Below are 57671 nucleotides of genomic sequence, written 5' to 3'. Positions count from 1 at the left end.
ATCTGGATGATCCGAAATGTGCGCAAGCCAAGTCCACAGGGATTTACGAAGCTGGTGTTAAATACACAATGAATAAGCTGAACGAGATTCCTAACGTGTACAAATACGTAGATATCGGTCACTCTGGTTGGTTAGGCTGGGATAACAACCGTTCAGCAACGGTATCCCTGTTTACAACTATTTTCAAAGACACGAGCAAAGGTCTGTCCAGTGTAGATGGCTTTATCACGAATACAGCCAATACTTCACCGCTGACAGAACCTAATTTGCCTGATCCAAACCTGAATATCGGTGGGCAGCCTATCAAATCGTCCAAGTACTACGAATGGAATCCTAATTTCGATGAATCGGATTTTGCAGAGTCCTTGCATAGAGATTTTGTCAGCGCAGGCTGGCCGAGCTCACTCGGTATGTTAATTGATACAGGCCGTAATGGATGGGGAGGACCTAACCGTCCGACTTCCGCAGTCGGCAATGATATTAACTCCTATGTAAACTCCGGTCGTGTAGACAAACGCTCACACCGTGGTAACTGGTGTAATAACAGCGGAGCAGGTATGGGAACGCCGCCACAAACGGCTCCAGCTGGTCATATCGATGCCTATGTCTGGGCGAAACCTCCAGGGGATTCCGATGGTTCCAGCTCACTCATCCCGAACGATGAGGGTAAAGGCTTTGACCGTATGTGTGATCCTACCTATACAACCAAGGATGGCACATTAACAGATGCTTTGCCGAATGCACCTATTTCAGGAGCATGGTTCCATGATCAGTTTGTAATGCTGGTACAAAATGCGTACCCTGCAATCGTGCCTTCCACTGGTGGTGTAGACCCAGCGCCTACTGCTCCAGCTGTACCGTCAGGCTTAAAGGCTGTTGTGGGCAATGCTCAAGTAACGCTGACTTGGAATGCGTCTACTGGTGCCGAGAGTTACACGGTAAAACGCGCGACTAGCGAAGCAGGTCCTTTTACAACCGTTGCGCCTCTTGTAACGGAAAGAGAGTACACGGATAAGGGGCTGACGAACGGAACAACTTACTTCTATGTTGTAAGTGCTACGAATGCGAAAGGAACAAGTAAGGATTCCGCAACGGTAAGCGCTGAGCCAAAAGGTACACCGACAGATCCAACGAATCCTACAGATCCAACAGGTGATCTGGTTGTAATGTATCGTGCTGGGGACACGGATCCAGCGAATAACGCTGCCAAGCCTTTCTTTAACCTCAAAAATAAAGGGACAACACCAGTGAAGTTGAGCGAGCTTAAAATCCGCTATTACTTCACGAAAGATGGCAGCCAAGAGCTGCAATCTGCGGTAGACTGGGCGCAAGTAGGTAATGATAACGTGCTGCGTACCATTAAAGACAACTATATTGAAATTGGATTCAGTGCTGCTGCCGGCACGCTTGCTGCTGGAGCGCAAACAGGTGATATTCAGATCCGCATGAACAATAGCGACTGGTCTAATCTGAACGAATCCAATGACTATTCCTTCGATCCAACCAAAACCTCTTATGCTGAATGGAACAAAGTAACATTGTTCCACAACGATAAGCTGGTATGGGGAATCGAGCCTTAGGAATAGGTGAATATATACACTTGAATAACTGATAATTGTTTGAAAAAGGGCTGCGGCACAACTGCTGTAGCCTTTTTTTAACGTCTTCAAATAAAGAATTCGATGACCAAGGGAATAAGCATTCAAATTGTGTATAATGAAGAAAGAATACTAATCTACTGTGGGGGTCAACAACCACTTTTAGCAACATCTCGGTAGAGAAGGCAATTGCAACTCACTGCTGAGCGATTTTTGCGTCATTTTCTTAGCCGGGTGGTATAAAAAAATAATCTAGAGATTGCCGATGAACCTGCATCGGCAATCTTTTGTGCATACATGTTTTAATGTCTTTCATATAGAGGAGGAGATTCATTTGTTTTCTGCTGCTCAACGACTGCCTTTGCTGGAACATATGTATAATCATGCCCCGACAGGAATCGTGATTTTGTCGAGGGAGGGGAAGTGTCTTTATGTCAATCCCGCCTTTTGCAAAATGGTCGGATATGAGCAGGAGGAATTACTGGATATCCGATATTACCATCTCTTGTATAATGAGGCTCAGGATCAGCAAGGGCTGAGGGAGGCCTATGCAGGTTGGCTAAAGGCTACGGATCAAGTCTACAAGACAGAGCTGCGTTTGAAGCATAAACGGGGAACAACTGTCTGGCTATCGCTGGAATTAACCATATTTGATGATGAGGCTACCGAACAATCTTATTTGATTGCGTATGCAATGGATGTCACGGAGAAAAAGGACATGGAGCAGGTGCTTTCGGACAATGAGGATTTGTACATGTTGATTACCGAAAATACGCCGGATGTCATCTCTTACAGCACGGCAGACGGCATACTTCAATATATTTCTCCTTCGGTGGAAAAACTCCTTGGCTATACGAAGCAGGAAATGCTCGGCAAAAAACGGCTTCAATTTTACCATATCGAAGATGCCGATTACATGCGTGTACATGGAATGTTCAAGGAAACAGGCATCATGAAGCGGCGTGTACGTCATAAGGACGGGCATTATTTGTGGCTGGAAGTATCGTACCGTATTATTCGGGATGAACAGGGCAAGATCAAGCGAGTTCTATCCATCGGACGAAATATCACAGAGCGCCAGAAGAGCGAGGAGAACCTGGCAAAAGCTCAACAGTTGGCGATGTTCGGCTCATGGGACTGGGATCTGGTCAACAATGTTATGCATTTTTCCAAGGAATTTCGCAGCATATTTGGCTATCGTGTCAAGCCGGTTGAAACAAGTATTGACGCTTTCATGAAGGCAGTTCATCCCGAAGATACTGAACGGATGAAGCAAATTATCAACAACGTGATCTTAAAGGGAATTCACGAAGAAACCTTTTACCGGATTGTATTGCCCAATGGGGAACAGAAGGTACTGCGCTCGATCTGGGAAGCTGAGATGGACGAGCATGCAGGCAAGCCTGTTCAAGTAGTCGGGATGATACAGGATGTTACAGAGCACCGGGAAATCGAGCAACGTCTTCGTGAAAGTGAAAACCGTTATAAGTCACTATTTCAGCATAATCCACTCGGGATATGCGCCATGAATATGGAAGGTCATATTTTGAGCGTGAATCCGAGTTTGGAGAAGCTTACGGGTTATACGAGGGATGAGCTTCTTGGAGCTGAAATACTTGTCATGGCTTCCTCTGAGGAACAGGACAAAATCAAACGACATATCGAAATGGCCAAACAGGGGGAGACACAAACCTATGAATCGGAATTCATACATAAGGAGGGGGAGCGTCTATTCATCAAGATGACGAATATCCCGATTTTCGTGCAAGAAGAAATTGTAGGCTGTTACGGGATTATAGAGAATGTTACCCCTCTTAAAAACTACATTGCTCAGATTGAAAAGCTCAGTAACGAACATTCGCTTATTTTGAATGCAGTATCCGAAGGAATTGTGGGTTTGAATACCGAAGGACATGTCCGCTTTATGAACCCGGCAGCTGTTGAGATGTTCGGCATAGGATCAGCCAACCCGCTGAACGGTTCATGTATAGACGTCATTCGCCATGCTGACGAAATAGGCAGCCATTTTCCGGACGAGCAGGCTTCTATTCTCCAAGCGATTCGCAGCGGCGCTTCTTATCAGGCAGAGGAAGCTGTATTTTGGAAAAAAGACGGGTCCAGTTTTCTGGCCTCCTATCGAATCAGCCCTTTGATGGATAACGGCGAACGAAAAGGAGCGGTGATGGTTTTTGTAGACAGGACGAATGAAAAGGAGATTATTCGGGCCAAGGAGTCTGCCGAACGCGCCGATCGAGCCAAGTCAGAATTCCTGTCTGTGATGAGTCATGAGCTTCGTACACCGATGAACGGCATTATAGGCATGGCAGGATTACTGGCAGACACGGAATTAGATGAGGAGCAGCGTAGCTATATCGATATTATTACCAGCAGTAGCAACGCTTTGATGCAGATATTGAATGAGATACTGGATTTGAGCAAAATCGAAGCTGGCAAAATGTCGTTGCTGCATGAGTCTTTTGTGCTGGAGGATGTGGTTGGCAGTGTAGCTGACCTATTTATGACGCAGGCTATGGAAAAAGGAATCCAGCTAGAATGGCATATAGATCAGGAAATGCCAGGGATGCTAGTCGGTGATCATGTGCGTATCCGACAGATATTGGTGAACTTGGTGAGCAATGCGATCAAATTTACGGAGCGAGGGCGTGTAAATATTTTTGTGGAGAGAAAGGCTTACAGCCGCCGTAAAAAGAAATGCCTGATTGAGTTTAGTGTAACGGATACTGGAATCGGCATCCCGGCAGACCGTCAGCATTTGTTGTTTCAGCCTTTTTCCCAGCTTCATCCGGCACTGAACCGGAAATATGGAGGGACAGGTCTTGGCTTGTCCATCTGCAAAAACCTGGTCAAGCTAATGGGGGGTTCCATTGGTGTAGATAGTGACGAGGCCAGAGGAGCAACATTCCGGTTCCAACTGGATCTAAAACTGCCGGAAGGGCACACACTTGCGAATATAAGCCGTGATCAGCCTTATGATTCAAAGGAAGGCTAAAAAGAAATAGCCGTGATGCATTCTGCATCGCGGCTATTTTTTGTAAGAAATGTCCAAAGAAAAGATTGACAAACTGTTCTAACTGTACTATTAATGATAGTACAGTTAGAACAGTTGAACATGTATACATGAATTTGAGCCAGTGTTGAAAGGAGGAAGTCCATGTTCGAGCTGGATATCCGCAGCCGTAAGCCGATCTACGAACAGCTTATGGAGAAGGTTAAGGAAATGATCGTGTACGGATCGCTTCAGCCGGATGAGCAATTGCCTTCTGTACGGGCATTGTCCGCTCAACTTACGGTGAATCCGAATACGATTCAGAAAGCGTATCGCGAGCTGGAACGCGAAGGATATATTTATTCCGTTCAGGGCAAAGGCAGCTTTGTCACGCCTACCCAGCAGCAGCCGCAACAAATAAAGCGGGATGAGATTCGGGCGGCATTGTTAAAACTGATGATCGAAGCTGTCCATTTCGGTTTTACACAGCAGGAAGTGGACGACATATACGTGGAAGCTATGCAAACAAAGGAAAGGGGGATGTCCCTTGATTGAATTAAGGGAAGTCACAAAGACATTTACGGAAGAAAAGGCTGTCGATCAGCTCGCCCTGACGGTAAAGAAGGGCTCCATTTTTGGACTGCTGGGCTCGAACGGGGCAGGGAAAACGACCTTGCTCAAAATCATTGCCGGGATTTACCGGCCGGATACTGGTAAGGTGCTAATCGGTGGACAGCCGGTGTATGAGCAGCCTGAAGCCAAGCAGCACATTCTGTTTTTGCCGGATACCCCTTATTTTTTCCCGCAAGCGACAATTCGTCAGATGGCCCGGTTTTACCGCTCCATTTATCCAAGTTGGAGTGAAGAACGCTACACACAGCTTACGGAGATTTTCAAGCTGGACCCGAAGCGCAAACTTCACCGTTTTTCCAAGGGGATGAAGCGCCAAGCCGCTTTTTTGCTTGCCTTGAGCTGCATGCCAGAGCTGCTGGTTTTGGATGAACCCATTGATGGTCTGGACCCCGTGATGCGTAGAATGATCAAAAATCTCTTGTTCCAAGAAACCGCAGCACGTGAGATGACCGTCGTGATCTCATCTCATAATTTGCGTGAGATTGAAGACATGTGTGATCATGTCGGCATTATGCACCAAGGTCGGATGCTGTTGGAAAAAGAGGTGGATGACCTTAAATCCGATACGCATAAGGTGCAGGTTGCCTTTCGGGACAGCATGCATGAGGAAGCTGTCTGTGGCCAACTTTCGGTTGTACATAAGGAGCGGAGGGGCAGTGTTCTGCTGCTTATCATCCGGGGTGAGCGAGAGCGGATTGCAGAAACGATTGAAGCGTATGAGCCGCATGTGTTCGATTTGCTGCCGTTGACGCTTGAAGAAATTTTCATTTATGAAATGGAGGACGCAGGTTATGACATCCAACCGATTCTTCTGTAGCGGCGGCGTAATTCGCCAATGCCTGAGACAGCATGGCTGGATCGGTCTATTGTACTTGGCAGGATTGCTGTTTACAGTACCGCTGCCATTGTTTATGAGCACTGGTGATGAACAACCGCGAGTGGTTTTAAAAAGCTTGTTCGATAGCACAAACTCGGGTAATGAATTGCAAAAATTAATTTTAATGACCGTACCCGTGCTGGCAGGTGTGATGCTGCTTCGTTTTGTTCAGCGACAGGGGCCATCCGATTTGTATCATAGCCTACCTTTGCGTAGAGAGCATCTATTAACGTCACATTTAATTAGCGGTCTTGTTCTTTTACTTGTACCTGTATGGCTGACTGCGGGAGTAACTGCTTGGGTTAACACGTCAGTCGAACTGCCTTATATTTTTCAAATTAATGACGTTGGATCGTGGGCTTTGGTTGTGTCCGTCCTTACGATTTTCTTGTTTACTTTTACTGTGTTTGTAGGGATTTGTGTGGGACAATCGTTGCTACAGACCGTAGTAGTGTATGTTTTGCTGCTATTGCCTCAGTTTCTATTCATGATGATAGGGCGTTTTCTGGAACGTAATTTATACGGATATGTGCGGGTGCGAGAAACCGTTGTTCAATATATTAACGGCTCGGAGTTTCGCAGCAATAATAATGTTTGGGAAAACTTATCGCCGTTTGTACGCATTATGGACAACTTGCCACAGCGCGCCTTTTCTTACATGGAGCTACTCGCCTATCTAGGTATCTCTGTGCTGTTTGTCGCCTTGAGTTATGGTTTGTATCGTAAACGCTTGGTCGAAAAGGCGACTCAGGCTATAGCGTTTTCTTTCTTTCAACCTTTGTTCAAGGCAGGGGTTATACTATGCGCCATGCTTGTACTAGGCGATTATTTTTATAATGCAGGTACAAGAGGAGCTAATTGGTCGATTTTCGGGTATGCACTTGGAGCTATTTTAGGCTATATCGTTGTAGAAATGGTCGTCCGCAAGACGTGGCAAATTGTGCGTGTTCGTGCTTTGGTGGAAATGGTCGTTTACGGTGTGATCATGGGGCTGGTACTGTATATCCCGATTTCAGGTTGGTTGGGTTATGAGGGACGGATTCCAACAGCACACTCCGTAGAAAAAGTTTATGTCGGGCAAGAGGAGCCTCTAGGGGGAGATGCAGAAAAAGAAGCTTATTACTCCCAAGATAGGGCCTATATCGCCTCTGTACTGAATTTACATCGAGAACTCGTACGTGCACATGCAGCTGGCGAGAAAATGTTGTCCAAAAACCTGGCCGTCGAATCGGCATTCATAGTCTACCGTTTGGATGATGGTTCCACCATGACTCGCCGCTATACATTCCCGGAGAAGCCTTTCCGGACAGAACTGACTAAAGTGATGGAAGCAGAGCCTTATAAAACGGTGAGATACAAGCTGGATAAGCTGCAAGGAAAAGCAGAGACGATCAATATCGAATCCGTAGATGATAATGAAAGACGAGTGGTTTTAACCAATCCCAAAGAAACTCGTGAATTTGAAGCTGTACTCAGAGAAGAAGTATTAAATATGAGTTATAGCGAAATGCAATCACATCGATACCCTCTGGGGAATGTTTCTATTACAAATAAAGAGTCATCCTCTACCAATAACGAACCGAGCTGGCATCGTGAAATTTCATTTAATTGGCCGGCTTCATATCACAAGCTTACAGATTGGCTAGAGCAAAAAGGGTATGCGGATAAGGTCATCATTGATTCCAAGGATATTTTTTCGATACGGGCTGTTCCTATTATTTCTCAGGAAATGGAGCCTTATCAACCCAATCAATATATTGAAGACTATAAAATATTTAGAAGCATTCAACAAAAGCACAAAGCAATAACGATTGAAGATCCGAAGCTGTGGAGCACTGTACTGGAAAAGCGTAGATCTAATAGCTATACTCCAGATATGGCGAAAGGCACTTACTTGGTTCAAGTCAAGATCAAACCTTTATTTAGTTCAGATCCCCATACACGCTATTACTATTTTACTCCGAACGATATGACACCGGAGCTTGCCAAGGCATTACCGGCAGTTCCTTAAGCTCCTACGAGGGACAGTATCTGGTTTAGAGGGAATATGGACGGAGGTAGATGAACATGGGATGGTTCGGACACGACATATAACAACCTCATCGACGGGCAAGAGCTCCTCCACATTAGAACGGACATAAATAGAGACCAGAGTGATACAACGTAGAACATACAGAGAGAAGAGTTCAATATTGTACAGTCCAATAGTGGAGGAGCAAAAAAATATGAAATATACAGAAGATCGTGAATTTCTACAGTTGTTGGATCATCATAAACAGTCATTTTCCGGATGGGATTTTTCATTCATTTCGGACACGGGACGAGTGGCGAGCGAGCCTTTGGACTGGTCTTATGCCAGCAAGGCTTTGGCGTTGATGCATGCCTCGAAGGCGATGCTGGATATGGGAACAGGCGGGGGAGAGTTCTTGTCGCAGTTGCGCCCTTTTCCAGAGATCATATGTGCGACAGAGGCATATGCACCGAACGTACCTATCGCCAAGCAAAGATTGGAGCCGCTGGGTGTGCGCGTGATGGCTATTCATGATGACGATTCCCTTCCGTTTGACGATGCTGGGTTCGACCTTGTGCTGAACAAGCATGAGTCATTTTCGCCAGCGGAAGTGCACCGTATTTTGCGTTCAGGAGGTACGTTTTTGACTCAACAGGCAGGAGGCTTGGATTGTGCAGGCCTTAACGCCCGCTTGGGAGCACCTGATTACGTGTATGCGGACTGGACTCTTCCTCAAGCAATTGCAGGTTTGAAAAGTAATGGTTTTGAAATCGTAGAGCAGCGGGAACAGTTTCCGATCCAGCGCTTTTACGATATTGGAGCGATTGTCTATTACTTAAAAGTTATTGAATGGCAGATTGCAGACTTCCAGCCAGAGAAATATATAGAACAGCTGTATAGTCTGTATTTGGATATTAAACGTGATGGTTATTGGGACGTGAAGCAGCATCGTTTTTTAATCCATGCCAGAGCGATATAGAGAAGATTCGATACCAAAGAGGCCTATCCTGTAGGGGAGGCCTTTTTGTCATTTTTACTACCCTTTCGTATACTAATCTTTACCATAATTGTACAATGAAGAAGCAATAGCTTACAGACTCATTTCATTTATAAGATATAGGGGGATGTACATGTCTGAACCAAAGGAAGTTATAAGCAAGCCGAAAGAGGGCAATTCTGTGCGGATAGCATGGTTTTGGCCATGGCTGGTCGGTACGTTTATGTTTGGATTGTTTTCAGTCATGTTTAATATTATTTGGAGTATGGTTGTAGCACCTCAAGTGCAGTATTTGCTGAGGCATGAAGGTGTGACGGATATAACCGTGGTTGTAATATTGCTGCTATATGTATGGCTGGTCGGTCTCATTTTTGCAGCTTATGGTGCTTTGAGTGCGCATATGTCCAATATGCATAAGCTTCTGCTGATGCTGACTGGGCTAGCATCCTTATTATGCGGGCTGTGGTTGTGGATTATAGGACTACGAGGATCTGGCGGCCAACTTGCCGAAGTATCTGGAGGAGCGTGGGAGCTTTTTTCACTCTATCACGCTTGGGCGGAACCTATACTGGAAGTATTGGGGTCATATACACAGCTCGGTGGAATCTGGTTTCTGCTGACCGCACTGCTGCCCATAGCTGGCATGGTAGTCGGTGTTGGGGTAGATCGCTATCCAGCGGTGACCGACCAGCACGGAAAGGTGGACCATAGATGGCAATGGGTTGTAGCTGCAATATCTGCTGCGCTCATCATTGTGCTGACGATTACGCTCATGCTTCCTCAGCGTCCGTACATTGCGGAGAGGGATTTTCCGGTAGTAGATGGCGCTACAGCGGCCATTCCATTCGCACAGGATATGCTGCATGAATTGACCGGAATGAACAAGGTTCGTGCGGCTCACGAACTGAGATTCAACACAACACATCAGGCTTATGTCAATCTGATTGAAAAGAAGGCGGATCTGATACTGGTGGCGGGTCCATCCGATGAGGAATTGCGCCTGGCGAAAAGTCGGGGAATTCAAATGAAGCTTACACCTATCGGGTGGGATGCGTTTATTTTTCTCGTTCATAAAGGCAATCCGGTTAACGGACTTTCTTCGGAGCAGGTGCGCAGCATATATGAAGGATCTATTCGTAACTGGCGTGAAGTAGGGGGCAAGAATCAGCCGATCGTTGCTTATCAGCGGGAGGAAAACTCAGGAAGCCAAACATATATGCAGAAGAAAGTGATGAAAGGTCAGGACATGGCTGAACCGCCTCGGGAACTCCGAATTGGTATAATGGGTGAGATGATTAATGCAATTGCTGATTTTGACAAGGATCACAACGCGCTCGGTTATTCATTTTATTATTTCGCAAATGTGATGCATAATCGTCAAGAGGTCAAATTTTTATCTATTAATGGAGTGGAGCCCGACAAAGAACACATTCGTTCGAAACAATATCCATTCACAGCCCAACTGTTTGTAGTTACACGCGAAGGCGAAAAGCCACGTGCTTCGATGCAACGATTACTCGAATGGCTGCAAAGCGAAGCAGGAACTCAGGCCATTGAAAAAGGCGGCTTTGTTCCTGTAAACTCGTAATCCTATAACGATTCGAATACAGTCAGTATCGTATATTCACCGCAAGAGTGAAACCAATACAGCAGGGTAATACATAGAATATGCTTTGCTGTGAATACAATACCCGCGCAGCAAGTATATCAACAACTTAAGGGGATGAACAAAAATGAAGAAAAAAACATCGGTTTGGGTGCTTTTACTCGCCGTAGCCATAGTAGCAGCAGGTTGTGAAACAGGATCACAAACAGGACAAACGGCTCAGAATAAACCAAAGGATTCTGCATCGACACAAGTCAATGATTCGGGAGCCACTGTAGATACACCGGAACAGCAGACTGCTTCTGACGGCAAAAGCAGCACATCCCCGTCCAGCACTGACAGAGCAGTGGAGACAGGAGGGCAAACGAAGACAGATGCTAGTATAGCGAACGTCCGCATGGACAATATTACCGCGCTTCGATTAATCGACGGCCAATCTGGCTGGATCGGCGGTAATGGATGGATTGCCCGAACAGACGCGGCTCCATCCGGTTCAGTCGGTTCAGCTTGGAATGTGCAGTATCAAGGCAAAGGTACGGTTCAACAGATTTTTGCCTTGAATGGAGAGCAGGCCTGGGCTGTTATGGAAGATAGTGGTTCACTGCTGGCAACTCACGATGGCGGCAAGCATTGGGAAGCTGTCGGGACTGTACCTGAGCAAGGACAAGCGGACTTTTTACACTTTGTATCATCCAAGGAAGGATTTAGTGGCAACCAATATACCAAGGATGGTGGACAAAGCTGGTCTTCGCTCCTTGTGCCTAGCCACATGGTAGGACAGCCATATTTTCATGATCGGCAAAACGGCTGGGCAGTAACCCAGAAAACAGATCGCTCGATCCAGATTTTGCACACCGTTAACGGTGGTCAAGATTGGACTCCTGTCATGTCGCGGACAACCGAGGGGCCTCTGAACGGAGTAACTATTCGATCGGTAGGACGGGGCAACGCATGGATTGAGCTGGTTGGAGATACGGGGATGAATCAGACGTCGTATTCGCTTTGGCATACGGCTGATAGCGGACAAAGCTGGCGTACTGTACTGGCGAATTCTACTGCCGGCGGCGGTCCTGCACCAGGTGTTAGCCAGCAAGACAATCAGGTTGCCAAAAATGAAGGGACAGCACCAGGCATGCTCTATGCGGTTAACATCAGTACCGCTTTGATGGGTGGCTACTGTGCACCGTGTGACAAGCCTAATACGATTGGTTGGACCAATGACGGAGGCAAGACGTGGAACAATGGCAAACAAGGCTTTGATGGTTATGGCGGTCAGCAAATCGGGATGGCCAATGCCAAGGAAGGCTGGGCTATTTTCTCGGATTCAGAGCAGGCCCCGATCCTATATACCACCTCGGATGGTGGTCAGCACTGGACGCAGAGTCATGTATTTGACAAGCCTGTGACACCAGGCTCCTAAGGAGGGAATGTAGTTGAGTCAACATAAGAGAAGTGCGATTACATGGGCGGACGGTCGTGAAGTACCACTCATCGGGCAGGGCACGTGGTATATGGGCGAAAAAGCCTCGCTTCGGCAGGAGGAGGTGCGTGCGCTTCAACTTGGCTTCGAGCTGGGGATGACGCTAGTAGACACGGCTGAAATGTATGCGGAGGGCGGCGCAGAAGAGATCGTCGGGGAGGCCATTCGAGGCCGCCGGGACGATGTGTATCTTGTCAGCAAAGCCTACCCTCATCATGCGGACCGTCAAGGATTGGCTCAAGCCTGCGAAGCAAGCCTAACCCGAATGGGAACCGAACACGTGGACATGTATCTGCTGCATTGGCGCGGGAATATTCCACTAGAAGAGACAATACAAGGTATGGAAAAACTGCGTGAGCAAGGCAAAATCCGCAACTGGGGCGTGTCCAATCTCGACAAATCCGATATGGAGGAGCTTTGGAGCCTGAGTAATGGCAAAGCCTGTGCTGTCAACCAAGTGCTGTATCACGCGGCTTCGCGAGGTATCGAATATGATCTGCTTCCTTGGAGCCGTACGCATGGGGTGCCTGTAATGGCCTATTGCCCGATTGCCCAAGGTGGACGCCTGCGACGAGGACTACTGGAGCATCCCGTTATGGTAGACATTGCTGCCAGCCACGGAGTAACTCCATCGCAAATCGCACTCGCATGGGTTATACGGGACGGTGATGTGTGGGCAATCCCCAAGGCGGTACAAGAATCGCATGTACGAGAAAATGCAGCGGCAGCAAGCATTCGGCTCACCCCTGAACAACTTCAACAAATAGACGAGGCTTTTCCTCCGCCAACGAGGAAGCAGCCGCTGGATATGGTTTGAGGAAGGAGGGGCCCGATGACAGAACCAGAGACAGAACTACACGAGGTAGATGATCATCTCGACTATGGATTATCCGTTGTATTTATCGGCTTTAATCCCAGTCTGAAATCCGGCGAGGTAGGACATCATTACGCTAATCCGCGCAACCGCTTTTGGCGCATACTGGAGGGGGCTGGCTTGACCCTTCGCTTATACGATCCATCGGAAGATCGGGAGCTGCTAAAGCTGGGTTTCGGTTTTACCAACATTGTCTCCCGTCCTACCAGAGGAGTGGAGGACATTACCCGTGAGGAATACGCCGAAGGACGTCTGAAGCTGCATGCGAAGCTAATGGAATACCGCCCGAAGGTCGCTTGCTTTGTCGGCAAAGGCGTGTACACCGAATATAGTAAAAAATCCAAAGCGGATTGGGGATTTCAGCCTGAACCGCTAATCCCCGAAATGCATGAATTTGTGGCACCTTCGTCTAGTGGACTGGTGCGCATGTCGCTGGAAGAAATCACGGATATTTATCGCCGTCTCCAAACGTTCCTTTCGTCAGAAGCCGTCTAAAATGCGGCTACGTTTGGTAGATGCAGCATACAAAGAACCATACACTTTAATCCTTACTGGGAAAAGTGTATGGTTCTTTGTGCTGCTTCTTTTCTATTGTAGGGTTTTGGTCTGCCATGCCTGTTCCACAGGAACATAAGGATACCCCAGATCACGGGCGACTGCTTCGTAGGTGATATGTCCGTTCAGGACATTGGTACCGCTAAGCAGCGGCTTGCTTCTGCGAAGTGCCTCTAGCACACCGAGATCCGCAAGTTGGAGAGCAAAGGGGAGCGTCGCGTTCGTCAGAGCGAGCGTGGAGGTTTGTGGTACTGCGCCAGGCATGTTCGCTACTGCATAGTGAATGACGCCATGCTTTACATAGGTTGGCTGATCATGTGTCGTGATGTGGTCAATCGTCTCAACAATGCCACCTTGGTCAATGGCGACATCGACGATCACTGAACCGGGTTGCATTGTCTGCACCATGGCCTCTGTTACGAGCCGCGGGGCTTTGGCACCAGTGATCAGGACAGCACCGATCAGCAAATCACTTTGCGCCACGGCTTCAGCAATGTTGGAAGGGGTGGACACCAATGTATGGAGCTGATTGCCAAAAATATCGTCCAGTTGGCGCAATCTTTGCAGGCTTAGATCGATCAATGTAACATCTGCGCCGAGACCGATAGCGACCTTGGCAGCATTGGTGCCGACCACCCCTCCGCCAATAATAGTTACTTTACCGCGTTTGACCCCTGGCACACCTGCCAGTAGGATGCCTTTACCGCCTTTTGGTTTTTCCAACAGCTGTGCTCCGATTTGTACAGCCATTCGGCCTGCAACCTCGCTCATGGGGGTAAGCAACGGTAGGCTTCCTTCCACATTTAGCGTTTCATAGGAAATGGCGGCCACGCCGTTGTCTGTTAAAGCCCGGGCCAGTGCGGGCTCGGCAGCCAGATGCAGATAGGTGAACAAAATCAAACCTGGTCGAAAATACCTGTATTCAGAGGGGAGCGGCTCTTTTACTTTGATAATCATATCCGCCTGGGACCACACATCTGCCGCTTGCTGAACAAGGATCGCACCCGCAGTGGCATAATCTCCGTCTGTATAGCCACTTTCAACCCCTGCATGGCTTTCTACAAACACTTGATGTCCGTGTTGAATCATTTGAGCAGCACCCGCAGGTGTCAGAGCGACACGATTTTCATTGTTTTTAATCTCTTTTGGAATCCCAATTTTCATTCGTTTCACCTCTCCTAAAAATAATTGTTATCCAACGGCAAATAATTGTTTTTAGGGCAGCTACGCTGCAGAATCAATGTTTGTTGAACGTGTTTTAGGGCAGCTCCCCCTGCTATGGTTTACTGTTGGATGCGACCAAACGAGCTTAGAAAATTGCACTATCATTTGTAAGCAGCCTGCTGATTAGTTACATGGACTCAAGCCGATAAATGCAATTCATGTTAGATTAGGTACAGTTTACAAGGGGTGCGACTCCTTCGCATCATACATTTTGTCGGATTATCTGACTTAAAGGCTCGACTTTTTGATGAATATATGTCATATAAAATGACATAAAGACATACACATAGGGAGAATGCCGATGAAAGGTAAAAAAACATTTACCATTGCGGATGTGCTGGAACGTCCTGTTTTCCGGCGGGCGAAGCTGGCAGCGGGGGAACAGGGCGTAAATCGCCGTGTGGGTTGGGTTCATGTGCTAGAAATCACCAATGTATCCCCCTTTGTGAGCCGTCATGACCTGATTTTGACGACCGGCCTGTGGTTAATCCGGAAGGGGGAAGAGCGCGCCGAGTATATGGAGCAGCTGATCCGCTCGGAAGCCGCAGGATTGTGTGTGGAGCTGGGCACGAGCATCCATGAGATCCCCTCTGAAATACTGGAGCTGGCGGAACGGCATCACTTCCCGGTCATCATATTTGAGCAGCCGGTGCGTTTTGTTGAAATTACACAAGATATTCACTCCCTACTTATTAACCGACATCATGAACTATTAAAAGATCTGGAGCGATTTTCACGTCAGCTTCAGCAGGAAACCCTACGCAGCACCGATATGAATGCCCTCTTGCGTGTGCTCCATGACTACGCTGCCCGGCAGGTCATCTACATGTCCTCCATTGATACCAATCGATTCGTGCCTTCCGTCCAGCCGGATGTGGCAGACCATATTGCGGATTTTTATGCCAATGAAGTGGAATCCAGTATGACTGCCGATCGTGAAGGGCACCTGCTGTTTCACCTAAATGAATCCACTGCCGTCTTGTTTCAGCCTGTTGTATGCTTCGGTCAGGTGTTTTCCGCTGTAGGTGTGGTACTGCATAATGAAATGCCGACGGAAGAAATGTCGCTGCTCATTGATTACACAGCCAAGGCGGCCGCTACATTGGTACTGAGAACACAGTTTCTTGAAGACCGATTGCTACGTAATCAAAATGAACTGATTCAGGATGTATTGAACGGCCAGCTTCCCAATGAAGAACAGGCCCAGACCCGGATGGGACTGCGATTGTTAACGAAGGGTCGGTATTTATTTTGGGCAGGAGTCATCGAGGTAGAGCATCAGGACAAGGACGCAAGTCAGGTGCGCAAGGAATCCATCAATCAGGATGTATTAGTGCTGCTTCGTTCTCTGTTGAAAAAAGAAGCGTTGCACAATCTGTTGATGATGAAAGGAAGTCAATGCTACATCCTTTGTGCCAAGGAGGAATTAACGCTGCGTTCCGAAGCGCAGATGAAAAAAGTGCTGGCCCATACGGTCCAATATATTCAGAACTATGCCGCAGGACAGCTTGATAAAGTGCGCATTCATGCAGGCTTTGGTAAGGTAAGGCACCGCATGACCGGGACGGACCGCAGTTTTGAAGAGGCATATCAGGTCATTGAAGTCGCGCGAAGCGTCCCGGTCATGCAGGATCAGCTATTTTACGACAGCATCGGAATCTATCAATTGTTGAAAGCAGTGCCTCGCATTCCTTTTCTACAAGAATTTGTAAAGGACCATTTGGGCGAGCTGATTGCGCATGATCGTGAGCATCATATGCAGCTTCTGGATACGCTGGATGCCTACTTTCAATGTCATGGCTCCAAGCGTGATACCGCCGGAGTTTTGTATATTCATAGGCAGACTCTTTATAATCGACTGGATAAAATTAATGAAATCGTAGAGGGAAATTTGGCAGACCCTGACAAACGTCGCTGTCTGGAGATGGCACTCCTGGCTTACCGGATGCTTCAGGCTGAAAATTGATCCTAAATAACTAGTTCTATTTTCTATTCTACTCATTTACAATGCGTGTTAACACTGAGATAATAGAAGAGATAACGGAAATATCTTGAAAGGGGATTAATATGAATATAAAAAAATGGATTGCCGTCCCTCTTATTCTGTTAATGGTAGCTTTGACAGGTTGCCAGGCAGTAGGCGGATTTGATGTAAGTAAAAATTTATTGGGAACACTTGATGTGAAATCCCAGCAGACAACGGAGAAAATTTCTCTTAAATTAACTCCAAAAGAAGGAATCACGCAAGGAGATCAACAAATCGTAGATTTGATTAATTCGATTTCGGTGACTGTAGATGAAGCTAAGGTACAATCGGAGGAAGTTGCTTCCGCCAAGGGTACTTTACACATTGATAAGTATAATTTGCCATTTGAGCTTGCTTTGGATCGCCAAGGTATGGCTATTCACCTGGAAGGTGCCAAAAAGCCTTATTACATATCTCTGAACTCGCAAGAGCGTTTGAGCGGTCTGCCTGCTGGGTTTGATCCTTATGCATATTCCAAAGACGTGAGAGATCTGACCAAAACAGCCGCTGCACTTATGCTTAAGCATGCTCCTAACCCTTCGACCATTTCTGCAACATCTGTAACCGAAGAAGTATACGGTGAAAAAGACAAGGTGAAACTGACCCGTCTCCATACAGAACTGCGCGGTGATGAACTGGTTGCATTGGTAAAACCGTTCCTGACAAATCTGGCCAAGGATGAAGCTGGCTTAAAAGAATTGATCGGCCAAGCTATTGATGTGACTAAAACCATCGCTTCCGGCGTAGCTATTGAGGGTAGTGATAAAGTAACAACAGAACTAAATGAAAACAAAGAAAAGCTGGTCAACGAGGCTTACACTGAGGTTAAAAAGTATTTGGACCTGGCTGTGGCACAGTATGATGTAGGAGTCAGCACTATGTATGCACAGGCACCTGAAATCAAAACAGTCCTGAGTGCCAACACGGTGCTGAAAAACGACATGTATTTTGATGAAAAAGGAAATGTTCGCAAAGCGCTGACAGACTTGACAGTCGCGTTGCCAGATGTGGACGATCTTCCGGTGAAGTCCTTTACCATTCTGACCGAGACTCAAGCCTGGAACGTCAATGGTAGTGTAACGGCCGATAAAGTAGATCTTTCTAACGGCGTTATTGACTTGAATACACAAGCTGAATTAACTCCAGGAGCGACGCTGCGCAATTTTGAAGCAAATTCTCCGATCTACAATATTTTAAAAAATGATTTGGAAATTACAAAAGTAGAAACAATTTTCGATCCTAAAGACGATTACTACGTTTTGGAGAATCGTGGAGGTACGGCCTTCATCCCACTGCGTGAACTGACAGGTGAATTGAGCTCAGAACTAAAATGGGATGCAGCTGCAAAACAAACAACTGTAATTGATGATATTACTGGTAAAACGATTAAGCTGAAAAGCGGCTCCAAGCAGGCTGTACTGGAAGGAAGCACATTGACGTTGCCACAAGCTCCATACACGGATGAATATGGCACATTGTATGTTCCTTTCAAATCTGTTGCAGAGGTACTTGGCGCTACTGTAACTCGTAACAATGCTGGAGAATATGTACTGAAACGCGATTAAAAAGAAATCAAAGTACACCTTCTTCTTCTTAACGGTTATTACATGGAATGAATCAGGTATAAATACAGGAACCAGTCCGGATTAGGGGCTGGTTCTTTTTTAGTTATATTGGTAAAATGCTCATAAAAGCGATTAAAATAAGCGCTTACAGATTAAAATTGTGCCATACTTTTACACAGGAAAAATTGAGATAATTAAAGCATCATTCTGAGTGGAAAACACATACAAGTAGGGGGATATACGATGAAAGATATGGAGCTATTGAATTCCAGCGAGGGACAGATGGTGCTTGCTCGAATGTACGGTCAACAACAAGTTTCCGAGCAAACCTCTAGATATCAATCACTTATACAGGCGTATCAGGAGCATTTTGGTGTAGGGGATATTGAATTATTTAGTGCTCCAGGGCGATGCGAAATTGGAGGGAATCATACAGACCACAACCACGGGAAGGTGCTGGCAGGCAGTATTACACTTGATACGATCGCTGTAGCAGCTAGAGTGGAAGAACCTGTTATTACCTTCTTTTCTGAAGGCTACCAAACGAAATACGTCATTGATTTAAACGACTTGGTACCAAAACCGGAGGATGATGGTACGATGCTGCTGATCCGTGGCATTGCAGCTGGTTTACTTGAATTCGGGTATCGCATCGGAGGATTTCAGGCTTATATATCGAGTAATGTATTCTCTGCTTCAGGATTAAGCTCTTCCGCTTCGTTTGAAATGTTGATATGCACAATATTAAATCATTTTTATAACGAGGGAGCATTAGATACTGTTGCTAAATCCAAAATTGGTCAGTATGCGGAGAATGTCTACTGGAACAAGCCTTCGGGGCTGCTCGATCAGATGGCTTGCGCCTATGGCGGCTTGATTTCCATTGATTTTGAAAATCCCAAGGAACCGATCATTAATCCAGTCCATTGGAATTTTGAACAAAACGGGTACTCCCTGGTTATTGTAAATACAGGTGGAAATCATGCTGATTTAACGGATGACTACGCAGCGGTGCCGAACGAAATGCGTGCTGTGGCTCAGTCTTTGGGCGCTTCTGTTTGCCGTGACTTATCGCCTGAGAATCTGTATGCCAATCTCAAGATGGTTAGGGAAAAAGCTGGGGATCGGGCAGTACTTCGTGCTTTGCATTTTTTTGAAGAAAATAAGCGTGTGGATGAGCAGGTGAAATCGCTGGAGGAAGGGCGCTTTTCTGATTTCTTAAGGCTGGTCACCGAATCTGGAAACTCTTCCTGGAAATGGCTGCAGAACGTTTATAGAAGTGGGATTGATCGGGAACAAGATGTATCGGTTGCACTGGCTTTAACAGAAATGTATTTAAAATCAATTGGTGATAGCGCATGCAGGGTACATGGTGGCGGCTTTGCTGGTGTGATCTTGACGATTCTTCCCAATGATCATGTGGAGGATTACAAGGAGTGGATCAGCGGAATGCTGGGAACTCCAGTGCTCGTTGTCAACGTCCGTGAGGATGGTGCTGTTAATGTAAGCGAATTGATCAATGCTGAGCGGACTCGTAGCAAGTGTACTAACTAGTCAGTCAAAGACTTTAACCTATAGGTTAAAGTCTTTGTTCTTTTTATGGCCGATACAGCTTAGGCATGCGTTATAATAGAGAGATGGAAGTTCTAATGAAGGAGGGCCTGTCATGGCAATATATCCGTCCTGGTCCTATTCACAATCAAGGGCCCAAACGTTCGACGAATGCTTACGCAAATACTATTATCATTATTACGGATCGCATAATGGCTGGAATTCGGCACAGGGCACTGAAGAACAAGTTACGTTGTATCGGCTTAAGCAACTGAGCAACTTATATGTTTTATTCGGGAATATTACGCACCAAATGTGTGAATCGGTCATACGTGGGTGGATGGAAAAAGGGGCTGTCCCGCGCACAGCATTTCTGGAGACCGCTATGAAGAGCATGTTGAATGACAGCTACAAGGAATCCTTACACCGTGAGCTATGGCTGCAAGATCCCAAAAATCGGGTCATGCTGGCCGAAATTTACTACGATGATGAAGTGCTTCCGGAACGGATTGCCCGGATTAAGGAGCGACAGCACGCGGTGGTACACAATTTGTATCGTACCGCAGTTTGGCGTGAGCTGCAACAGGGCCAGGCCCGAATCGTTGAGGTGGAAAAATGGGATACGATGCTCCTACATGAGACAAAAGTATATGTCAAAATGGATTTGCTCTATCGTAGAGACAACGGAGACATGGTTATTGTAGATTGGAAAACAGGTAAGGAAGGCAACTTCTCCGACCAGTTATTTTTGTATGCTTCCTATGTGCAGGAGCATTATCAGCTTCCTTTGGAGAAAATTGAGGTACGGGTAGAGTATTTGATGACAGGAGAGCATGAAGTATATCGCCCCACACCAGAGGATATCGACAAGGTAGTTGGCAATGTAGGACGTTACATCGAGGAAATGAAGTCCTGCCTCGATGATGATTACTATAATCGACCCAAGCCCGAGTCTTTCTTTACCCCGATGCCTTCACGCAGAGTATGCGGCGGCTGTAATTTTCGCGAGGTGTGTAAGTACCGCGCGGTCTGAAATCGAGAAATTAAATAAAAACGGAGTAGGTGGAATGGTGCTGCACAAGCAATAGCGGTGGGAAGCACCATCCACCTGCATAATGGCTATAACTCTCTCAAATTCTGAAACCGCTTTCCAATTCGGAGAATACAAGGTATGATAAGGGTATTATTGGAAATTGTGAAGGGGGACAATGGAAAATGCCGAGTACAGGACACACACGTATTCTTTTTCAAGGAGATTCCATTACAGACGGAGGAAGGGGACGGAATGAGGACGCGAACCATTGGCTGGGTCAGAGCTATGTGTATCTGATCGCTGGGACACTCGGGAGTCGACTGACTGCTACACAACCGGAATTTGTAAACCGGGGTGTTTCGGGGGATCGGGTTTCGGATTTGTATGCTCGTTGGAATGAAGACACGTTTAGCCTACAGCCGAACCTGCTCAGTATTCTAATCGGAGTGAACGATGCCTGGCGGATCGTAGAGCAGGAGCCGTCCGGGGTGACGGACCGATTTGAACGAGCTTATTGTCACTTGCTGGAGGAGACGCGTGAAGTGATGCCAGATACCGGGCTGATACTGTGTGAGCCGTTTATTTTGAAAACGGGAGCTACCGAGGCGCGCTGGGACACTTGGCAAGAAAAAATAACGGGCTACCAGCGTATTGTACGTCAACTTGCCGACAAATATGGGGCCGTATTTGTGCCGCTCCAGAGCATGTTGAACGAGGCCGCTACCAAGGCGGACGCTTCCTATTGGCTGCATGACGGGGTTCATCCGACAGCGGTCGGGCACCAGTTAATAGCCGATCAATGGATAGATATCGTGCAAAAGAGTCCGCTGGCGATTCGTTAACAAAGTTATACATAGTCTATTCCTTGTCATTTTTGGGTAATACACGATTATGGACATCATTACTTATGTTATGGTTCCAACCAAAAATGAATGTCAAAGGGGGTGCTTCTTGCTTCGGCATCAACGGAGCAAGAGAGGGCTATGGAAACGATAAATATCATTCTAGTTATTTTACTTATCACTTTAACAGCTTTTTTTGTGGCCTCAGAGTATTCCATTATCCGTGTTCGGGTATCTCGTATCAACCAATTGGCCTCTGAGGGCAACAAAAATGCGAAAGCTGTTAAAAATATTCTGTCTCGGCTCGACGAGTATTTATCCGCTTGTCAGCTTGGAACCACATTAACTTCAATGGCGCTAGGCTGGTTAGGGGAATCTACAGTTGAGAAGCTGCTACATCCCCTGTTTGTGTTGGCGCATATTCCAGCTGGACTAACGGGAGTGCTCTCCTTTTTGCTGGCTTTTCTGATTTTGACCTATTTCGAGGTGGTCGTTGGGGAACTGGTACCCAAAACCTTCGCCATACAAATTGCCGAACCGATGGCATTGTTTTTTGCCCGTCCGATTACGGTATTCTATAAAATAACGTATCCTCTGAATTGGGTGCTCAGTCGTTCTTCACGTGTCATTACGGGGCTTTTTGGGCTAAAAAAAGTATCCGAAGAAGATGCAGCACTCAGTGAAGCCGAGCTTCGACTGGCGTTATCTGAAGGGTTTCGTAGTGGTGAAATTACACCGACAGAATATCGATATTTGAACAATGTATTTGATTTTGACGACCGTGCGGCGCAGGAAATTATGGTACCGCGCATCCACATCCGTTCTATATCTCACCAGGCAACGGTAGCCGAGTTTATGGAGCTGATCGAGGACAAAGTTTATAATTTTCTACCTGTAGCTGAACATGGGGACCGGGATCGTATTATCGGGATGATTCGTGTGAAGGAAGCTCTGCATGATTTGGCCCGTGGGCATAGCACAGGAAATACAACGATGGCTTCTTACATTCATCCGGTGCTTCAGGTGATTGAGACGGTTCAGGCTCGGGATCTGCTGATTCAGATGCAAAAACGACGTATTCCAGTAGCGGTGCTGGTGGATGAATATGGTGGAACGTCTGGGCTTATCACCCTAGAGGACATTATGGAGGAAATTGTTGGAGACATTCCTTCCTATACGGATACCGAAACCCCCGCAGCGCTAACACCGCTCATTACAAAAACAGATGATCATCGTTACATACTCAAATCACAGGCGCTTATCCATGAGGTCAATCGGCGCTTGGAGACAGATATTGAGGCCGGGGACGTATATACGATTGGCGGTTGGATGCTTTCCGAACGTTTTGATATCCAACAAGGAGACAAGCTGACCAGCGGATTATGGGAGTTTACTGTACTGGAAAAAAACAGTCACCAAATAGACACAATTGAAGCGGTTAAAAAGGCGATTGTTGAACAGAAGGATGACAGTTATTCTCAATGATGGAAAATGGCATGGCGAAGCAATAGATCGCTTCAGATGTGGCGAATGGCCTGCAACGTAAGCGGCAGCGCGATTCGTCCGCTTTTTTGACGTAATTTGCTGCCTGAATAGCATGTTGTTTTTGTAGTTAGGTCAGGGGACTTAAGACTCTGCATCTTTATGCTTATAAATATAGGTGTCTGTGAAAAATACTACTAGAAATGTAGCAATTTTATGGTAAAATGGAATCAAATTTGAGTTTTTTGGGGTGGGCTACAGTACATGAAGATGTCACTAGGTACGAAAATGGTTACTGCATTTGTCTTGATTTCAGCAATAACCTATGGAACAAGCGCTTTTTTTATTTTTGTACTCAAGGACTGGCTTGCTCATGGTACACAGGAATGGGTATACACCTCGATTATTTTGTTATTGGGTGTCCTGTGGAGTGGCATTTTGGGCTGGTTGATCTCAAAATTACTTACACGGCCGATTGTTAGATTGGCCAAGGCGGCAGAGGAAGCTTCGGCGGGCAACTTGTCTGTCGTAATCCCAGAGCGTCGTTCAGATGATGAAATCAAAGTGTTGTACGATGCATTTCGGCATCTGATGTTGAACATTAAAGATATGTTCAATGAGATCTCGTATAGTACCAGAACAACTTCGCAAAGTGCAGAAAATCTGAGCTTGGCTATTGTACAGGCTACGGCGCAAATCGAGTCCATGTCTACGGTAGTAGAAGATATTTTGGATGGCGTAGAGCAGCAAAAGCAAGCATCTGCCCAATCAATTAAAACAGCGGATCGAATGCTGGGCGATTTTAAAATGATGCGTAGCAAATCGGGACATATGTTGGAATTGTCAGGCCATATGGAGCATTCGGTAGATTCGACGCAGACTGTATTTTCATCCCTGATGGATGGCATGGGTGAGCTGACAGCTTCACATAGTCGTTCACAGCAGGTGATTGCACGACTGGAAAAAGAAGCTTCACAAATTGAAGCGATTACAAGCACGGTGAAGGATATTGCCGAACAGACCCATCTGTTGGCGCTGAATGCTTCTATAGAAGCGGCACGTGCGGGAGAAGAAGGGAACGGCTTTGCTGTAGTGGCGCACCAAATTCGCGCACTGGCCGCCCAAAGTACGGAGTCTGTACAGCAAATTAATGCTATCGTTAGCCGTGTACAGTCACAAATCGTAGAGACTGTGGAGTTGATGCATCAGCAAACGTCTTTAGTCAGTGCTGAGGCGGAACGGACAAGTTCTGTCGACCAGACGCTGAACCGTTTGAACGCTATTGTACGTGAATTTGTCGAAAGCATTCGCACCATGGAAGAAGCCGTAACAGAGCAGACGAATCGGGTTGATCAAACCTTTGAACAGATTCATCGTATCCAGCAAATGTCAGGGGCGTTCTCTGAAGGTGCTCACAAAATTTATACGGCTGCTCATGAGGAGACGGCTATTATGCAGGAAATTTCATCCTCTTCCGAGGACTTGAAAGTGCTTACGAATAAACTCATGATGAAAACACGTGGAATCAATTATAACTAAAAACGTTATGTGAGGCATGATGCATACCCATAAAAACGTAGCTGCTACACACCGGAAAACGAAGCAAAATGGTTCTCCGGTGTGTGGTGGCTATTTTTTAATTTCAAAAAATTCACATTGTTTTCTGGGATGGTAAGCCAGGTCACTGACGCTAGACTGCACAACGATGGTCTGATCGTCAAAACGGATTATCGTCCCGCCTGAGCCAATCAATTGGTCATCTTGAAATACCCGGACACGAAGATGACGTTCCAGTGCCTCGCTGAAATCCTGATCTGTAATTAATCGGCGATTAATCGGCATGAGTGTTCTCCTTTGAATATAATATCTTTTATCATAAAGGTTAAGGTATTGAACAAGCAAGAAAGACAGCTAGAACATATTTGACTATTTGGTATAAAATAGAAGATACAAAGAGAGAAAGAAATCGAAGGGGGCTTTCTATGGACTGGCTATGGTCAGGGTCTTGGTTCGATGCGTATGCGCCGGAAGGGTTCGAAGCCTTTACTCCGTCACATGCTTTGGCTATACTGGGGCTCATTGTATGTGCTTTGCTGCTGTGGCTAACGCGGGGATGGGTTCGGTCAAATAAGCCTGTAAGTGAGGGGATTCGCTGGTTATTAATTACGATCCTCATTCTTTCAGAGGTGACTTTGAATATATGGTATGTGGCACAGCATATTTGGGATGTCCAGACATCATTGCCCTTGGAATTGTGCAGTGTGACACTGCTGTTGTCCATCCTGATGCTTATGTTCCGCAGCCGTTGGTTATATTCGGTCGTCCTGTTTGCCGGAATTGGAGGAGCGCTCCAAGCAGTACTCACGCCTAATTTGGCTTATGCCTTTCCGCACTATCGTTTTATCCATTTTTTCGTAGCTCATAGTGCTATTATTTTGGCTGCCCTATATATGACCTGGATCGCAGGACTCCGACCGACATGGAAGAGTGTAGGGGGAGTTATGCTATTCCTCAATGGCTTGGCGTTGATGGTGTGGATTGTAGACCGTGCGTTTGGTGCCAACTACATGTTTCTGACCGGAAAGCCGTCGACACCATCGATATTGGATGTTTTGGGGCCATACCCTGTTTATATTTTGGCAGAAGAGGTCATTGCACTGCTATTCTTTTCTCTTCTGATGCTGTTGTTTGAGGTGCTGCCAGGAGGCAGATTGTATGTCCGCCTTCGCAAAGGAGCTGTGCATGGTGCTGACAGGGCGCTATAAAATAGTTGTAAAGCCATGCAAAAGCAGCCTTTTCCACTAGTAATGACTTGGGATAAGGCTGCTAAGAATGTCTGAGCAGTAGCTTATACGGGGACAACGATCCCCTTTATGCTTAACGCAGCAGCGATTCTGCTCCGTCTACATAGATCTCTGTACCCGATACATGAGATGATTCATCTGAGGCGAGAAACAGGACCAGATTGGCGACCTGCTCTGGCTCACCGGGAGCATCCTCCAGCGGATGCTCTCCGCCCTTCGGAAATTCGACTGGAATTTGTACCTTCTTCAAGTCTTCGGTAGGGTACGTGTTATCATCAATTTTCGTGTCGATAGCTCCTGGGCATATCGCGTTGACCCGTATTTTGTAACGTGCCAGCTCCAGCGCTGCCATTTTCATAAAAGCAACCTGAGCCGCCTTGGTAGAGGCGTAAGCTGAAAACCCAATACCCGAAAAGGTTCGGTTACCGTTGATGGAACTGGTGATGATAATGCTGCCGCCGTGTTCTTTCAGGTATGGAACAGCATATTTAACGGTGGCGAAGGTGCCGCGTAGATTAATATTTATTGTGCGGTCCCATTCCTCCAGCTCCATGGTCTCGATAGGGGCCATGGTGCCATTAATGCCTGCGTTGGCGAACACGATATCCAGCTTTCCGTATGTTTCCACGACTTTAGCGAATCCCTGCTGAATCATGTCTGGCTTGGCAATATCACATTCCAGCACAAGTGCTTCACCGCCTGCCTGCTCAATGATTGCTTTGGTTTCCTCTGCATGCTCAGGTGTCCGATCCAGCATGACTACCTTGGCGCCTTGTTCTGCAAAACGAATGGCGGTTGCTTTACCGATTCCTGAACCGCCGCCGCTGACCACTGCTATCTTTCCTTGCAATCTCTGCTCTGCCATTGACTATTCCTCCCATTCCGTTCATAAGCTAAACCTGACTCGTTATACCAATACCTCTGAACGTTGATGGTGAAACAGTAGCCGCTGTATTTCACGCCATTTGCGAAATATGGTAACATAGGCGAACCAGTAGAAACTTATAGCCCAAATATATAGATTCTGAGCAAGTATCGGAGAAGACGCGAGTGACGGAGGTGAATCAAATTGGACAATAAGAGACAGGGCCAATCCGAAATAACAGACTCTATAGCACGAATCGGAAAAATGAAACCATGGGTCATGAGCGGTTCCAGCATTCAAATTGATCCGTTGTTTCCCTATTATGCCAATCGGTCGCGGGATAGCATAGCGGATGAGATCGCCCTTGCAGGCTACCAGACCGTGCATTATTTTGTCGTGCGTGAAAATGAAGTGGACGGAGCGCTTGTTGCTGCTTTCCAGCGTAGAGGCATCGCGGTGTGGGCGATGGTGCTGGGTAACGGTTCTTTTGGCGTGTCCCAGCTGCCGCCAGCGTGGAAGGAATGGCGCATGGAGCTGCTGCGCGAGCCCAATGATGGTTTTCAGCGGCTTTCGCATTTTGCCCAGGAATATGTGGAATGGAAAAAGAAAGCCGCTGCCCGGCTCGTCACCGACATTCCGTTTGACGGCTTAGAGGTGGCGGAGCCTTATTTCCCCGAATGGAACGGGCTGCGCAGTGGAGTGTACGGGGATATTGGACCGCATGCGCAGCGTGCCTTCCGCGCGCGCTACGGTGAGGACATTCCGAATTTCCGCGATAAGCATGCGCGGAACTACTACCGGAAGGTCCCGAAGCTGTACGCGCAGTGGGTCGATCTGCGCGTGGACGCCGTGAATGGGCTCATTTGTGAGCTGGTGAACGGCGCAGGCGGTGTGCGTGATGTCCGGCCGGACATCTGCGTGGCGACATGGTCGCTCGCTGTGAGCGGGCGTGGCGATATTCCCAGTCAGCTGCGGGAATGGCAGGGTCTGGACGCGGTAGCCATGATCGGGAGCGTAGCCCCGGATATGCACGTAATCCAGACCCATTGGCCAGACTGGATGCGCCGCCGCCTGCCGCCACAGTATATTCGCGGCTATGCTCGCATCGCGCAGTCCATACGCGCCGCTTATCCGGGTTTGCCCCTCGGAGTGCAGGCGGATATCGGTTCGCTCGCGCGGATGGTTCGGGACCGCGAGTGGACGCGGCAATTCGGGGCTACCGCCCTGAAGGGCGATTACAACGCCTGGACTGCGTATGAATACCATCTGGGAGGCTACATGTACGATGAGCCTCCAGTACCTCTTAGGGCGGAACGTTCCGCCGAAGATGAGGTGGTTATTTCTTTCAGTAAGCGAATTGCAGCCCCGGTTGTGGGCGAACTTCGTATTTGGAGCCGGGAGGACAGCGCAGATTCAACTCGCGCTTTGAACCGCAAGCTAGCGAATGATTCACTAACACTGCTAGAGCTTGTGGAGGCAGCAGCAGACGGAAACCGTCTATTGCTCCGTGTACGTAATTTACCATCCAGAACATTTAGTATGCGTATAGACGGTGTGCAGGATACACCAGAGCTGTGGCTACTCAAGGGAAGAAAGGCGCATCGCAATCTTCTCGAACATGAAGTAAAGGTTCCTTAAAATTTGGGTAATAACAAAATAACAGCTGTATAACGGCTCATTTGCCGGAGCATCATGAATTATATATTAAGGCAACATCTTTTCATAACATAAACAATAGTGGAGTGAAAAAGGTATGTGGGATTGGGATTATCTGATTCGAGTCATGTTTGCCGGATTGTGCGGCGCATTAATCGGCTATGAACGCAAAAGTCGGATGAAGGAGGCAGGCATTCGCACGCATTTCATTGTCGGGATCGGGGCGTCGCTTATGATGGTGGTATCCAAATATGGTTTTCAAGACCAGACTGTATGGTCTAACCTATCGCTGGACCCTTCCAGAATAGCAGCACAGGTTATAAGTGGAGTTGGCTTTATCGGCGCAGGAATGATTTTTACACAAAAAAATAGAATCAAAGGGCTGACTACCGCTGCGGGCATCTGGACTACCGCCGGGATTGGTATTGCTGTCGGTGCAGGAATGTATGGGCTTGGCGCGGGTGTAACGCTGTTTATTTTGGCGGCTCAGTCCTTGCTCCATAGTCGTTTTTATCAGATGGCTACCCCGTCCACACGGCAAGTGGTAGTTCAGGTTGATAATGAGCCGGGTGTACTGAATCAAATTAAAGAACTGCTGGAGAACAAAAAGCTGACCATTCACAGCTTTCACGCCGAGCGCATCAATAACGGTGAGCAGTTGATGGTTCATATGCTTCTAAAACTGTCTCGGTCAGAGGGAGTGGAGGAATTGTTGTCACTGCTGCAAGAGATGGAAGGCATCCGTTCAGTCGAGACCAAATCCAATTAGACGACTTTACTGCTTATTAAGTAACTTTTGTCGAACGCTGTAGACACATTTAACAGTAAAAAAATCTAAAAATAATGATTGAAAACGCTTCCTTTTGTGTATATACTCTTACTACATCACAGAATCAGCAGCTTAGAAAGTATCAGGGGATAAGCAAAAACGACCTCATGCGTATGCACAAGGTCGTTGCGGTTATCCCGTTATGAAAGACGGATTATTTTACTTTGACGGGTTCTGGATATTTTTTACCCAGCGTATCTACAGTAACTTTTTTCATTGTAGCTGGTTTGGTAGGTTTGTCATTGCTATCCCGTTTGGAGTTGACGATAGCGTCGACCACGTCCATTCCGGACGTTACTTTACCGAAAGCGGCATACTGACCGTCGAGGTAGTCCGCATCGTCAACCATGATAAAAAATTGCGATCCGGCTGAATCCAGATCCGCTGAGCGGGCCATGGATAATACGCCACGTGTATGTTTGAGTGTATTGTTAACGCCGTTGCTCTTGAATTCCCCTTTGATACTGTAGCCGGGGCCGCCTGTACCGTTACCTTGCGGATCACCACCCTGAATCATAAAGCCGGGGATGACGCGGTGGAAAATGGTACCGTTATAAGCTCCCTTTTGCACCAAGGAGATGAAATTGTTAACCGTGTTCGGTGCTACTTCCGGATACAGCTCAAGCTTGATTTTCTTGCCATCGTTCATGACAATCGTGACAACTGGATGTGAAACAGCCTTGCTTTTGTCTTTAGTTGCAGCGGGAGTTGTGGTGCTTGTCCGGCTTGCAGCTTCCACATCGGTGGCTTTTGTGCCACATCCGGCAACCAGCACGAGCATGATGGCCAGCAGGCACAATGTGTACCATGGGCGTATCGATTTTCGGTTCATTAATATTCCTCCTGAAAGGTTGGATGGTGTAACATCCTAATTTATAGTTTGGGGACAGCGCAGAACACTTTTCCATTTACTATCATACCTTTTTTGTTGGGGATAAGGAAATACGGGTTTGAAAACCGTATTCTTGACCCATACTGCTGCTATTCCCAAGGAAAGGGGCAGGATCATGATGGAGGTAGACAAAAAACTGGCTAAAGGTCTCATATGGGGTATGGCGTTCAGTCTGCCAGTTTGGGTAGGGGTGCTGTACTCAGTACAACATATTCGTGACTGGCTATAACATAAAGTGTAAAGATAGGCCAAAACCGCAATGGTTTTGGCTTATTTATATTTGTGCCAGTCCAAATTGCTGTTATTCAACAGATGTTCAAAGTTGTTGTCCAGCTTCTTTTGTTCAGCTTTTTTTGCTTCAAGGGCACGTTGCCGTTCGTCTTCTTTACGCTTGTCTTGTTCTGCTTGCGCTTCATTGGCTTGAGCCTTAAGCTTGTTCAGCACGTCCTGACTCAACAGATCCTTTAAGGTAGCAGGTTTGTCCTGAGCCGCAGGAGTAGCAAAAGACGAATTTCTCTTTTTAGCCATATCATCATCTCCATTCCATTCGATTATATCAGCTTCTTCGTGGTTGTTCCACGATGAAAGACTAAGGTTTACGGTAGACTTTTCTAATTTAGAGGGTAATAATGGAATGAACAGAAGGGACGTGTGGCAGCATGCATCTATATTGGAAGCGAAACCTGATTGTTTTGTGGATCGGAGTATTGTTTTGCAGCATGGCCTATTCCGTGTCGATTCCGTTTTTACCTATTTTTCTGAATACGGAATTGGGGGTTAACGATCAACTGGAATTATGGTCAGGAATTGCCTTTGGAGTTACTTTTTTAGCGAGCGCGCTGATTGCCCCGTTTTGGGGCTCGCTGGCAGATAAGTATGGACGTAAGCCGATGCTGATTCGTTCAGGGTTTAGCCTGGCTGTATTGTATCTGGTATGTGCTTTAGTGACAGACCCCTATGTATTTGTAGGAGTTCGCTTGTTTCAAGGACTTCTCTCCGGATTTATTCCTGCGGCGATTGCGCTGGTTGGAACGGGCTCGCCTGAAGAAAAAACGGGCTATGCCCTTGGCATTATGGCGACTGCTGGAGCGACTGGCAGCATTATAGGTCCGCTGATCGGTGGTGTGGTGAGCCATTATTATGGCAATCGAAATGCCTTTTTTTTCTCAGCGGCTCTTGTACTGGTATCTGCGTTCATCGCGACATTTGGCGCTAGAGAGGATAGCTTCAAGGGCACCAGCACCCGCTCGCATGTTCGGGATGATATCAAAGAGGCTATTGCTAATCGGCCATTGTACTTTTTGCTTATCCTGGCGGGATTAAGTACCTTTTCCGTCATGATATTGGAACCGTTAATTACGGTGTATGTACTTGAAATGGGCGTGGACCGTAGCCATGCGTCTTTAAGTTCCGGGATTGTATTCTCAGCTGTAGGCATCGCGGCAGTGCTGATGGCTCCCCGATGGGGCCGGATTGGAGGGAAAATCGGCTTTGCCCGAGTGTTACTGATTGGGCTGATCGGTTCGGGGATTGGGAACATCTTGCAGTTTTTTGTAACCAACTTTGTTGGTTTTGGTGCGCTTCGGTTTGGATATGGATTGTTTTATGCGTCTGTCATGCCGGCGATTAATGCCATAACTGTGGAAGTCACCAAGCCGGAGTTTCGTGGACGAGCCTTTAGCCTGAATCAATCAGCTACCCAGCTCGCGACGATGGCGGGGCCGCTGATTGGCGGCATGCTTGGTAGCTGGATGCCCATTCGCTGGATCTTCGTATTAAACGGTGGCATCTTGCTGGTTGCAGCGTTGTTGCTATGGGCGAAGGGAAAAAACGTTTTCCCGATTTCAGCCCAAAATAACGCAACGGATCAGAATATTCATTCTGCCGGATAGGCCAATTAGATAATTATCCCAAACCCTTATTTTTAGTATATTATTCATAACCCTTTACACTGATCATATGACAGGGAGGGATATATTATGATAAGAGACGACATTTTGCGTCAACAGCTTGAGAATGCCCGTCAAAAGCTGTATATTTTACAAGCAAAACATGGCTTTAATCATGCCAGTGTGCTCAAACAGTCTGTAATTATGGATAACCTCATCAATCAATATAACCACCTTTTTTATATAAAAGAAAAAAAGCCGACTGCATAGATATAACCAACTGGGCGAGATCTTTTAAAAAGGCCACTCGCCCTTGTATTGTAGGGCTGCAATATTTTTAGGTACGGTTAGTTTGATGCGCACTCATCAAGACCCCTATAATAACGACCAAGCCGCCAATGATTTGGCGCCATGTAATCGTTTCGTGCAATAGTAAGACAGAGAACAACACCCCAAATATCGGAACCAAATTCATTAAAGAAACGGAACTGCTCGGTGACAGCTTGATTAATCCGTAATTATAAAGTAAAAATGCGATAACGGAGCAGAACACACCCAGATACATGAGCAACATAAACGATCCCGTTGTCGGAGCCTGCCAGCTATCCTTTTCTAATAGGGCTAACGGTATGAAAAAGATACTACCTGCAACGGTTTGATAAAAAGATAACGTCACCGGCGGATATTTGTCCACAACCTTACGCGTCATGAAAGTGTAAAACGCCCACGCAAATCCGGTGCCAATCAATATTAAATTTCCGATGAGTTGATTCTTACCATCCGAGCTTTCGCCAACGGAGGTTAAGAAATATACCCCGATCATGGCCAGTGCTATGCCGCAGACTTTATATTTGGATAATTTGACTTTATACAAAATAAATTCAAGCAGCGATGTAATTGCGGGATACGATGCGACAATTAATGCTGCGTTGGAAGCGGTCGTCAGGCTAACCCCTATATTCTCCATTGAAAAATAAAGAGTGATTCCCAAAACTCCACTAAACGAAATCGTAGCCAAATCCTTTGGCTTTACTTTGACATGTTCTTTTTTGATCAGCAGAACGATACCTAGTACGATGGAGGCTATGATAAATCTGGATAGACCCAAGGTAAGAGGAGGGAACGTCGTATAGGCTGCTTTGGTGGCAATAAACGATGTGCTCCAGATCAATAGGGCTAGAATCGTAGAAGTATAGTAAATCCGGTTGCTTTCGCTGTGATGAGCTATGACTTTGTTCAAGTTATATCCTCCCTGAGTTCATCCCCTATGAAATATGATAGTGTAGTAGCTACTATAGTTACTACTATGAAAATGCTACTAAAAAGATAATTTGTATATCAGTTTTTGTCAAGGGGAAGTGATATAGTAAGGAAGAACATGAATTGAGGAGAAGACGTCATGAAATCAAAACCAAACATATTAGAAATTCTACGTGATTTGAATTTTAGTGAATATGAAGCCAAGGCTTATGTGACCTTATTGGAAAGCTCACCACTTTCGGGATATGCCGTTTCATTGAACTCTGGAGTACCGAGATCCAAGATTTACGAGGTTTTGTCGGGAATGGTCAACCGTGGGGACATCATGGTAAGTCAAGAAAATACACCTCTATATGTGCCGCTTCCTCCACATGAATTGATTGCCCAGAGAAAGCGCAAAGCAGAGCAGATTTTCAACGTGGCGCAAGAGAGTTTGGAGCAGTACACAGCATCGTTTCAAAACAGAGAGAACATTTGGAATATTTCGGGGTATGAAGCCATTATCAATCGCATTAATGAAGGCGTGAAGGGAGCAAAACACCGAATTTTACTGGAAATTTGGAAAGAGGATGCCGAGGTGTTCCGGGATGCCTTAGAGCAAGCTGCTCAGCAAGGAATTGAGGTGATCCTTGTAGCATATGGTGATCTTAACTTTGATTTTGCTACTGTTTACCGCCATGATATGAGTGAGGAGATTACGTCCGAAATCGGTGGTCGATGGATTGTGCTTAGCGTGGATGACCGGGAGGTTGTAGCTGGCATACTTTCACTTGGTGATGACAGCCGTGCTGCATGGACGCTACATCCGGGTCTTGTGATGCCGATTACGGAAGTGATTATTCATGATATTTATATCATGGAAATCCTATATGAGTTCCGTGAAGAATTGGAGGCCAAATTCGGCCCTAATCTAATCCATCTTCGTAATAAATTCGCTATGGGTCCGAATGGAAAAGGATATTATGTTCCTTTGACTGAAAAAAGTATTAAACGTGTATAGAGATTGTCCGAGGTCCGATACGCAAAAATAAACAGGCCCATGGAGTATGATTCCATGAGCCTAATTTATTGAGTGCTGTCTTCTGTTATTTTACGGTTACAATCACACGCTGATAATGTTTCAAAGAATGTTTACCATTGTCCTGTACTTCTGCAATGATATGAATCGTATCCCCAGACTTCGCATCTGCCGGAACTGTAAAACTTGCAGTATTTGTGTCGCTACCTTGCAGGTCAATCGTGTTTACTTTCTCGCCTTCAGCTAATTCTCGGTGAAGCCCAAGCTGCATATCACCCAGCATTTCAGGTTTAACTTGGGCGGGTTTGACCTTAGAATCTTCATAGGTGTCAGCTTCGAAATATCTCCACCATTTATAGGTCAATGCATCACCGTCAGGATCTGTTCCTTCTGCATGTAGAGTTATGTTCTCCCCTGGACTAGCCGTTAGATCTAATCCTTCTTTAATGGTCAATGTTGGATTATGGTTGGCATCTTTATAGTCGGAAGCAATAGCCCAATCTGCACGGGCAGCAAAGTCATTTTGAATATCATCAAACCAACGCATCAGAGAGTACTCTGCTTCGAATTTTTTCGTATGCACATCATAATCTAACACCGTATTTCTAAATAATTTATCGTTAACGACACCAAAACGACCTCCCCAGCCACCATAGGTTGGGTTTTCCATGCTCCGTAATCCGTTATCAATTAAATAGAAGAAGGATGGAGAATCTCCTTCGGAAATAAAGTCATACTTGTCGTATTGTGGATTTTTCTTCAAGTAGGCTTCACTGCCTCTTTGTTCTTCATCCAATTCACCTTTGATGATATTGCCGTCGCCCATCAAGGCATACATATTTAGCAGCTTGCCATGACCGTCTTTAATGTTTTTGAAGTTCCATTCCCCGTGTAACTTGCTGTTTACTTCTTCCGTGTGCATTTTCCAAGCATAAGCGAAATGCCAGAAGTTAGATTGGTCATTGATAATTCTGATGTCAGGCCAATTTTTGGCGATGTAATTATTGTAGCTATCGTCCTGGTCCAAAATGATGTACAGAACGAGTTTATCACTTACTTTTTTCTGAATCGTTTCCCATTGATCTGTATTTTTATATTCATCTTCAATGGATTTCAGAGCTCTGGCTGTGGTATTGGTTCCTCCCCAGGTTTGTACATACAGATCTCTTTTGTCATTGTCTAGGAAAAGTGTTTTCAGGAAATTCGAGCCTTCCGTTTCCTTGTCCATTTCACCTTTGTTTGAAATATTTCCGATCTTGGTAACGCTTTTAATATATTCAGGTTTTGGATACCCTTCAGCATGTTTGATTAGGTTGGGGTAAATCTCTCCATAGGCATCAATCATATCCGTTACCCATTGGGTTCCGGTCCATCTGAATGGCTTGATGCCGGCCTTTTCATCACCTGCATAATGATATACGGAGCTAGTCAGTACAATCCCGGACAAATCCATTTCGTTAGAGTAGAGAAGAAAGCGTATGACTGAGTTCATATCATCTACTTCTCCGTCAGTAGTAATAACCGTTCTAGCCTTGGTCGCTTTATTTTCCACTTTATTTCCCGCTGGTTGTACTGTTGGAGCAGCGCTTTCATCCTTTACGACGGCTGGCGACTTACCACTGCAACCACTAATGATTAAAATACATATCATAGCTAACAAAAAAATGCTTAACCCTTTTCTTTTTCTCATTTCTGTTCCCCTCTCTGAACGTTTCTATGATGATTTTTTAGGATTATAACCATGTAGGTATTGTTATTATTAAAGATTTAGGCATAAAAAAAACCTAAACATATATATGTCTCAACAAAAGTCGAGCATATATACATTTAGGTTTTGCCTGCATGATCAGTCACAATCCTGATTAGATTCTACATCATAATCTGACAAAATGAAAGCGGTTTATGATTCTTAGCACAAAATTAGTTTTACGCTTTGAATAAACCGGATTCTTTAACTTCAGACAGGAAGTTGTGGAATTCAGGGATGTTCAGCTGTTGCTGAGCATCGGACAAAGCGACTGCCGGGTTCGGGTGAACTTCTACCATGATGCCGTCGGCACCAGCAGCCAGGGCAGCCTTGGCACAAGGGGCCAGGATGTCTTTACGTCCTGTAGAGTGAGTTACGTCCACCAATACAGGCAGATGGCTTTCCTTTTTCAAAATCGGAACAGCGGAAATATCCAGCGTGTTACGTGTCCATTTTTCATACGTACGAATACCGCGTTCAATCAGCATGACTTGTGTATTACCACGGGATACGATGTACTCAGCAGCATGAAGGAACTCTTCCATGGTGGCAGCCAATCCGCGTTTGAGCAGAACCGGAGTTCTCGTTTCACCCGCAGCTTTCAGCAATTCAAAGTTGTGCATGTTGCGCGCGCCAATTTGAATGATATCGATGTAAGGGATCGCTTCCTCCAAATGTCTTGGATCGACGATCTCACTGATTGTAGCCAGCCCGAACTCGTCGCCAACGCGTTTGAGAATTTGCAGGCCTTCAATACCCAGTCCTTGGAAATCATACGGAGATGTACGTGGTTTGAACGCACCACCACGCAGAATCGGCACACCGGCTTCCTTGAGAGCTGCTCCTACCTCGCGCGTTTGTTGATAGCTTTCCACCGAGCAAGGTCCTGCAACCATGATGGAGGCTTTGCCACCTACCAGTGTGTCTTTAACCTTGATAACCGTGCTATCCGGCTGATTTTTGCGGCTGACAATCAAATGTTTTTTGTGTTCTTCTTTTTGATAGTTCAGAGAAGCCTTGAAAATATTTTTGAACAACTGGCGAATTGTAGCATCGTCGAAAGGTCCACGATTAGCTGCAATCAGCTTGTCCAGCATTTGTTGCTCACGCACTGGATCAAAGTCAGGCACTCCTTGAGCTTCTTTCAATTTTCCAAGCTGTCCCGCCAGTTCAGCGCGTTGGGACAGCAGCTCCAGCAATTGCAAGTTTGTAGCATCGAGCTGTTCCCGCAACAGCTCCAAAGAATTTTCATTGGTTGACATACAGTACACCCTTCCCGAATTTAAATTGTTTTTTCTTTCAGCCCTTGGACTTTTTGCAGAAAATAACACAAAAAGGCACTCGTCGCAAGGGACGAATGCCGTGGTACCACCCTAATTACAGAAGTATACATGCAAGTCGTCAACGTCATTCAATCGACGGCAGTAACCTCTGAGCTTGATGCCCGTAACGGGGGCTTCCGGAAACCTCTACTGCGGTCAAAGGAATGAATCCTTCTGTCGTCGGTTCAAGGCTCGACTCGGGAGTGAATTTCAACGCGGGATAGCGGTACGCTCTCAGCAATACGTACCTTTCTGTGGGAATCCGATGACGCTTACTTGTCTCCGTCTATGTCTTTGTTCATGGTATTCAAAAGATTTGACCTTATTTTAAACAAAGTGGATGCAGAAGGCAAGCCCTGATTTCCGATTCTAGTTTTTGCATTCCCTATCTGTTCTTTCATCTTGCTTGATCCCTGGGTTCGGGCTTCGCTGATGCGACTCCTCGTGGGTTATCTTCGGCTAAGGTATCATCCGTATGAGTCTTGTCCGCAGTCCTGCGGTCATCCTCTTCTACAGGATTCAAGGCTTTATAGCGTTTGTACTCCATATCAGCCTGAGACATCGGATCTTTATACATAGGAGATTGGTCAACTCCTTTCGGTGTATATACTTCATTACCCGCATAGCAGGATGAGAAATCGCTTTCTTATATCCTATCATATGCAGTAATTAATCCAGAATATCGTCACTGTCCAGTTGCTCTTCTTCATCCCCGTCTGTACCGTTCAGTAAATCTGTACCATGTAGGAATTCAGCAGGCGCAGAAGGATCAACAGGACTGTTCGGTGTCAGTTCATCGGCATCAGGCACGTCCTCCAGAGGAGTATCTGGTCCCTCGATCAGATTCTCCCAGTTTGTTTCTGCATTTTGCAGGGAAGGCTCAAAATCATGATCCTGTAGCTCAGTCTTTTGATTGTCGCGATTTGCCATCTAACTCAGCTCCTTTGCTTTTTGTTGCTTATTTCGACCTTACCCAAACCGCAGAATGGCTAAACTTAGAGCTAGTGTGTCTGTAAGAAGTTAAAATCATGCGAATAGGGGTATGCTCTTTCTCAATTAGCGTTTTTTTGGTAACTGCTGTGATATGATAAAGAGGAGTTGGAGGGATATGAATTGGAATGGTACATGTTTGGTCCGATGATTAGCCGAATCCGAGTCGGTCAAAAGGCGTCCACTCCAGGCTATTCGCGTACCGTTATTCGGCGTCCGGATGGTTTATATTGGACAGACGGCGGACAAGCCGGAAAAATAGTAGAAATACGCGATTATTTATTCTCCGATATTTGGACGATCTATGAGGATGAAGAATGTGAACCTTGGATAGGGCTTAGAGAGCAGATGGAGCGACGCGAACAGGAAATGATCATTAATCAATATGAAGATTTTACAAATAATGATTAAAAAGAACATGATACCCTTATTATGAAGAAGGTATGAACATCATCGTATAGAATAATATAATTTCAGGAAGATAAAAATGTTAAAACATATACAAATTTGTAAATCCTACTACGTAACTTTGAGGTGCTTAATATGAGGCATGTGCCCAAAGCTGTCGCCGCTCTGCTAGCGGTCATTGTGATACTATTGTCGCTGGACCACATTGGCTATGCGGCCAAAATGACCCCGGAAAGGGAGTATAAGATACCCTCCTGGGATATGAGATGGGGAGCAGAAGACGAGGATGGCTCTTTAGATGAGGTAAATGATCACAGTAAGGTCTGGATGCATATTGAAGATGATACACAGCTACTCAAGCAGCCAGGCAATAGAGGCACCGCCTGGATTCGTATTAAGCTACCTTCGTTAAGTGATGAAACACCAGCGGTGCTTTTTGAAAATATTTATGGCAGGCACATCACGCTGTATAAGGATGGCACCAATTTTTATGAATCGTACCGTGGCTATAATTATGAGAATAATCGTATTCTGATTCCGCTGAAGCCAGAAGACAGTGGTAAAACATTATACATATGGACGGAAAGCAGCAAAAATAGACTGGGCATTATCGGAAATGTGATGACTGGTGATTATCGTGACTTGTTGGGAAACTTGGTCAGAATGGATGTCTTGGATATTGTACTAGGCAGTACATTTATCTTTATCGCCCTGGTGCTATTGATTTGCTCGTTCTTCCTGTTCCGTCCAAGTATGGCGATGTGGTTGTCCCTAAGTGCGATTGTATTGTCTATCGGTCTGATGATTGTAACGTATTCACCGTTTTTATATACGTTCTATCGCGGCTATGGCAAGCTGTATTTACAACTTTTTGATGTGGCGCTATTTATTCTGCTGCCTTCATTAGCCTTCTTTTTTGAGCAAAATATCAATTCGATTTTACTGATTCGGAAATTCAGAAAATTGTTAACCGCCTACTCTTTGTTCTGCTTCATCATCATGATTGTGAATTTAGGAGCACAGGAGCGACTCAACGATGTATATTATTTCTTTAGTGTAATCGTCCTCGGTATATTGCTCGTAGCTTTGATGGTACTTTTGGTATTTGCTTCGGTTCGCATGGCGCTTAAGGGAGACCACGAAGCGATCATTTTATTGACAGGCTTTGCATTTTTTGCAGTCATCACTATCGCAGAACTCAGCTGGTTCTTTATCCGGGACGGACACTACAATATGTTTTTATGGAAATGGGGCGTGTTCGGTTTTGTCCTAGCATTGATTGCCATCTTGGGCAGAAGGCTGGCGGAAAAGCACAAACAGGTGGTTCGGTATTCCAGAGAACTGGAGATGTTCAATAATGAGCTTCAACGTTCAGAGAAAATGGAGATTATTAGCGATTTGGCTGCATCTGTAGCTCATGAAGTGCGCAATCCGCTTCAGGTTACACGTGGATTTCTTCAGTTGATGAGCAAGCAGGAGGATGGTAAAAACAAAGACTATCTGCATATCGCTCTGGAGGAGCTGGATCGAGCGTCCGCGATTATTACCGATTTTCTGACTTTTGCCAAGCCAGAGTTTGACCATACCAAAACGTTGACCATATTGGATGAGTTCAAGCATATTGAAGGAATTATCAGTCCAATGGCAAATTTGCAAGGTGGCAAAATTTCGCTGGATATTCCCCAGGAAATTAAAGTGCGTGGGAATTCCTCCAAATTCAAGCAGGCATTTATCAATATTATCAAAAATAGTATTGAAGCGCTGCGAGAACAGGGACATATTCATATATGGGCTTATGTGGACAATGGAGAAGCAGTCATTCATATTCGGGATAATGGTGAAGGGATGGATGCTCAGACCTTATCCAGACTAGGTGAGCCTTATTTTTCGAATAAGACTAAAGGCACGGGTTTGGGGATGATGGTGACATTTCGGATTATTGAAACGATGAATGGTAAAATATCTTTTACAAGTGCAAAAGGGGTGGGAACAGAAGCGACCATCCGCTTCCCCGTAGCCGGATAACATCCGGCTTTTTTGCGTTCGGAGAAAACGGAGGGAAGCTTGCTGAGCCCACCCGCCTGAGATTAAGAAGTATAGATTAAATAAGCTACAAGTGCCAATCTACCACATCGAGCGAGGCTTCTGGGATGTAGCAAGCACACCTGAAGGGTTTGGAGGGATTACTAGATAGAACTGGTCAGACGTTTCCTCTACCGTTTTGATTTGGATATGATCGGGGATCACGACTCCTAACACATCACGAATTGCAGATTTGGGATCTGCCATCAGTTTTTCTCTGAAACTGGCATCCTCCCAAGCTTTTTGAATGACTTGTGTTTGAAGAACTTCAGTAGCCATCAAAAATCACCCTCTCATTCGATTGGTTATATTTACCTAGTCAGTATACCACGTAAGACTCAGAAAAATCTAGCATTACTTCATATTTTTGGAGAGCCAATAATCAAGCCCGCCTCTTCGCAAATGTGATCGTCCGCCTTCAATTTCTGCTGCCTCTTCGCTGAGTTCTGCTGCAATGGAATGTGCGAACCTATGCAGGCCGTGGATAGTAGGCTCCATCGTCTCTAGCTCCTGAACGGCTTGATTCGCAATATTCACATAGCTAGCGAGTGCGCCTCGCACATAAATCGCTTCCTGAATTTCTTGTGGTCCTAGTCCTTCACAGTACGGCTTCTTCCGTTCGGCGCTAATATGGGACAATAGGCAGTTATAGCTATGCTCCATCAAATCCTCTGCCCAATCTGCCCAATCATCCGACATTTGGAGCACGAGCAGGGTCAAATCCGTCATCGCTGTAACGATCTCGATCAGGTCAGCATGGTCTGCGAGCAGTAGAGCACCCGTTCCGGCCATTTTTAATGGACTGGCTTTCAGTGCGACCTTATTTCTGTCACCTTGAAAATAGTCTGCTGCTCCTTCGGATACCACACTAACGGCCCATTCGTCCACATACGTCCGGGCATATGTCCAAAAAGGAGAGGTTGCCGGAAAAAGCTCCTGATAAATGTTTTGGCACTCGGTATAGAAAAGCTGGCTTAAGGCAAGTTGCGTTTTACGGTTGTCTGCTGCTGTGTCCATCACGTCGTCTTGGATTAAATAATGAGCCATGACGAACACGTTGCCGAGTGACAGCTTGCGACATGTTTCGGGAGGTAGTCCGGTGAGTTCCTGCAGCCAAAATGGAAGCAAATAGCATATGTAATTACGAGTACTGTCTTCACGCAACGGATTAAACCGTGCCAGGTAGTCTAACCCCTCTTGCTGAAAGGGAGCCGGAAATGTGGCCGTCCGTTCCTCCGCTTGACGAAATACCTTTTCCAATTCTTCTTTGTATGCAAAATACCACTCCATGGCCATCACCCGCATCTCTTATAAATGTTTTTGTAGCGACTTCTAGTTGTTACCCGCCATTGTACAACAGAATGCAATTTTCAAGAATTTGTTATTTTTAAATAAGGAATGTTGTGAAAAACATATAAAATGAATAAAAAAAGCTGAAAGAGAAAATATAGATGAAAAAGGATGAAAGGAGGGGCCACAACATGAAAAAACAATGGAAATTGACCGCTGCTATCCTATATGGAGGAGTGATGATGTATGGTACTGCGAGTGCAGGAGCATCTGGTATTGAATCGGGTAATCCGTTGCAAGCTCTCACTCCCAACGATTCTGTCCAAGGAGAAGCCCACCAGTGGAATGTTGATCCACAGGATGACCACGGGCACGGACATGTGCATAGACATAGACACGGCAAAAGGCCGGGCGGCTTGAATCACCATCTTAACGAGAAAGTAGCTAGGCTGCTGGGTATCACCCCTGTCCAGTTAGAGAAAGAACTGGGACAAGGGAAATCGTTGGCTGAGGTAGCTAAAAGCAAAGGCATTCAAGAGGATCAACTCATCGATAAATTGAAGAATGAAATGACCGTGGATTTGAAGCGGCTTGTAAATCGTAAAGGTCCGATTACCTTCGATCGTAAGTCCGGGACTTCGAATGAGGCTCAATTGAAGCGTTAGTCTGAAGTAGAATCGTTTTACGACAAAAAAGGATGGGGAGAACCCATCCTATCCTTATATTTCAACTTCCTTCATAAAGTGACTGTTGTGAGGAGAGTCAGCTATCTTTAAAAAGCTTAAAAAAATCAATGGTTTCTTTAAAATCTTCATCATCCGTATAAATGTTCATGATCTTGCCTATTTCGATTGCAAAATCTACATACTTATTGGGTTTAGCAGATATGATATTCTTGTGTATCTCCAGACCCGATGGATGACTCACATGATTCCTAGGGGAAACACCTGCTAGCTCCAATAGTTCAGTGGCAGAACAAATGGTTGCAATCACTTTATGATCATTATTTAGGGTATGAATGAGAGCTAGAAGTTGTTTGTTTGTCTTTAATTGAGTGTTATCTCCACCAGGTATAATGAGGAGTTGAATGTCCTCCGCAGACACTTCATCAAGGGCTACCGCAGGCGTAACTTTAAAATCCTCATAGGAAATGACAGGATCTTTGGATACTCCAATTGTAACAATATCCCCTTTTGTTTTCATAAAATAGGTTGCCAGCATAATTTCAAAACTAACATAACCATCATAAATTAGAACATGTGACTTCATTTATACACCCACTAACAATTTTTTAGTTTAAGTCCGTTAAAAGCGTCTTTAGGAAGATTACATATAGTCAGAATATATCATCTTGAAGAGTTTAAATCCATATTTTACAGCAATATCAATAAGTTTTGGTAATCTAACTTGTTGAATTTTGGTCAGTATGGATTCAAATTAAAAAAATAACCAGTCACCTTGAAATTAACAGCGACTGGTTATTGAGTTTTGCTCGGATGCGAGTGAAGTGAAACCTACAATAGCTTTTAAGCTGGGAAATACGGCTATGTGACACGCCAATCCATTCAGCATATTCGCCTTGCTTGGCTGTGGGATGCTCACGAATGAGGCTTCTTAGATGTTCAACCAAAGTTGTGATGACGATCAAATGACGCTGTTTCCTTTCAAATCGTGTATGCATTTTTTACATAAAAATGAATCTCTGAAATAGCTTAAATCCTGAACCGAATAGCATAAATGGCAGCAAACGCCGATATATTTCCGCATACTTAACAATCCTGTTTCAACATCCAAGTAAAATTCCAAAGACTCGCCAGCTTGAATTCCCATAGAGTTTCGCAATTCCTTAGGAATAACAATCCGGCCTAACGTGTCCAAGGGACGTGTCATACCTGTATTTTTCAAGTGACCTTCTCCTTATCATAATAATCTATCAACCAATAATCTCCTAATAAAAAAATAAAAATCTATAAAATAAAAGTATTTATCGATGTTCCAAAAGATGGTATTATCATGAATGAAAAACAATAAGTATACTATTAGTTTCAAAACTATATGAATTATTGAAATGGGAATCTATGAAGATGCTGAAAGGGTGGTTTATCCATGGAAATCACACCTACGATACAGGCAGAAGTTCAAACCTATCTAAAACGCAAAAGCTTAACCATGACCGAGTTTGGTCACACGATCGATTTGAATGTAGGTACAGTTAGTGGTATTGTGACGGGCAATCGATCTATGTCGGTTCACCAACTGGATAGTATTACTGCGGGAATGAATTTACCACCGGATTATTTTTACGAACGCTATATTGAAGAATGCATTGAAGAATGTCCGCTCAACTGGAAAAAAATCAGCCCGTTCCTGTACCGATGCATTGAGCTAGGGCGATTGGACTGCTTGCAGCGAGTTGTCATTCTATTATTGGATAACCCTAATTATCTGCCATCGCTCTTTGAAGTCGCCGAAAATGTATACCAAGACGGTTACAGCGAAGCAGCCGCATACCTGTACAAAAAGGTAGCTGAGAGCGAGAAGCAACAGCATTCAGAACGATTGGCAATCTGCCAGTATCGCTTGTTCCAAATCAAAGTCGGACAGGATCGGGCAGTAAACCTTCAGGCTGCTATTGAATTCGCCCCTTTTGTGGATCGCTTAGATGAGATAGAGCAACTGGATGCTTTAAAAGATTTGGCGAATGTCTATAGATCATTAAGCATGTGGGATAAGGTGTATGAATTCGCACATCAAATGGGTCAGTTAGGACAACTCCAATATCATCTGGTTCACAATTCCAAGCGAAAAGGAACAGAGCCACGAAAAAAGCTAAGCAGACCATTGTTTGTATACATAGTTTATGCCGAATTGTTGTGTGCTAACGCTTGTGATGCCAAAGGCAACCATGACCAAGCATTAGAGCATATTCGTGGTTATGCTGATTTAAATTGGGTAAAAGAGCAGGACTCTGATACGCTTTATTGGAAACGCAAGTATCAACAGTGGGCGAAAATTAATACTTATGTTAACAGGCTTATGTCTGGTGATATTAGTGTTCTGCCAGATTACGTAGAACATATAGCTGCCGAAAAAGAGATTTTAGCCGAGCTATTGAATGTCCTTGAAGTGGCTAATCGCTATAATGTAGATGTAGATCATATTCTCCGACGGTTTGAATCGCAAATTGCAGCGTATCAGGAGTCACCTTCTTCTGACATGTACACACAACAAGTGTTAACAGAAGAATACGTAAGGTTTTGGTACAAGATAGCCAAGTACAGCCTAAATAAAGGCAGATATACATATGGTTTCAAATGTTTATTAATCGCCTTTGAAAAAGCTGTTACAATTAACCATGTATTACTCATTGCCAATTGTTTTGGATTATTTCTTCATTTCAAAACAAATGCGGCACCTAAAACACAAGCTCAGTTCCATTCTATTTATGAGGAGGTGTGGGAGAAAAATGATCAAAAAGATGGCTTTTTGCTTGGCGGTAACTAGTTTCTTACTGGTATTCACAGTACCAGCTCAAACTGCAAATTTAAGCCATGGCACGATCCAAGTTCAAGGACACATTGGTGGATCTTGACGAGTACTAATTCATTTTATTGGCCAGCTTATTGCTGGTCTCTTTTTGTATTATTTTGTAATTTTTTGCTTCAAAATTGATCTTGGCCTATTTGTACATCCCTTCTTAAAATGAAATTCAGAGGAGGTATGTAGGATGAACAAGGATGAAAAGGTAACGTTAATTCAACAAATGGAACATGCCAGACAACACATGCATGATCTTTACGCAGAGTATGGCCTAGGACATGCCTGTGTACTGGAGCAGTCTATGCTTTTGGATGAACTGATTAATCAGTTCAACCGTATGTTTCAGACCAGGAAGCAGCCTCACCAAGTTTTGGACCAGATCCTTAACAACGACGATGGTATGCTGAGTTCATCCCCCCATTCCTATTATGCAAAACTGTGATTTCTCCCACGTAATGCTTATAATTATTCAATATAATGACTTATTTTAAAATAAAATACATATCCATGTCATAAAATGTTAATCAGTTTGGAACATGATTCATCACACTTAGACAGCAAAAAAGCAGAGCTCAATACGTGAGCCCTGCAAAAGCCTTTGACGGTATTTGAATCCCTATGCTGAAACGCTGGGACAGAAGATTAGCCAAGCTCCTGCGTGCTTTTGGAAGCACGTTTGGAGGAAAGGAACTGAAAATGAAGCCGCCAGTTCAATCGCTGTCTGCCTTTGGAGCCAACAATCCAGTTGCCGCCAGGCAGATGGGCAAAGAGCCAGCTGATACCGAGAGAAGCACTTGCCACGACGACAAACGTAATGAGCGTAGCTGTAAAATGATGATCCCCCAGGGCAAGCGGACGGGTGTAATAGGATATGAAGGACAGCACGAGTGCATGGACCAGATACCCTCCGAAGGAATAGCGTCCAATCCAGTTTAGCATACGGCGAAACGGCTCGGACCGTTGGTCTTTTTGCAAATGAAGCAGCAGCCCGTACAACAAAAGCAACTGCGAGACAATCAGTACGAAGGTGCTTGGCTTCAGATAGGTAGAAATATTGAGATTGATCGTATCGCCCGACTGGATCAGCATCGTATGACCCATGAGCATGAACAGACCAATAAAAACAAATACATTCCATGGCAACGTCTGCTGGGCCAATCCCCGCCAGGTGTCCGTCATATAGGCGCACACTGCGCCCAGCATAAAATAGAAAAAATACATAACAAAGTTATAAGTGCGGTAATCTAACAAAGTCTGCCCAAAGGACGGCAACCAAGCGCTCCATGCAGACATGTCATAGTAGGACCATTGTAACAGCAACGCATAAGCCGCAGCAGCAATCAGCATAACAGCCAAAACAAGCTGCTTGCGCTTTTTGGTGCTAAAACGACGTAGAAACGTCCGAATCCGTTCGGTTGCTTTTGCAAATAAAGGAAACAAAATATAAAACTGAAAGATCATGACCACAAACCATAGATGATATCCGCTGACAGGGATGATCATTTCCTCGAACATACCTTTGTAAAAGGATAAATTTCCCCACTGCGCGGTTGACCAGTTCTGAGTACATACCCAATAAACAACCGTCCAGCAGAGAAAAGGAACATAAATATCTCGAAACCGTCTGCCAATATAACGGGAATAGCCAATCGGTTTGTTACCATTATAAAATAACAGCGCCGCAGACAGGAAAACGAACGTCGGTGTGCCAAAACGTGTCAAATGGTACAGCATCGCGAGCATAACGGAATCCGGCTGTTGGATGTCGCTGCGATAAATATATTCGCCAATGCAATGCTGAAGCACGACAGCGAGGTAGGCAAGACCCCGTAGTTCTGTCCACTCCGCGATACGCGGCTTGCTCATCCATATCACTCCTTTTCCTCAAGATTCGCACATGTTTTTCCTAGCACAATTGTAGGTATTGTATCGTAGGAACATTAGTGCAGGATTAACGCTACCTGAAAGTATGGAGAGTGAAGTGGTTCCAATTTAATATGATTGCGTTTACAATCTAAATAAAAACAAAGTAAACTCAAATTTAAGGATACGCATAGGAAGAGGAGAGGAAGGATGAAGAAAACGCTGCTGGTGTACATTTTGTTAATTGCGGCCTTTGCTCTCTATGTGTTCAGATATGAACAATCCGAGCGGTTGAATGGAGCTTGGGAGGAAAAAGGGCTGCGAGGCAGCATCGGAGAAACGTATATGATGATTACGTTCCAGTCCGGTTTGGAGTATTGGAAAAGCGGGCTCAAAGGCTTCGAGGATGCTGGGGATGCCTTGGGGGTAACGGTGGAGTACCGGGGGGCGACCCGGTATGATGCACAGGAGCAGATGACCATCATTGAGCAGGCGATTGCCCGTAAACCCGCAGGCATTGCCATATCAGCGATTGATCCACACTCCCTGATCCCGGTCATTAATAAGGCGCTGGATGCGGACATTCCTGTCGTGCTGTTTGACGCTGGAGCGCCGGGGAGCCGGGCGTATACATTTTTGGGCACGGATAATTATAAGGCGGGTGTGACCGCTGCGGAAAAAATGGCTGAGCTGTTGGGACGTGAAGGCCAAGTCGCTGTTCTGACACTGCCGGGGCAGCAAAATCATGAGGAACGCTCGCGCGGCTTTCGCGATACCATTCAGCGGCAGTATCCTGCCATGAAGGTGGTGGAAGTGGTAGATGGTCGTGCTGACGTGATGGTGTCCAGGGATGAATCGCTAAGGTTGATGAAAGCTTATCCGAAACTGGCGGGTATTTTTGTGACCGAAGCCACCGGAGGAACAGGTGTGGGTGAGGCGGCACTGAGCCAAAAAGGCAGTCATCCGCTAAAAATTATTTCTTTTGATACGAATAAAGCGACACTGGATATGATTCGTGATGGGACCATCTCGGCAACGATTGCCCAAGGGACATGGAATATGGGCTATTGGTCACTCCAATATCTGTTCCATCTGCATCATCATTTGACAATTCCTGCACCTTCTTCGTCTGGAGATAACACCCCGCTGCCCGTGCGGGTGGATACTGGGATTTCCGTCGTCACCCGAGCGAATGTAGATGATTATTATGCAAAATAAATATTGGAAGCGCATCCACTTAGGGATGCATCAAATGATGCCGAGGTTACGCTTGCGCAATATGCCTTTACGCTATCAGCTCATGGTGCTGTTCTTGCTGTTTGGCATCGTGCCTTCACTGGGACTAGGCCTGCTGGTGAATTGGACGGTGGAACGGATTATTGAGCGGCAGGTGGAAAACCATACGATGCAGTTAATTGGCAAGGTGAACGAAGCACTCGATACCAAAATGGAAAATTTACAGAACATGACGTATCTGATTGCCTTTAATCCTGAAATTGGGGAGTTTTGGAAAGGACGGACGCTGGCTGATGGTCACGCGGGTCATACGAGTAGTGTAATGCCGGGAAATCAGGGGGAGCGAGCCAAGAAACCTCTCCTTAACCAGGCTCCCGGCTCCAAGCAGGTTGTAAGTTCCGTACAGGAGCAGGATACCTTGTATGAAATGAAGCAATTTTTGCAGGGTTTTACCACGTTATATCCTGAAATTGCCGGGATTCTGATCGTGAACGAAAAAGGAGATTATATCAGCAATGAAATGTATGCTCGAAGCACACGCAGTCTGACGGAAGAAGACTGGTACGCACAGGCGGCGCAGCATGCAGGGATATTCACTGTGCTGGGACAGCCAAGTCACCGTAATGTGACCACTCATGTCCGGTACAAGGACAGTGAAATTGTCTCTGTCGTCCGTTCGGTCACGGATTCGGAGACAGGACATGTACTGGGTGTAATTATGATTGATCTCAAGCTGCGGGCTGTGTCGCAAGCTGCCAGAGATGTAACCTTGGGCAAAAGCGGGTATGTCATGGTGACAGATGCCAAGGGACGCAGTGTATATATGCCAGATATGCCTTTGATTGAGCGCATTCCGTCGCAATGGTTCGGGCCAGAGGATAGCGGGATGTTTACCCGTGAAGCCGGAGGCAGGGAATTGCTGTTCATGTTCCAGGCTTCCGAGTTCACGGGCTGGAGAACCGTGGGAGTATTCCCGGCACGCGAATCTACACTGGAAGTGCGGCAAATTCAGTTCTACGTTGTCTGTTTTGTTTTCATTGTATGTCTGTTTGGCTTAACGGCATCCTTGCGATTGTCCAGTTCTATCGCGCAGCCAATTTTCCGGCTTATGTCTTATATGCGTACGGCAGAGACGGGGGATCTTACGGTTCGCCAATGGAGTGAGCGCGGGGATGAAATCGGAATGCTGGGCCGGAGCTTTAACCGGATGCTGGAGCAAATCCGCCGTCTCATGTCGCTTAGCGAACTGAGGGAACGACAAAAACGGGATGCCGAACTACGCAGTCTTCAAGAGCATATTAAGCCGCATTTTCTATACAATACGCTAGATACAATTCATTGGATGGCCCGAAAAAATGGAGCAGACGACGTATCCGATATGGTGGGGGCGTTATCGAGATTGTTCCGCCTTGGACTGAGCAAAGGGGATGACTTTATTCCGCTACGCTCTGAGATTGAGCATATCTCAAGCTATATGCAAATCCAGCAAACCCGTTATCGTGACCGACTTCGCTGGGAATTAAATGTACCCGACGGGCTAAAGGATCTGTTTGTGTTGAAGCTTATGCTTCAGCCTGTGGTGGAAAATGCGATTTACCACGGCATTAAGGCCAGACGTGGTCCAGGCACGATTTGCGTAGAAGCTAAAGCCGAGGACGGCAAGCTGCTGCTGACGGTACGTGACGACGGTGCAGGGATGACGGCGGAGCGTCTGTGTGAGCTGCGTGAATGGCTGGAAATACCGCTGGAGGCGATGGAAGGAAGACGGAAACAAAAGGAAGTTCGTACAAATGGCAGAAGCTACGGCATGTTGAATGTACAAGCGCGTATCCGATTGTCTTTTGGCGAGGAATATGGAATTACATTGGACAGTAAAGAAGGGACAGGTACCTGCGTTACAATCACTCATCCGTTGCTGCTGGATATGGCGCAACTGAAGAAGCCTTATGACAAAGGAGAGGGTCAGGATGACGAAATCCAAGGGAACAGACAACGCGACAACGGCGAGTCTGATTGACCAAGCCATACCAGAAGTGACGATAGGGACGGCTAAACGTTATCAAGTATTGATCGCAGATGATGAGCCGATCATCCGTGAGGGGATTCGGGACTGCCTAGACTGGACGGCTCTGGGCATGGAGGTTGTAGCAGAGGCAGAGGACGGTGAAGAAGCGCTGAAGCTGGTTGGTCAGCTTAGCATCGACATCGTGCTGGTCGATATGAATATGCCATTCATGGATGGAATTGAACTGATTCGGCGGCTGCGGGAAGGACGCTCGGAGTGCCGTTGCCTGATCATTTCCGGGCATGATGAATTTGCTTATGCACAGGAAGCTGTACGGCTTGGCGTAGAAGATTATATTCTGAAGCCGGTAAATGCGGATCAGCTTCACGCTGCATTGTCACGGCTTCGTCAGCGACTGGACGAGGAGCACAAACGCGCCGCCTATGTAGAACAAGCTGCCGGGCAGATTGAACGGAATATTCCGCTGCTGCGTCAGCGGTTTTGCCTGGAATGGCTGGAAGGACAGCACACGGGAAAAGACGTCATGGAGCAGTTGGCGTTTTTACGTCTTCCATCCCGGCCGCCTGTACAAATCGGCGCGGTACGGTGGCCTGCAGCAGAAGCACGGCAGACGATTATGCGTGAGAATGACCGCCAGTTGTTTCTTTTCGCCGCTGAAAATATTATTGGCGAACTGCTGGAGGACCGATCGCATGTGTTGTTTCGCGATGCGAACGGGCTGATCGGCATATGCCTGTGGCAGGAGGCACCCGAGACGATCGGCGCTTCTATAGAGCAGGCCATTGGACGCTACCTGAATATAGCGGTTCACACCCATGTGGAGTCCAACACGGGTGGGCTGGAAGGCGCAATCAATGCGTACCGGGTGAGCCGGGATCGGGTGTACGGTGAAGCGCAGCTATCTCCCATCGTACGCCGGGCACGGCAGCTTATTCAGGAAGGTTATGCCGATCGCGAGCTGACGCTGGAAGCTCTTGCCTCGCGGCTACAGGTATCGGCTGTATATCTCAGCCGTGTGCTCAAAAAGGAGCTCAACGACAGCTTCGTGACCCTCGTCACGCGTGCCCGTATCCGCAAAGCAGTGCAGCTACTGGACTCTACGACATTGTCTGTGCTTGATATAGCAGAACGTACGGGATACGATAGTCAGCACTATTTTAGCACTGCTTTTAAAAAAGCCATGGGCGTGTCTCCTGTGCAGTACCGTAAGGGCGGGGGAATTCAGGAAAATTCGTCGGAATAGGAATGTTGGATTGCGGAATTGCCTTGCGCCCTCTCATGATAATCTGTGCTAAAAAGTGTGTGTGTAATCACACCCGCACGTTCAGGGGTTTGTTACGCTGTAGATAACGAACAAATATCTATCAATATTTGGAGGAAAACGATATGTTTTGTTATCAGTGTGAACAGACGCCGAGTGGCGGGTGTAAAGTCATTGGGGTGTGCGGAAAAAATGAGACAGTAGCGAGCTTGCAGGATACAATGATTTTTGCATTAAAAGGGATTGCTGCCTATGCCACACATGCACGTCAGTTGGGATATACCGATCCTGAGGTGGATCGGATCACGCATGAAGCGTTATATATGACCTTAACCAATTCTAATTTTAATGTACAAGAGCATTTGGAGATGGCAATGAAGGTCGGAAATGCAGCTGTACGGATCATGGATGTGCTGGATCGTGCCCATACGGATCGTTTTGGCATTCCACAGCCGATTACTGTCAGCCAAAATAAAATCGAAGGTCAATGTATTGTCGTGACCGGACATAATCTGTACGCGCTGGAGGAATTACTGCGGCAGACCGAAGGAAAGGGCATCAATATCTACACCCACTCGGAAATGCTGCCAGCGCACGGTTATCCGGCGTTGAAGAAATATCCACATCTCAAAGGGAATATCGGTAAAGCCTGGTATGATCAACGCAGATTGTTCGAGGAGTTCCCGGGCGCGATTCTTGCCACGACCAACTGTGTTATGCCGATTAAAGGCACATATGCAGACCGCTTCTTCTCTTATGAAGTAGCAGGGCTGGAAGGTGTAGCCAAAATTGTGAACGACGATTTCTCTCCACTGATTGAACGCGCGTTGGCCCTGCCAGCCGCAGATGTAGACTCTGAGCAGGTGCTTACGACTGGATACCATCATGAGACGGTCATCGGGCTGGCACCTGAGATCATTCAGGCCGTCAAAGACGGACATATCCGCCGTTTCTTCGTCATTGCGGGCTGTGACGCACCAGGCAAAGGCGGCAACTATTACCGCGAGCTGGCGACATCCTTGCCGAATGACACGGTCATTTTGACCACGTCCTGTGGTAAATTCCGCTTTAATGATGTGGACTACGGCACTGTTGGAGATACTGGCATTCCACGTTATATTGATTTGGGGCAATGCAACAATTCCGGTTCTACTGTGAAAATCGCTCTGGCTTTAGCGGATGTTTTTGGTTGTACGGTGAATGAGCTGCCTGTCAGCATTGTGCTGTCCTGGTTTGAGCAAAAAGCAGTTGCCATCCTGCTAGGCTTGTTCAGCCTTGGCATCCAGGATATTCGCATTGGGCCAAAGCCGCCTGAGTTTATTTCTTCTGGTGTACTGGATGTACTGGTGGAGATGTTTGGCTTGAAGCTAATTACGACCGCAGAGGAAGATATGAAAGCGATGCTGGCGTTGTCGTAAGAGGTAGGTGGGGAACTGCAGAGTGCAGTTCCTTTTTTTTGTTCATCGTTCATCCATTCTAATAAATATATCCGTAAGAATCTTTAAGGCCAGCTCAGTATCTTTGGTTTCACGAGTTCTTAGGAGAGACAAAATGGCTTTTATACTCGAATCTTCTTCGGTAAGCTCATCATTTTCCTTCACATATGTAAGCAATTGATAGACGCCCACGTTCAATGCCTTCGCTATTTTCTCCAGATTTTTCAAAGATATATTTCTCTCCGCACGCTCGATGAAACCAATATAACTCGAATTGAAACCTGCTTTTTCGGCTAAAGCTTCTTGGGAAAGCCCTTTAGACTTTCGAATATCTCGAATACGTGTACCGACTAATTCTAATAGTTCTGACATGAATACACCTCTCTATAGTTAGAAGTGTAGAGAAAGAGTTACATCTAATTAATATGCGTTAGTAAGTAAATTGAATTAAAAACTACTATATAGTAATATTCATTATGAAGCTTGTCCGATAGCTAGAAAATTATACATTTTAGTGGTCTAATGATATGCTACGTTGCTCACATTTGTTTCAGGATTTTGCAAAACCCTTATTTATGAAATTTAAATTCAGGAGTTGATTCCTCATGAAACACTACTCCTTAAGTCCCCAACTACATAGTGATTCCGATTTCAAATTGCCGAAGTACAGCGACACCCACATATTGAATTGCATGATGGATTTTCAAAAGCTTGCCCAATACCAAATGCAGCTTGCCCAGATGATGCGTGATCATAATCAATGGCTAAACTGCCTCATTCTTTGTGATCGCGCCATGTTTTCTATGGCAAAGGCCATTTATGTGCATCGAAATCAAATTATGCCTTTATCCATTAGCCTATCCATGAACGATCTGCTCAGACTAATTCGCTCGGATGCTGAGCCGTGTTTAGATATGGTGCTGTTTATGGGTACCATGCATTATCTGGTTTCCGGAGAGGAAGAAGCATCCAGGGAGACGATGAAGCTGGAGGAAGTAGATATATTGCTGTATAAAACAGACTCTATTCTAGAGTCTCTGTCACAACGGATCGTAGCTGATCCGTCTAAGCGGTATCCGTCTATTTTTAAAGAAAACCCGTTCAATTAAATTGTTAAAATTTTTTATTCTTCATATCAGAAAGGGTGTTATTTGAAATGCCTACATACAACAAGCTGGTGCGGGATCGGATCCCGCATATCATTATGTCTCAGGGTAAGGAATGTCGGACACGCATTTTGGACCTAGAGGAGTATAAGCAGGAACTGCGAACGAAGCTTCGTGAAGAGACTGAGGAGTATTTTGCAGCGGACAAAGATCAGGATGCGCTGGAAGAACTAGCGGATATGCTCGAAGTCATCCGAGCGCTGGCAGAAGTACATGGAGCGAATGTACCCGAGCTGGACAAGCTGCGGGCGGACAAAGCCGAGGCCCGGGGAGGATTCCAGGAGCGGGTGTTCTTAATTGATGTCGACGAAGCTTAACGTCATTAAGTAATACCTCCCCCACCACAAAGGTTAAAATTTTATAAAAAAAGTTCAAAACCAGCAAAGACCTTTCCCGGCCTGGAATGATACCATGTGTTTGCACATAAAAAAAGGAGAGGCACTTCCTGCCTCACTTATGTAAGCGCTATCTAATTTCTATTCTAATCAGCACTTACCTTCAAAATGACCTGCATCACATGAGGAAAGGGGAACTTCATATGAAAAAGGGAGCTGTTGTTGTTTGGCTTCTGGTTTTGGCCTTGATGCTTTCGGCCTGCAATCTGGCGGAGAGTGGAACGGGCAGCAAGGAAAAAGGCTATGTGGGTATTTCCATGCCGACCAAATCGTCCGAGCGTTGGGTAGGGGACGGGGAGAATATGGTTCGGTTGTTTCAGGAGCAAGGCTATAAAACGGATTTACAGTATGCCGAGGACGTGGTGGAAAATCAAATTTCCCAAATCGAAAACATGATCACCAAGGGCGTCAATGTTATGGTCATCGCTTCGGTTGATGGAAACACGCTGACGGATGTAATTCAGAAGGCACACGACCGAGGGATTCAGGTCATTTCTTACGACCGTCTGATTCGCAATACACCGTATCTGACGTATTATGCGACTTTCGATAACTTCAAGGTGGGCGTATTACAGGCGGCATATATTGAGAAAAAGCTGGGTCTCAAGGATGGCAAGGGCCCTTTCAATATCGAGCTGTTCGGCGGATCGCCGGATGACAATAACGCCTACTTCTTCTTTAATGGTGCGATGTCCGTACTTAAGCCATACATTGATTCCGGTAAGCTGGTCGTGCGCAGCAAGCAGATGACGATGGCGCAGATCGCTACACTGCGATGGGATGGAGCTTTGGCACAGTCGCGAATGGATAATCTGCTGAGTGCCTACTATTCAGGGGCCAATCTGGATGCGGTGCTCTCTCCGTATGACGGCATTAGCATCGGTATCATTTCATCCCTGAAAGGGGTCGGATATGGATCAGCGAATAAGCCACTGCCGATCATTACCGGACAGGACGCGGAGCTGGCTTCGATCAAATCCATTGTGGCTGGAGAGCAGACACAAACTATATTTAAGGATACCCGCAAGCTGGCTGAGCAAACGGTCGTGATGGCCAACAGCATTTTACAAGGCAAGCAAGCGGAAGTGAATGACGTTAAATCCTATAACAACGGGAAAGAGGTAATTCCTGCGTACTTGCTTGATCCAATCTCGGTGGATCGGACGAATGTAGAGAAGGATATTGTCGGCAGTCACTATTACACTAAAGAACAAATCGGACTGAAATAAGAGTAAGAATCCAACCGAAAGGAGCGTATCCCATGACTGGAATCATTTTGGAAATGAAGGGAATTACCAAAACCTTTCCTGGCGTAAAGGCATTGGAAAATGTGAATCTCAAGGTCAAGGAAGGCGAGATTCATTCGCTGTGTGGCGAGAACGGGGCGGGCAAATCGACGCTGATGAAGGTACTGAGTGGTGTATATCCACATGGAACCTACGAAGGGGATATTATTTTCCAGGGCAAAACGTGTGAGTTCAAGGATATCAAGCAGAGCGAGGAATTGGGCATCGTCATTATCCATCAGGAACTGGCATTGATCCCGTATCTCTCGATTGCAGAAAATATTTATCTGGGCAACGAACGCGCCAGCGGTGGCGTGATTGATTGGAAAGAGACTTTTGTCGGGACACGCGAGCTACTGTCCAAGGTCGGGTTGAGTGAAAACCCCAATACCTTGGTTACGAACATCGGGGTCGGCAAGCAACAACTGGTCGAAATTGCGAAAGCGCTCTCTAAAAAGGTAAAGCTGCTTATTCTGGATGAACCAACAGCGGCCTTGAATGAGGATGATAGTGAAAATCTGCTTAATTTGATGCTGGAATTTAAAAAACAAGGCATTTCCTGCATTCTCATCTCCCACAAGCTGAATGAGGTCGCAAAGGTATCGGATTCGATTACGATTTTGCGGGATGGGAAGACGATTGAGACGCTGGACATGAAAAAGGATGAGGTCACAGAGGATCGGATCATTAGCGGAATGGTTGGACGCGATTTGACCAGCCGTTATCCAGAGCGTCATGCCGAGATTGGCAAAGTCGTGTTGGAAGTGAAGGACTGGACAGTGTATCACGAGCATCATGCGGACCGCAAGGTGCTGGATCAGGTGAATCTGAACATTCGCCGCGGTGAGATTGTCGGTATTGCCGGGTTGATGGGTGCAGGACGGACTGAGCTAGCGATGAGTATCTTTGGCAAGTCATACGGGCGCAACATCTCGGGTCAACTGATTAAGGACGGCAAGCCGATCCAGAACAACACGGTTACGGACGCAATTAACAACGGCTTTGCCTATGTGACGGAGGATCGCAAGGAGTACGGCCTCATTTTAATG

The 57671-nt window shown here is 46.0% G+C and carries 50 protein-coding genes, 1 pseudogene and 1 other annotated feature (2 of these 52 cut by a window edge); of the genes and pseudogenes, 36 read left to right on the top strand and 15 right to left on the bottom strand.

Annotation, left to right across the window (positions count from 1 at the left end; all coding sequences use genetic code 11):
- The 10 genes from HFD99_RS07935 to HFD99_RS07890 form a co-directional block, all read left to right on the top strand.
- Positions 1 to 1580, top strand: the 3' portion of a protein-coding gene (locus HFD99_RS07935) for a glycoside hydrolase family 6 protein (RefSeq protein ID WP_016821398.1). Its footprint begins 574 nt before the window's first position; the window shows 1580 of its 2154 coding nt (coding positions 575–2154); its start codon lies beyond the left edge, outside the window; its stop codon occupies positions 1578 to 1580.
- A gap of 352 nt (positions 1581 to 1932) precedes the next feature.
- Positions 1933 to 4608: a PAS domain S-box protein gene (locus tag HFD99_RS07930; protein WP_016821397.1), complete on the top strand. Its 2676-nt coding sequence runs from the start codon at positions 1933 to 1935 to the stop codon at positions 4606 to 4608.
- A 162-nt stretch (positions 4609 to 4770) separates the two neighbouring features.
- Positions 4771 to 5160: a GntR family transcriptional regulator gene (locus tag HFD99_RS07925; RefSeq protein ID WP_016821396.1), complete on the top strand. Its 390-nt coding sequence runs from the start codon at positions 4771 to 4773 to the stop codon at positions 5158 to 5160.
- Positions 5153 to 6055 (top strand): ABC transporter ATP-binding protein, encoded by a 903-nt coding sequence (locus HFD99_RS07920; RefSeq protein WP_016821395.1) that lies wholly within the window; start codon positions 5153 to 5155, stop codon positions 6053 to 6055. Before HFD99_RS07925 ends, HFD99_RS07920 begins: the two co-directional genes overlap by 8 nt.
- Positions 6030 to 8126 carry a DUF6449 domain-containing protein gene (locus HFD99_RS07915; protein WP_017426356.1) on the top strand — a complete coding sequence of 699 codons (2097 nt, stop codon included), beginning with the start codon at positions 6030 to 6032 and terminating at the stop codon, positions 8124 to 8126. The genes HFD99_RS07920 and HFD99_RS07915 overlap by 26 nt, the downstream gene beginning before the upstream one ends.
- Before the next feature lie 214 nt (positions 8127 to 8340).
- Positions 8341 to 9105, top strand: coding sequence for a class I SAM-dependent methyltransferase (locus HFD99_RS07910; RefSeq protein ID WP_016821393.1), 765 nt, complete (start codon positions 8341 to 8343; stop codon positions 9103 to 9105).
- A 151-nt stretch (positions 9106 to 9256) separates the two neighbouring features.
- Positions 9257 to 10711 (top strand): PstS family phosphate ABC transporter substrate-binding protein, encoded by a 1455-nt coding sequence (locus HFD99_RS07905; protein WP_017426357.1) that lies wholly within the window; start codon positions 9257 to 9259, stop codon positions 10709 to 10711.
- A gap of 145 nt (positions 10712 to 10856) precedes the next feature.
- Positions 10857 to 12149: a hypothetical protein gene (locus HFD99_RS07900; protein ID WP_017426358.1), complete on the top strand. Its 1293-nt coding sequence runs from the start codon at positions 10857 to 10859 to the stop codon at positions 12147 to 12149.
- Positions 12150 to 12162: 13 nt separating this feature from the next.
- Entirely contained in the window at positions 12163 to 13026 is an 864-nt protein-coding gene (locus HFD99_RS07895; RefSeq protein ID WP_017426359.1) for an aldo/keto reductase, read from the top strand.
- 15 nt (positions 13027 to 13041) lie between these two features.
- The gene (locus HFD99_RS07890) at positions 13042 to 13578 is read left to right on the top strand and encodes a mismatch-specific DNA-glycosylase (RefSeq protein ID WP_017426360.1); all 537 of its coding nucleotides are present in this window, start codon (positions 13042 to 13044) and stop codon (positions 13576 to 13578) included.
- 93 nt (positions 13579 to 13671) lie between these two features.
- Here the strand turns inward: HFD99_RS07890 and ald are convergent, their stop codons facing one another.
- Positions 13672 to 14802 carry an alanine dehydrogenase gene (ald, locus tag HFD99_RS07885; protein ID WP_031463018.1) on the bottom strand — a complete coding sequence of 377 codons (1131 nt, stop codon included), beginning with the start codon at positions 14800 to 14802 and terminating at the stop codon, positions 13672 to 13674.
- 361 nt (positions 14803 to 15163) lie between these two features.
- Between ald and HFD99_RS07880 the strand changes: the two genes are divergently transcribed.
- From HFD99_RS07880 to HFD99_RS07850, 7 genes are all read left to right on the top strand, one after another.
- Complete coding sequence (locus HFD99_RS07880) at positions 15164 to 16828, top strand: PucR family transcriptional regulator (protein ID WP_167440853.1); 1665 nt, start codon at positions 15164 to 15166, stop codon at positions 16826 to 16828.
- A 101-nt stretch (positions 16829 to 16929) separates the two neighbouring features.
- Positions 16930 to 18453 carry a copper amine oxidase N-terminal domain-containing protein gene (locus HFD99_RS07875; RefSeq protein ID WP_017426363.1) on the top strand — a complete coding sequence of 508 codons (1524 nt, stop codon included), beginning with the start codon at positions 16930 to 16932 and terminating at the stop codon, positions 18451 to 18453.
- Positions 18454 to 18696: 243 nt separating this feature from the next.
- Complete coding sequence (locus HFD99_RS07870; protein WP_045244131.1) at positions 18697 to 20007, top strand: galactokinase; 1311 nt, start codon at positions 18697 to 18699, stop codon at positions 20005 to 20007.
- Positions 20008 to 20119: 112 nt separating this feature from the next.
- Positions 20120 to 21037 (top strand): PD-(D/E)XK nuclease family protein, encoded by a 918-nt coding sequence (locus tag HFD99_RS07865; protein WP_045244130.1) that lies wholly within the window; start codon positions 20120 to 20122, stop codon positions 21035 to 21037.
- 182 nt (positions 21038 to 21219) lie between these two features.
- Positions 21220 to 21879, top strand: coding sequence for an SGNH/GDSL hydrolase family protein (locus tag HFD99_RS07860; protein ID WP_039277364.1), 660 nt, complete (start codon positions 21220 to 21222; stop codon positions 21877 to 21879).
- A 141-nt stretch (positions 21880 to 22020) separates the two neighbouring features.
- The gene (locus HFD99_RS07855; protein WP_045244129.1) at positions 22021 to 23364 is read left to right on the top strand and encodes a hemolysin family protein; all 1344 of its coding nucleotides are present in this window, start codon (positions 22021 to 22023) and stop codon (positions 23362 to 23364) included.
- A gap of 261 nt (positions 23365 to 23625) precedes the next feature.
- Positions 23626 to 24900, top strand: coding sequence for a methyl-accepting chemotaxis protein (locus HFD99_RS07850; RefSeq protein ID WP_016821381.1), 1275 nt, complete (start codon positions 23626 to 23628; stop codon positions 24898 to 24900).
- A gap of 90 nt (positions 24901 to 24990) precedes the next feature.
- On the opposite strand, the gene HFD99_RS07845 is transcribed toward HFD99_RS07850, so the two are convergent.
- Positions 24991 to 25203, bottom strand: coding sequence for a hypothetical protein (locus tag HFD99_RS07845; RefSeq protein ID WP_016821380.1), 213 nt, complete (start codon positions 25201 to 25203; stop codon positions 24991 to 24993).
- A 140-nt stretch (positions 25204 to 25343) separates the two neighbouring features.
- Between HFD99_RS07845 and HFD99_RS07840 the strand changes: the two genes are divergently transcribed.
- Positions 25344 to 26126 carry a YwaF family protein gene (locus tag HFD99_RS07840; protein WP_045244128.1) on the top strand — a complete coding sequence of 261 codons (783 nt, stop codon included), beginning with the start codon at positions 25344 to 25346 and terminating at the stop codon, positions 26124 to 26126.
- A gap of 112 nt (positions 26127 to 26238) precedes the next feature.
- Here the strand turns inward: HFD99_RS07840 and HFD99_RS07835 are convergent, their stop codons facing one another.
- Positions 26239 to 27030, bottom strand: a complete 792-nt coding sequence (locus tag HFD99_RS07835; protein WP_016821378.1) for an SDR family oxidoreductase — start codon at positions 27028 to 27030, stop codon at positions 26239 to 26241.
- Between the two features lie 204 nt (positions 27031 to 27234).
- On the opposite strand from HFD99_RS07835, the gene HFD99_RS07830 reads away from it, so the two are divergent.
- Together HFD99_RS07830 and HFD99_RS07825 are read left to right on the top strand one after the other, a co-directional pair.
- A complete protein-coding gene (locus HFD99_RS07830) occupies positions 27235 to 28668 on the top strand; it encodes a hypothetical protein (RefSeq protein WP_045244127.1) in 1434 nt (477 codons plus the stop codon).
- Between the two features lie 115 nt (positions 28669 to 28783).
- Positions 28784 to 29455, top strand: a complete 672-nt coding sequence (locus HFD99_RS07825) for an MgtC/SapB family protein (protein ID WP_016821376.1) — start codon at positions 28784 to 28786, stop codon at positions 29453 to 29455.
- A 214-nt stretch (positions 29456 to 29669) separates the two neighbouring features.
- Here the strand turns inward: HFD99_RS07825 and HFD99_RS07820 are convergent, their stop codons facing one another.
- A complete protein-coding gene (locus HFD99_RS07820; RefSeq protein WP_017426371.1) occupies positions 29670 to 30347 on the bottom strand; it encodes a peptidylprolyl isomerase in 678 nt (225 codons plus the stop codon).
- A gap of 330 nt (positions 30348 to 30677) precedes the next feature.
- On the bottom strand, positions 30678 to 30935 hold the full coding sequence (locus HFD99_RS07815; protein ID WP_025364192.1) for a YqkE family protein: 258 nt from the start codon (positions 30933 to 30935) through the stop codon (positions 30678 to 30680).
- A gap of 131 nt (positions 30936 to 31066) precedes the next feature.
- Here HFD99_RS07815 and HFD99_RS07810 point away from each other — a divergent pair, with 131 nt between their 5' ends.
- Together HFD99_RS07810 and HFD99_RS07805 are read left to right on the top strand one after the other, a co-directional pair.
- Positions 31067 to 32299 carry an MFS transporter gene (locus HFD99_RS07810; protein ID WP_045244126.1) on the top strand — a complete coding sequence of 411 codons (1233 nt, stop codon included), beginning with the start codon at positions 31067 to 31069 and terminating at the stop codon, positions 32297 to 32299.
- An 87-nt stretch (positions 32300 to 32386) separates the two neighbouring features.
- A complete protein-coding gene (locus tag HFD99_RS07805) occupies positions 32387 to 32566 on the top strand; it encodes an aspartyl-phosphate phosphatase Spo0E family protein (RefSeq protein WP_013369715.1) in 180 nt (59 codons plus the stop codon).
- Between the two features lie 67 nt (positions 32567 to 32633).
- On the opposite strand, the gene HFD99_RS07800 is transcribed toward HFD99_RS07805, so the two are convergent.
- Positions 32634 to 33536, bottom strand: a complete 903-nt coding sequence (locus HFD99_RS07800; protein ID WP_016821372.1) for a DMT family transporter — start codon at positions 33534 to 33536, stop codon at positions 32634 to 32636.
- A gap of 159 nt (positions 33537 to 33695) precedes the next feature.
- Here HFD99_RS07800 and HFD99_RS07795 point away from each other — a divergent pair, with 159 nt between their 5' ends.
- The gene (locus tag HFD99_RS07795; RefSeq protein WP_013369717.1) at positions 33696 to 34556 is read left to right on the top strand and encodes a TrmB family transcriptional regulator; all 861 of its coding nucleotides are present in this window, start codon (positions 33696 to 33698) and stop codon (positions 34554 to 34556) included.
- Between the two features lie 85 nt (positions 34557 to 34641).
- Here HFD99_RS07795 and HFD99_RS07790 read toward each other — a convergent pair whose 3' ends face one another.
- The 3 genes from HFD99_RS07790 to HFD99_RS07775 all read right to left on the bottom strand — a co-directional run bounded on the left by HFD99_RS07790 (position 34642) and on the right by HFD99_RS07775 (position 38573).
- Positions 34642 to 36264, bottom strand: coding sequence for a DUF1593 domain-containing protein (locus HFD99_RS07790; protein ID WP_123796847.1), 1623 nt, complete (start codon positions 36262 to 36264; stop codon positions 34642 to 34644).
- A gap of 236 nt (positions 36265 to 36500) precedes the next feature.
- Positions 36501 to 37583, bottom strand: a complete 1083-nt coding sequence (locus tag HFD99_RS07785) for a bifunctional 3-deoxy-7-phosphoheptulonate synthase/chorismate mutase (RefSeq protein ID WP_013369718.1) — start codon at positions 37581 to 37583, stop codon at positions 36501 to 36503.
- A gap of 84 nt (positions 37584 to 37667) precedes the next feature.
- Positions 37668 to 37941: a binding site (T-box leader), on the bottom strand.
- A 371-nt stretch (positions 37942 to 38312) separates the two neighbouring features.
- Positions 38313 to 38573, bottom strand: coding sequence for a hypothetical protein (locus HFD99_RS07775; protein ID WP_013369720.1), 261 nt, complete (start codon positions 38571 to 38573; stop codon positions 38313 to 38315).
- A 183-nt stretch (positions 38574 to 38756) separates the two neighbouring features.
- Between HFD99_RS07775 and HFD99_RS07770 the strand changes: the two genes are divergently transcribed.
- Both HFD99_RS07770 and HFD99_RS07765 read left to right on the top strand, forming a co-directional pair.
- Positions 38757 to 39044 (top strand): hypothetical protein, encoded by a 288-nt coding sequence (locus HFD99_RS07770; protein ID WP_016821367.1) that lies wholly within the window; start codon positions 38757 to 38759, stop codon positions 39042 to 39044.
- Positions 39045 to 39176: 132 nt separating this feature from the next.
- Complete coding sequence (locus tag HFD99_RS07765; protein ID WP_167440852.1) at positions 39177 to 41066, top strand: sensor histidine kinase; 1890 nt, start codon at positions 39177 to 39179, stop codon at positions 41064 to 41066.
- Positions 41067 to 41165: 99 nt separating this feature from the next.
- On the opposite strand, the gene HFD99_RS07760 is transcribed toward HFD99_RS07765, so the two are convergent.
- The gene (locus HFD99_RS07760; RefSeq protein WP_016821365.1) at positions 41166 to 41402 is read right to left on the bottom strand and encodes an NHLP leader peptide family RiPP precursor; all 237 of its coding nucleotides are present in this window, start codon (positions 41400 to 41402) and stop codon (positions 41166 to 41168) included.
- 75 nt (positions 41403 to 41477) lie between these two features.
- Entirely contained in the window at positions 41478 to 42413 is a 936-nt protein-coding gene (locus HFD99_RS07755; RefSeq protein WP_025364196.1) for a hypothetical protein, read from the bottom strand.
- A 191-nt stretch (positions 42414 to 42604) separates the two neighbouring features.
- On the opposite strand from HFD99_RS07755, the gene HFD99_RS07750 reads away from it, so the two are divergent.
- Positions 42605 to 43078 (top strand): hypothetical protein, encoded by a 474-nt coding sequence (locus HFD99_RS07750; RefSeq protein WP_045244123.1) that lies wholly within the window; start codon positions 42605 to 42607, stop codon positions 43076 to 43078.
- Positions 43079 to 43175: 97 nt separating this feature from the next.
- Here HFD99_RS07750 and HFD99_RS07745 read toward each other — a convergent pair whose 3' ends face one another.
- The gene (locus HFD99_RS07745) at positions 43176 to 43682 is read right to left on the bottom strand and encodes a DJ-1/PfpI family protein (RefSeq protein ID WP_045244122.1); all 507 of its coding nucleotides are present in this window, start codon (positions 43680 to 43682) and stop codon (positions 43176 to 43178) included.
- Positions 43683 to 43866: 184 nt separating this feature from the next.
- Positions 43867 to 44318 (bottom strand): annotated as a pseudogene (locus tag HFD99_RS26050) (AbrB/MazE/SpoVT family DNA-binding domain-containing protein).
- A gap of 201 nt (positions 44319 to 44519) precedes the next feature.
- Between HFD99_RS26050 and HFD99_RS07735 the strand changes: the two are divergent.
- On the top strand, positions 44520 to 45917 hold the full coding sequence (locus tag HFD99_RS07735; protein WP_045244121.1) for a helix-turn-helix domain-containing protein: 1398 nt from the start codon (positions 44520 to 44522) through the stop codon (positions 45915 to 45917).
- Positions 45918 to 46140: 223 nt separating this feature from the next.
- On the top strand, positions 46141 to 46395 hold the full coding sequence (locus HFD99_RS07730; RefSeq protein ID WP_016821360.1) for an aspartyl-phosphate phosphatase Spo0E family protein: 255 nt from the start codon (positions 46141 to 46143) through the stop codon (positions 46393 to 46395).
- A 200-nt stretch (positions 46396 to 46595) separates the two neighbouring features.
- Here the strand turns inward: HFD99_RS07730 and HFD99_RS07725 are convergent, their stop codons facing one another.
- Positions 46596 to 47819 (bottom strand): acyltransferase, encoded by a 1224-nt coding sequence (locus HFD99_RS07725; protein WP_045244120.1) that lies wholly within the window; start codon positions 47817 to 47819, stop codon positions 46596 to 46598.
- Between the two features lie 207 nt (positions 47820 to 48026).
- Between HFD99_RS07725 and HFD99_RS07720 the strand changes: the two genes are divergently transcribed.
- The 4 genes from HFD99_RS07720 to hcp all read left to right on the top strand — a co-directional run bounded on the left by HFD99_RS07720 (position 48027) and on the right by hcp (position 53757).
- Positions 48027 to 49034, top strand: coding sequence for a substrate-binding domain-containing protein (locus HFD99_RS07720; protein WP_016821358.1), 1008 nt, complete (start codon positions 48027 to 48029; stop codon positions 49032 to 49034).
- A 34-nt stretch (positions 49035 to 49068) separates the two neighbouring features.
- A complete protein-coding gene (locus tag HFD99_RS07715) occupies positions 49069 to 51069 on the top strand; it encodes a cache domain-containing sensor histidine kinase (RefSeq protein WP_167440851.1) in 2001 nt (666 codons plus the stop codon).
- On the top strand, positions 51020 to 52321 hold the full coding sequence (locus HFD99_RS07710; RefSeq protein WP_016821356.1) for a response regulator: 1302 nt from the start codon (positions 51020 to 51022) through the stop codon (positions 52319 to 52321). The genes HFD99_RS07715 and HFD99_RS07710 overlap by 50 nt, the downstream gene beginning before the upstream one ends.
- Before the next feature lie 143 nt (positions 52322 to 52464).
- Positions 52465 to 53757, top strand: a complete 1293-nt coding sequence (gene hcp / locus HFD99_RS07705) for a hydroxylamine reductase (RefSeq protein WP_123796849.1) — start codon at positions 52465 to 52467, stop codon at positions 53755 to 53757.
- Between the two features lie 42 nt (positions 53758 to 53799).
- Here the strand turns inward: hcp and HFD99_RS07700 are convergent, their stop codons facing one another.
- A complete protein-coding gene (locus tag HFD99_RS07700; protein ID WP_016821354.1) occupies positions 53800 to 54147 on the bottom strand; it encodes a helix-turn-helix domain-containing protein in 348 nt (115 codons plus the stop codon).
- A gap of 233 nt (positions 54148 to 54380) precedes the next feature.
- Between HFD99_RS07700 and HFD99_RS07695 the strand changes: the two genes are divergently transcribed.
- The 4 genes from HFD99_RS07695 to mmsA form a co-directional block, all read left to right on the top strand.
- Positions 54381 to 54884, top strand: a complete 504-nt coding sequence (locus HFD99_RS07695; protein WP_123796850.1) for a hypothetical protein — start codon at positions 54381 to 54383, stop codon at positions 54882 to 54884.
- Positions 54885 to 54931: 47 nt separating this feature from the next.
- Positions 54932 to 55258 carry a nucleoside triphosphate pyrophosphohydrolase gene (locus HFD99_RS07690; RefSeq protein WP_064795514.1) on the top strand — a complete coding sequence of 109 codons (327 nt, stop codon included), beginning with the start codon at positions 54932 to 54934 and terminating at the stop codon, positions 55256 to 55258.
- Between the two features lie 221 nt (positions 55259 to 55479).
- Positions 55480 to 56565: a multiple monosaccharide ABC transporter substrate-binding protein gene (gene chvE, locus HFD99_RS07685; protein ID WP_123796851.1), complete on the top strand. Its 1086-nt coding sequence runs from the start codon at positions 55480 to 55482 to the stop codon at positions 56563 to 56565.
- A gap of 32 nt (positions 56566 to 56597) precedes the next feature.
- On the top strand, positions 56598 to 57671 hold the 5' portion of the coding sequence (mmsA, locus tag HFD99_RS07680) for a multiple monosaccharide ABC transporter ATP-binding protein (protein WP_019686346.1). Its footprint extends 477 nt past the window's final position; only the first 1074 of its 1551 coding nucleotides appear in the window; its start codon is at positions 56598 to 56600; the stop codon falls past the right edge of the window.

It is taken from the genome of Paenibacillus sp. EKM301P (genome assembly GCF_011800295.1).
GTDB lineage: Bacteria > Bacillota > Bacilli > Paenibacillales > Paenibacillaceae > Paenibacillus > Paenibacillus polymyxa.
Note: the sequence above shows the minus strand (reverse complement) of the source record. Positions and strands in the feature narration are given on the sequence as shown.

Coding starts and splice junctions, on each gene's coding strand:
- HFD99_RS07855 (WP_045244129.1), top strand. CDS start 22,021: ATGGAAACGATAAATATCATTCTAGTTATTTTACTTATCACTTTAACA.
- HFD99_RS07910 (WP_016821393.1), top strand. CDS start 8,341: ATGAAATATACAGAAGATCGTGAATTTCTACAGTTGTTGGATCATCAT.
- HFD99_RS07775 (WP_013369720.1), bottom strand. CDS start 38,573: ATGGCAAATCGCGACAATCAAAAGACTGAGCTACAGGATCATGATTTT.
- HFD99_RS07785 (WP_013369718.1), bottom strand. CDS start 37,583: ATGTCAACCAATGAAAATTCTTTGGAGCTGTTGCGGGAACAGCTCGAT.
- HFD99_RS07700 (WP_016821354.1), bottom strand. CDS start 54,147: ATGTCAGAACTATTAGAATTAGTCGGTACACGTATTCGAGATATTCGA.
- HFD99_RS07695 (WP_123796850.1), top strand. CDS start 54,381: ATGAAACACTACTCCTTAAGTCCCCAACTACATAGTGATTCCGATTTC.
- HFD99_RS07845 (WP_016821380.1), bottom strand. CDS start 25,203: ATGCCGATTAATCGCCGATTAATTACAGATCAGGATTTCAGCGAGGCA.
- HFD99_RS07820 (WP_017426371.1), bottom strand. CDS start 30,347: ATGAACCGAAAATCGATACGCCCATGGTACACATTGTGCCTGCTGGCC.
- HFD99_RS07735 (WP_045244121.1), top strand. CDS start 44,520: ATGGAAATCACACCTACGATACAGGCAGAAGTTCAAACCTATCTAAAA.
- HFD99_RS07860 (WP_039277364.1), top strand. CDS start 21,220: ATGCCGAGTACAGGACACACACGTATTCTTTTTCAAGGAGATTCCATT.
- HFD99_RS07795 (WP_013369717.1), top strand. CDS start 33,696: ATGAAATCAAAACCAAACATATTAGAAATTCTACGTGATTTGAATTTT.
- HFD99_RS07840 (WP_045244128.1), top strand. CDS start 25,344: ATGGACTGGCTATGGTCAGGGTCTTGGTTCGATGCGTATGCGCCGGAA.
- HFD99_RS07870 (WP_045244131.1), top strand. CDS start 18,697: ATGAAAGATATGGAGCTATTGAATTCCAGCGAGGGACAGATGGTGCTT.
- HFD99_RS07805 (WP_013369715.1), top strand. CDS start 32,387: ATGATAAGAGACGACATTTTGCGTCAACAGCTTGAGAATGCCCGTCAA.
- HFD99_RS07835 (WP_016821378.1), bottom strand. CDS start 27,030: ATGGCAGAGCAGAGATTGCAAGGAAAGATAGCAGTGGTCAGCGGCGGC.
- HFD99_RS07725 (WP_045244120.1), bottom strand. CDS start 47,819: ATGAGCAAGCCGCGTATCGCGGAGTGGACAGAACTACGGGGTCTTGCC.
- HFD99_RS07865 (WP_045244130.1), top strand. CDS start 20,120: ATGGCAATATATCCGTCCTGGTCCTATTCACAATCAAGGGCCCAAACG.
- hcp (WP_123796849.1), top strand. CDS start 52,465: ATGTTTTGTTATCAGTGTGAACAGACGCCGAGTGGCGGGTGTAAAGTC.
- HFD99_RS07745 (WP_045244122.1), bottom strand. CDS start 43,682: ATGAAGTCACATGTTCTAATTTATGATGGTTATGTTAGTTTTGAAATT.
- HFD99_RS07710 (WP_016821356.1), top strand. CDS start 51,020: ATGACGAAATCCAAGGGAACAGACAACGCGACAACGGCGAGTCTGATT.
- HFD99_RS07790 (WP_123796847.1), bottom strand. CDS start 36,264: ATGAGAAAAAGAAAAGGGTTAAGCATTTTTTTGTTAGCTATGATATGT.
- HFD99_RS07730 (WP_016821360.1), top strand. CDS start 46,141: ATGAACAAGGATGAAAAGGTAACGTTAATTCAACAAATGGAACATGCC.
- HFD99_RS07925 (WP_016821396.1), top strand. CDS start 4,771: ATGTTCGAGCTGGATATCCGCAGCCGTAAGCCGATCTACGAACAGCTT.
- HFD99_RS07815 (WP_025364192.1), bottom strand. CDS start 30,935: ATGGCTAAAAAGAGAAATTCGTCTTTTGCTACTCCTGCGGCTCAGGAC.
- HFD99_RS07850 (WP_016821381.1), top strand. CDS start 23,626: ATGAAGATGTCACTAGGTACGAAAATGGTTACTGCATTTGTCTTGATT.
- HFD99_RS07720 (WP_016821358.1), top strand. CDS start 48,027: ATGAAGAAAACGCTGCTGGTGTACATTTTGTTAATTGCGGCCTTTGCT.
- HFD99_RS07765 (WP_167440852.1), top strand. CDS start 39,177: ATGAGGCATGTGCCCAAAGCTGTCGCCGCTCTGCTAGCGGTCATTGTG.
- HFD99_RS07890 (WP_017426360.1), top strand. CDS start 13,042: ATGACAGAACCAGAGACAGAACTACACGAGGTAGATGATCATCTCGAC.
- HFD99_RS07750 (WP_045244123.1), top strand. CDS start 42,605: ATGAAAAAACAATGGAAATTGACCGCTGCTATCCTATATGGAGGAGTG.
- HFD99_RS07715 (WP_167440851.1), top strand. CDS start 49,069: ATGATGCCGAGGTTACGCTTGCGCAATATGCCTTTACGCTATCAGCTC.
- ald (WP_031463018.1), bottom strand. CDS start 14,802: ATGAAAATTGGGATTCCAAAAGAGATTAAAAACAATGAAAATCGTGTC.
- chvE (WP_123796851.1), top strand. CDS start 55,480: ATGAAAAAGGGAGCTGTTGTTGTTTGGCTTCTGGTTTTGGCCTTGATG.
- HFD99_RS07915 (WP_017426356.1), top strand. CDS start 6,030: ATGACATCCAACCGATTCTTCTGTAGCGGCGGCGTAATTCGCCAATGC.
- HFD99_RS07810 (WP_045244126.1), top strand. CDS start 31,067: ATGCATCTATATTGGAAGCGAAACCTGATTGTTTTGTGGATCGGAGTA.
- HFD99_RS07690 (WP_064795514.1), top strand. CDS start 54,932: ATGCCTACATACAACAAGCTGGTGCGGGATCGGATCCCGCATATCATT.
- HFD99_RS07760 (WP_016821365.1), bottom strand. CDS start 41,402: ATGGCTACTGAAGTTCTTCAAACACAAGTCATTCAAAAAGCTTGGGAG.
- HFD99_RS07880 (WP_167440853.1), top strand. CDS start 15,164: ATGAAAGGTAAAAAAACATTTACCATTGCGGATGTGCTGGAACGTCCT.
- HFD99_RS07755 (WP_025364196.1), bottom strand. CDS start 42,413: ATGGAGTGGTATTTTGCATACAAAGAAGAATTGGAAAAGGTATTTCGT.
- HFD99_RS07875 (WP_017426363.1), top strand. CDS start 16,930: ATGAATATAAAAAAATGGATTGCCGTCCCTCTTATTCTGTTAATGGTA.
- HFD99_RS07900 (WP_017426358.1), top strand. CDS start 10,857: ATGAAGAAAAAAACATCGGTTTGGGTGCTTTTACTCGCCGTAGCCATA.
- HFD99_RS07825 (WP_016821376.1), top strand. CDS start 28,784: ATGTGGGATTGGGATTATCTGATTCGAGTCATGTTTGCCGGATTGTGC.
- HFD99_RS07905 (WP_017426357.1), top strand. CDS start 9,257: ATGTCTGAACCAAAGGAAGTTATAAGCAAGCCGAAAGAGGGCAATTCT.